This window comes from Cupriavidus sp. SHE (assembly GCF_000812445.1).
Lineage (GTDB): Bacteria > Pseudomonadota > Gammaproteobacteria > Burkholderiales > Burkholderiaceae > Cupriavidus > Cupriavidus metallidurans.
In genome coordinates this window covers 1-57,671 of the sequence record NZ_JWMB01000011.1, presented here as the reverse complement: position 1 = coordinate 57,671, position 57,671 = coordinate 1, and the positions used below count along the sequence as shown (strand labels likewise).

45 protein-coding genes and 2 pseudogenes (1 of these 47 running past the window's edge) are annotated in these 57,671 nt (G+C 62.6%); 33 read left to right on the top strand and 14 right to left on the bottom strand.

The genetic code is table 11. From position 1 onward, the window contains the following. Window positions 1-1,038 carry the 3' portion of a methyl-accepting chemotaxis protein gene (locus RN01_RS05710; RefSeq protein WP_017511031.1) on the top strand. 510 nt of this gene lie to the left of the window's left edge, so the window shows 1,038 of its 1,548 coding nt (coding positions 511-1,548); its start codon lies off the left edge, out of view; the stop codon is at window positions 1,036-1,038. Window positions 1,039-1,087: 49 nt separating this feature from the next. Here RN01_RS05710 and RN01_RS05705 read toward each other — a convergent pair whose 3' ends face one another. Further along, window positions 1,088-1,681, bottom strand: coding sequence for a 2-hydroxychromene-2-carboxylate isomerase (locus RN01_RS05705; protein WP_017511032.1), 594 nt, complete (start codon window positions 1,679-1,681; stop codon window positions 1,088-1,090). Between the two features lie 57 nt (window positions 1,682-1,738). After that, window positions 1,739-2,467, bottom strand: a complete 729-nt coding sequence (locus RN01_RS05700) for an SDR family oxidoreductase (RefSeq protein ID WP_008645067.1) — start codon at window positions 2,465-2,467, stop codon at window positions 1,739-1,741. A gap of 294 nt (window positions 2,468-2,761) precedes the next feature. Here RN01_RS05700 and RN01_RS05695 point away from each other — a divergent pair, with 294 nt between their 5' ends. The 4 genes from RN01_RS05695 to alaC all read left to right on the top strand — a co-directional run bounded on the left by RN01_RS05695 (window position 2,762) and on the right by alaC (window position 6,047). Beyond that, window positions 2,762-3,376 carry a PadR family transcriptional regulator gene (locus tag RN01_RS05695; protein WP_017511034.1) on the top strand — a complete coding sequence of 205 codons (615 nt, stop codon included), beginning with the start codon at window positions 2,762-2,764 and terminating at the stop codon, window positions 3,374-3,376. Beyond that, window positions 3,373-4,185: a siderophore-interacting protein gene (locus RN01_RS05690; RefSeq protein ID WP_017511035.1), complete on the top strand. Its 813-nt coding sequence runs from the start codon at window positions 3,373-3,375 to the stop codon at window positions 4,183-4,185. Before RN01_RS05695 ends, RN01_RS05690 begins: the two co-directional genes overlap by 4 nt. A gap of 99 nt (window positions 4,186-4,284) precedes the next feature. Next, a complete protein-coding gene (locus RN01_RS05685; RefSeq protein WP_017511036.1) occupies window positions 4,285-4,686 on the top strand; it encodes a hypothetical protein in 402 nt (133 codons plus the stop codon). A gap of 143 nt (window positions 4,687-4,829) precedes the next feature. Further along, the gene (gene alaC / locus RN01_RS05680; protein ID WP_011518691.1) at window positions 4,830-6,047 is read left to right on the top strand and encodes an alanine transaminase; all 1,218 of its coding nucleotides are present in this window, start codon (window positions 4,830-4,832) and stop codon (window positions 6,045-6,047) included. Between the two features lie 68 nt (window positions 6,048-6,115). Here the strand turns inward: alaC and RN01_RS05675 are convergent, their stop codons facing one another. Next, window positions 6,116-7,003: a LysR family transcriptional regulator gene (locus RN01_RS05675; RefSeq protein WP_008645058.1), complete on the bottom strand. Its 888-nt coding sequence runs from the start codon at window positions 7,001-7,003 to the stop codon at window positions 6,116-6,118. Between the two features lie 100 nt (window positions 7,004-7,103). On the opposite strand from RN01_RS05675, the gene RN01_RS05670 reads away from it, so the two are divergent. The 4 genes from RN01_RS05670 to RN01_RS05655 all read left to right on the top strand — a co-directional run bounded on the left by RN01_RS05670 (window position 7,104) and on the right by RN01_RS05655 (window position 10,732). Further along, entirely contained in the window at window positions 7,104-8,111 is a 1,008-nt protein-coding gene (locus tag RN01_RS05670; protein ID WP_017511037.1) for a tripartite tricarboxylate transporter substrate binding protein, read from the top strand. A 117-nt stretch (window positions 8,112-8,228) separates the two neighbouring features. Further along, window positions 8,229-8,966: a PIG-L deacetylase family protein gene (locus RN01_RS05665; protein ID WP_011518694.1), complete on the top strand. Its 738-nt coding sequence runs from the start codon at window positions 8,229-8,231 to the stop codon at window positions 8,964-8,966. Beyond that, window positions 8,963-9,676, top strand: coding sequence for a 4-carboxy-4-hydroxy-2-oxoadipate aldolase/oxaloacetate decarboxylase (locus RN01_RS05660; RefSeq protein WP_017511038.1), 714 nt, complete (start codon window positions 8,963-8,965; stop codon window positions 9,674-9,676). Before RN01_RS05665 ends, RN01_RS05660 begins: the two co-directional genes overlap by 4 nt. A gap of 111 nt (window positions 9,677-9,787) precedes the next feature. Next, entirely contained in the window at window positions 9,788-10,732 is a 945-nt protein-coding gene (locus RN01_RS05655) for a LysR substrate-binding domain-containing protein (protein WP_017511039.1), read from the top strand. 179 nt (window positions 10,733-10,911) lie between these two features. Here RN01_RS05655 and RN01_RS05650 read toward each other — a convergent pair whose 3' ends face one another. Both RN01_RS05650 and RN01_RS05645 read right to left on the bottom strand, forming a co-directional pair. Further along, on the bottom strand, window positions 10,912-11,328 hold the full coding sequence (locus tag RN01_RS05650; RefSeq protein WP_024570831.1) for a PIN domain-containing protein: 417 nt from the start codon (window positions 11,326-11,328) through the stop codon (window positions 10,912-10,914). Further along, window positions 11,325-11,702 carry a hypothetical protein gene (locus tag RN01_RS05645; protein WP_017511040.1) on the bottom strand — a complete coding sequence of 126 codons (378 nt, stop codon included), beginning with the start codon at window positions 11,700-11,702 and terminating at the stop codon, window positions 11,325-11,327. The genes RN01_RS05650 and RN01_RS05645 overlap by 4 nt, the downstream gene beginning before the upstream one ends. A gap of 318 nt (window positions 11,703-12,020) precedes the next feature. On the opposite strand from RN01_RS05645, the gene tcuA reads away from it, so the two are divergent. The 6 genes from tcuA to RN01_RS05615 all read left to right on the top strand — a co-directional run bounded on the left by tcuA (window position 12,021) and on the right by RN01_RS05615 (window position 18,284). Beyond that, entirely contained in the window at window positions 12,021-13,454 is a 1,434-nt protein-coding gene (tcuA, locus tag RN01_RS05640; protein ID WP_017511041.1) for an FAD-dependent tricarballylate dehydrogenase TcuA, read from the top strand. After that, window positions 13,441-14,613, top strand: coding sequence for a tricarballylate utilization 4Fe-4S protein TcuB (gene tcuB / locus RN01_RS05635; protein ID WP_017511042.1), 1,173 nt, complete (start codon window positions 13,441-13,443; stop codon window positions 14,611-14,613). Before tcuA ends, tcuB begins: the two co-directional genes overlap by 14 nt. 42 nt (window positions 14,614-14,655) lie before the next feature. Next, the gene (locus RN01_RS05630; RefSeq protein ID WP_011518702.1) at window positions 14,656-15,444 is read left to right on the top strand and encodes a class II aldolase/adducin family protein; all 789 of its coding nucleotides are present in this window, start codon (window positions 14,656-14,658) and stop codon (window positions 15,442-15,444) included. A gap of 248 nt (window positions 15,445-15,692) precedes the next feature. Further along, window positions 15,693-16,673 carry a tripartite tricarboxylate transporter substrate binding protein gene (locus tag RN01_RS05625; protein WP_017511043.1) on the top strand — a complete coding sequence of 327 codons (981 nt, stop codon included), beginning with the start codon at window positions 15,693-15,695 and terminating at the stop codon, window positions 16,671-16,673. A 9-nt stretch (window positions 16,674-16,682) separates the two neighbouring features. Further along, on the top strand, window positions 16,683-17,708 hold the full coding sequence (locus RN01_RS05620) for a D-2-hydroxyacid dehydrogenase (protein WP_017511044.1): 1,026 nt from the start codon (window positions 16,683-16,685) through the stop codon (window positions 17,706-17,708). 126 nt (window positions 17,709-17,834) lie between these two features. Next, on the top strand, window positions 17,835-18,284 hold the full coding sequence (locus RN01_RS05615; RefSeq protein ID WP_223277418.1) for a response regulator: 450 nt from the start codon (window positions 17,835-17,837) through the stop codon (window positions 18,282-18,284). Window positions 18,285-18,290: 6 nt separating this feature from the next. Here the strand turns inward: RN01_RS05615 and lpdA are convergent, their stop codons facing one another. Together lpdA and RN01_RS34880 are read right to left on the bottom strand one after the other, a co-directional pair. Further along, window positions 18,291-19,757: a dihydrolipoyl dehydrogenase gene (lpdA, locus tag RN01_RS05610; protein WP_051068940.1), complete on the bottom strand. Its 1,467-nt coding sequence runs from the start codon at window positions 19,755-19,757 to the stop codon at window positions 18,291-18,293. Between the two features lie 114 nt (window positions 19,758-19,871). After that, window positions 19,872-20,087, bottom strand: a pseudogene (locus RN01_RS34880) (biotin/lipoyl-containing protein); the annotation flags it as partial. A 258-nt stretch (window positions 20,088-20,345) separates the two neighbouring features. Here RN01_RS34880 and RN01_RS05605 point away from each other — a divergent pair. After that, entirely contained in the window at window positions 20,346-20,936 is a 591-nt protein-coding gene (locus RN01_RS05605) for a hypothetical protein (RefSeq protein WP_223277419.1), read from the top strand. Window positions 20,937-20,973: 37 nt separating this feature from the next. Here RN01_RS05605 and RN01_RS05600 read toward each other — a convergent pair whose 3' ends face one another. Next, window positions 20,974-21,612: a LysE family translocator gene (locus RN01_RS05600; RefSeq protein WP_024570829.1), complete on the bottom strand. Its 639-nt coding sequence runs from the start codon at window positions 21,610-21,612 to the stop codon at window positions 20,974-20,976. Window positions 21,613-21,725: 113 nt separating this feature from the next. Between RN01_RS05600 and RN01_RS05595 the strand changes: the two genes are divergently transcribed. From RN01_RS05595 to RN01_RS05580, 5 genes are all read left to right on the top strand, one after another. Next, the gene (locus tag RN01_RS05595) at window positions 21,726-22,577 is read left to right on the top strand and encodes a LysR substrate-binding domain-containing protein (protein ID WP_017511049.1); all 852 of its coding nucleotides are present in this window, start codon (window positions 21,726-21,728) and stop codon (window positions 22,575-22,577) included. 177 nt (window positions 22,578-22,754) lie between these two features. After that, window positions 22,755-23,651 (top strand): alpha/beta fold hydrolase, encoded by an 897-nt coding sequence (locus tag RN01_RS05590; RefSeq protein WP_024570828.1) that lies wholly within the window; start codon window positions 22,755-22,757, stop codon window positions 23,649-23,651. Window positions 23,652-23,905: 254 nt separating this feature from the next. Then, complete coding sequence (locus RN01_RS33795) at window positions 23,906-24,121, top strand: hypothetical protein (RefSeq protein WP_133428589.1); 216 nt, start codon at window positions 23,906-23,908, stop codon at window positions 24,119-24,121. A 217-nt stretch (window positions 24,122-24,338) separates the two neighbouring features. Then, complete coding sequence (locus RN01_RS05585; protein ID WP_017513214.1) at window positions 24,339-25,415, top strand: porin; 1,077 nt, start codon at window positions 24,339-24,341, stop codon at window positions 25,413-25,415. 287 nt (window positions 25,416-25,702) lie between these two features. After that, window positions 25,703-26,503: an IclR family transcriptional regulator gene (locus RN01_RS05580; RefSeq protein ID WP_017513213.1), complete on the top strand. Its 801-nt coding sequence runs from the start codon at window positions 25,703-25,705 to the stop codon at window positions 26,501-26,503. A gap of 17 nt (window positions 26,504-26,520) precedes the next feature. Here the strand turns inward: RN01_RS05580 and RN01_RS33790 are convergent, their stop codons facing one another. Further along, a complete protein-coding gene (locus tag RN01_RS33790; protein WP_156149777.1) occupies window positions 26,521-26,661 on the bottom strand; it encodes a hypothetical protein in 141 nt (46 codons plus the stop codon). 234 nt (window positions 26,662-26,895) lie between these two features. Here RN01_RS33790 and RN01_RS05575 point away from each other — a divergent pair, with 234 nt between their 5' ends. The 4 genes from RN01_RS05575 to RN01_RS05560 all read left to right on the top strand — a co-directional run bounded on the left by RN01_RS05575 (window position 26,896) and on the right by RN01_RS05560 (window position 30,764). Beyond that, complete coding sequence (locus RN01_RS05575; RefSeq protein ID WP_024570826.1) at window positions 26,896-27,849, top strand: tripartite tricarboxylate transporter substrate binding protein; 954 nt, start codon at window positions 26,896-26,898, stop codon at window positions 27,847-27,849. Continuing rightward, window positions 27,846-29,000 carry a CaiB/BaiF CoA-transferase family protein gene (locus RN01_RS05570; protein WP_017513211.1) on the top strand — a complete coding sequence of 385 codons (1,155 nt, stop codon included), beginning with the start codon at window positions 27,846-27,848 and terminating at the stop codon, window positions 28,998-29,000. The genes RN01_RS05575 and RN01_RS05570 overlap by 4 nt, the downstream gene beginning before the upstream one ends. A gap of 17 nt (window positions 29,001-29,017) precedes the next feature. Continuing rightward, window positions 29,018-29,800: an enoyl-CoA hydratase gene (locus RN01_RS05565; protein ID WP_051068986.1), complete on the top strand. Its 783-nt coding sequence runs from the start codon at window positions 29,018-29,020 to the stop codon at window positions 29,798-29,800. Between the two features lie 64 nt (window positions 29,801-29,864). Next, a complete protein-coding gene (locus RN01_RS05560) occupies window positions 29,865-30,764 on the top strand; it encodes a LysR family transcriptional regulator (protein ID WP_024570825.1) in 900 nt (299 codons plus the stop codon). Between the two features lie 256 nt (window positions 30,765-31,020). Here the strand turns inward: RN01_RS05560 and RN01_RS34250 are convergent. The 3 genes and pseudogenes from RN01_RS34250 to RN01_RS05550 all read right to left on the bottom strand — a co-directional run. Continuing rightward, window positions 31,021-31,264 (bottom strand): annotated as a pseudogene (locus tag RN01_RS34250) (hypothetical protein); the annotation flags it as partial. Between the two features lie 466 nt (window positions 31,265-31,730). Next, entirely contained in the window at window positions 31,731-32,378 is a 648-nt protein-coding gene (locus RN01_RS05555) for a response regulator transcription factor (protein ID WP_039016655.1), read from the bottom strand. 371 nt (window positions 32,379-32,749) lie between these two features. Further along, a complete protein-coding gene (locus RN01_RS05550; RefSeq protein ID WP_024570820.1) occupies window positions 32,750-33,889 on the bottom strand; it encodes a porin in 1,140 nt (379 codons plus the stop codon). Between the two features lie 464 nt (window positions 33,890-34,353). On the opposite strand from RN01_RS05550, the gene RN01_RS05545 reads away from it, so the two are divergent. The 5 genes from RN01_RS05545 to RN01_RS05525 all read left to right on the top strand — a co-directional run bounded on the left by RN01_RS05545 (window position 34,354) and on the right by RN01_RS05525 (window position 38,758). Further along, window positions 34,354-35,358, top strand: a complete 1,005-nt coding sequence (locus tag RN01_RS05545; RefSeq protein WP_024570821.1) for a tripartite tricarboxylate transporter substrate binding protein — start codon at window positions 34,354-34,356, stop codon at window positions 35,356-35,358. A 154-nt stretch (window positions 35,359-35,512) separates the two neighbouring features. Further along, complete coding sequence (locus RN01_RS05540) at window positions 35,513-36,211, top strand: RraA family protein (protein WP_017515222.1); 699 nt, start codon at window positions 35,513-35,515, stop codon at window positions 36,209-36,211. Window positions 36,212-36,213: 2 nt separating this feature from the next. After that, a complete protein-coding gene (locus RN01_RS05535) occupies window positions 36,214-37,152 on the top strand; it encodes a hydroxyacid dehydrogenase (protein ID WP_024570822.1) in 939 nt (312 codons plus the stop codon). 257 nt (window positions 37,153-37,409) lie between these two features. Continuing rightward, complete coding sequence (locus RN01_RS05530) at window positions 37,410-38,057, top strand: response regulator transcription factor (RefSeq protein ID WP_039016654.1); 648 nt, start codon at window positions 37,410-37,412, stop codon at window positions 38,055-38,057. A 326-nt stretch (window positions 38,058-38,383) separates the two neighbouring features. Beyond that, window positions 38,384-38,758, top strand: a complete 375-nt coding sequence (locus tag RN01_RS05525) for a hypothetical protein (RefSeq protein ID WP_017514561.1) — start codon at window positions 38,384-38,386, stop codon at window positions 38,756-38,758. 649 nt (window positions 38,759-39,407) lie between these two features. Here RN01_RS05525 and RN01_RS05520 read toward each other — a convergent pair. After that, complete coding sequence (locus RN01_RS05520; RefSeq protein ID WP_227874131.1) at window positions 39,408-40,433, bottom strand: EAL domain-containing protein; 1,026 nt, start codon at window positions 40,431-40,433, stop codon at window positions 39,408-39,410. Window positions 40,434-41,303: 870 nt separating this feature from the next. Here RN01_RS05520 and RN01_RS05515 point away from each other — a divergent pair. Further along, entirely contained in the window at window positions 41,304-41,564 is a 261-nt protein-coding gene (locus RN01_RS05515; RefSeq protein WP_024569675.1) for a fimbria/pilus outer membrane usher protein, read from the top strand. A 419-nt stretch (window positions 41,565-41,983) separates the two neighbouring features. On the opposite strand, the gene RN01_RS05510 is transcribed toward RN01_RS05515, so the two are convergent. Continuing rightward, entirely contained in the window at window positions 41,984-43,867 is a 1,884-nt protein-coding gene (locus tag RN01_RS05510; RefSeq protein WP_158664401.1) for a peptide transporter, read from the bottom strand. 473 nt (window positions 43,868-44,340) lie between these two features. On the opposite strand from RN01_RS05510, the gene RN01_RS05505 reads away from it, so the two are divergent. Both RN01_RS05505 and RN01_RS05500 read left to right on the top strand, forming a co-directional pair. After that, window positions 44,341-45,957 carry a ShlB/FhaC/HecB family hemolysin secretion/activation protein gene (locus RN01_RS05505; protein WP_158664400.1) on the top strand — a complete coding sequence of 539 codons (1,617 nt, stop codon included), beginning with the start codon at window positions 44,341-44,343 and terminating at the stop codon, window positions 45,955-45,957. Between the two features lie 165 nt (window positions 45,958-46,122). Then, on the top strand, window positions 46,123-57,671 hold an 11,549-nt coding region (locus RN01_RS05500; protein WP_039016653.1), incomplete at its 3' end, for an MBG domain-containing protein.

Sequence of the window (57,671 nt, the reverse complement as noted above, 5' to 3'; positions counted from 1 at the left end):
ACGCAGCACACTGAAGCCGTGATCGCCAGGATCAGCACCCGTTTCAACCGGGTGCTGATCCTGGTGTGTGTCGGCATGGTGGCGTCGGTGCTGCTGATCGTGGTCGTGCATCTGGCGCTGCGCAAGCTGGTTGTGGCGCCGCTGCACCAGGCGTGCGACCTGATCATGCGCGTGGCGGACGGCGATCTGACGATCAAGGTGCCCGAAGCCGGTCGCAATGAAATCGGACAGTTGCTGCGCGCGCTGTCGCGAATGCAGCATGGGCTGACGGACACCGTGGCGAAGGTGCGGGCGGGCTCCGATGCGGTGACAACCGGCGCGAAGGAGATTGCCGCGGGCAATACCGACCTGTCGTCGCGTACCGAGCAGCAGTCGTCGGCGCTGGAGCAGACTGCCGCCAGCATGGAGGAATTGACGTCGACGGTGGCCAATAACGCGGAGAGCGCCACGCGCGCCAGCGGCCTGGCCCGCGACGCGGCGGATCTGGCGTCGCGCGGTGGCGAGGTGGTGCGCGGCGTGGTGCAGACGATGAGCGAGATCAACGCCAGCTCGCAGAAGATCGTGGACATCATCGGCGTGATCGACGGCATCGCATTCCAGACCAACATCCTTGCGCTCAATGCCGCCGTGGAAGCGGCACGTGCTGGCGAGCAGGGTCGCGGCTTCGCGGTGGTGGCTGGCGAGGTGCGCGCGCTGGCTCAGCGCAGCGCAGGGGCCGCCAAGGAGATCAAGTCGTTGATCGATTCGTCCGTCGACAAGGTGGGCGCTGGCAGCGCGCAGGTAGAGCAGGCCGGCAGCACAATCGAGGACATCGTGGTGGCCGTGCGGCGACTGGCCGATACCGTCAACGAGATCTCGGCGGCTTCGATCGAACAGTCTTCAGGTATCTCGCAGGTCAGCGAGGCGGTGTCGCAGATGGAGCAGGTGAACCAGCAGAACGCTGCATTGGTGGAGCAGGCTGCTGCCGCCGCAGATTCGCTCGAATCCCAGGCCAACCAGCTTGCCGCCGCCGTGACAACGTTCAAGCTGGCGGCTTGATGGTTCGCCTGAGGGGCCGCCCGAGGGGGATTTACCCGGGCGGGTGGCATTAGCCGGCGAGCTGTTCCTCGACGAACGTCAGCCGGTCGTTGCCCCAGAACAATTCGCCATCGACGATGAAGCTTGGCGCGCCGAAGATACCGCGTGCCACGGCTTCCTCGGTCACCTGCTTGAGTTCGGCCTTGACCTCGGGGTCGTCGAGCATCGCCAGTGCCTCGCGCGGGTCGAATCCCGCCGCCACCAGCACCTTGCCGATCTCGTTCGGGTCGTTGAGGTTCTTGCCGTGTTCCCACATCGCGCTGAAGATCGCGTCGACATAGCGGTGGAACTCGGCGTCACCCTTGCGCTGGTAGCCGATCGCGCCACGCATCAGGGCCAGTGTGTTCACCGGAAAGAACGGGTTGTGCCGGAACGGTGCATCGTAGCGCCGGGCCCAGCGTTCGGTATCGCCGGACGACCACTTGCTCTTGGCCGGAATCTCGGCCGGGCTATGGTTGCCGGTGGCCTTGAACACGCCACCCAGCAGCATCGGCCGCCACACGATCGTGGCGCCGGTACGCGCCGCCACGCGAGGCAGTTCCTTGTACGCCAGGTACGAGTAAGGACTGCCGAAATCGAAGAAAAATTCCACCTGCTTCGTCATTGCATGTCTCCTTTGTGTCCGGCTTTGTGCTTCTTGGCAATGCTGGCTTGAGGGCGATTACCAGTGTTCGATCCAGGGACGCAGATCGAGTTCGTGGGTCCAGGCATCGCGTGGCTGTTGATGCAGCATCCAGTAAGTGTCCGCGATATGGTCCGGATTGACGATGCCGTCCTGTGCCCTGGTGGCGTAGCGGTCGGGGAAATTGTCGCGGATAAAGGCGGTGTCGATGGCGGCGTCGATGATCAGGTGGGCGACGTGGAGGTTCTTCGGGCCAAGTTCACGTGCCATGCTTTGCGCCAGCGCGCGCAGCGCGTGCTTCGCGCCCGAGAATGCCGACATGCCCTCGCGGCCGCGCGTGCTTGCAGTGGCGCCGGTGAAGAAAATCGACCCGCGCTGCCGGGGCACCATGACGCGCGCGGCTTCGCGGCCCATCAGGAAGCCTGCGAAACAGGCCATCTCCCAGACCTTGAAGTAGACGCGCGAGGTGGTTTCCAGAATCGGGAAATTCACGTTCGCGCCGATATTGAACACCGCGACTTCCAGTTGCCCGATATCGCGCTCGATGCGCTCGATCATGGCAACCGTCTCTTCTTCCTTGCGCGCGTCGCAGCCAAAGGCATGGGCCTCGCCGCCTTCGGCTCGAATCTGCTCGACCAGTGGCGCGAGTTTGTCGACATCGCGTCGGGTGACGCAGGCGACATAACCCTCGCGGGCAAAGCGGCGGGCGATGGCGCCCCCGGTGGCGTCGCCGGCGCCGACGACGAGGATGGCTTTCTTCTCAGGCACGGTGTCTCCTCCTGCCAAGTTGAATTGCGGAAAGGGTGCTGCGTGGAATGCCTTGGGTGTCCTGGGTGTTTGCGTAGTGGCTTGCATTATGACAGGAACGTTCCCGTATCGTGCGCCCGAGAATTCGTCCTTGACTTTATATCGTACGATATATATCGTAAGATGCATCGTAAGACTTGTTGGAGTGCAATCATGAGGGACTGCTTTGGTTCTGATGGTAGGGGCGAAGGTCGCCAAGGTCATCAAGGGCGGCACGGTGGGCATGGGCATGGGCGCGGGCAGCGTCACGCTGGCTTGCGCGTGCTGATCCATGCGATGGGCCGAGGCGGCAGCTTCTGGTCTGGTGGCGGCGGTGGCGATTGGGACGGCTCCGATGGCTTCGATGGCGAAAGCCTGCGCCGTGGCCGCAAGTTCAGCGCCGAGGATCTGCAACTGCTGTTGCTGTCGCTGCTAGAGGAAAAGCCGTCGCACGGCTATGAGCTGATCAAGGCGCTGGAGGCGCGCACGGGCGGGTTCTACAAGCCGAGCCCGGGCGTGGTCTACCCCGCGCTGACCTTCCTGGAGGATCTCGGCTACGCAACGGTCGATACCGAGGGCAACAAGAAGCGCTACCAGTTGGCAGACGCCGGCCGCGCCTATCTGGAAGAGAACCGTGAGCGGCTGGAGCAGATGCTGGCACGGCTGCAGCACGTGGCGCGCAAGATGGACTGGATGCGCCGGGCCATGCGCGGCGAGCCGCAGCGCGAGCCCGAGCAGGGCGGATGGGTGCCCGAGTTCGTGGCGTCGCGGATGCGCCTCAAGCAGGCGCTGGCGCTTCGCAGCGGTGCGTCTCCCGACGAGCAGCGCCGGATTGCCGCCATCCTGAACCGCGCGGCGGATGACATCGAATCGGGAGACCAGAACGCATGAATGACGACCGCAATCTGACAGTCGATCGCGTCCGCCATCCGCTCAAGATGCGCCTGCTCAAGGTGTTGCGCACGCACCGGGTATCGCCGCAGTTGCTGCGCGTGACACTGGGCGGCGAAGACCTCGCGGACTTCGTCTCCGGCTCGTTCGACGATCACATCAAGGTGTTTTTCCCGCCCGCGGGTGCGGAAAAGCCTGCGTTGCCAGAAGTGGGGGCTGACGGCATCCGTTTTCCGGAAGGGCAGCCCCGGCCAGAGACACGCGACTACACGCCCCGCGGATACGACAACGCAGCCCGCGAGCTCGACATCGAGTTCGTGCTGCATGGCGACGGGCCAGCTTCCACCTGGGCGGCGCAAGCGCAGCCGGGCCAGTATCTCGGCGTGGGCGGCCCACGCGGTTCGTTCGTGATCCCGCACGGGTTTGACTGGCATCTGCTGATTGGCGACGACACCGCGCTGCCAGCCATGGCTCGTCGTATCGAGGAACTGGGCCCGGACGCCCGTGTGATCGTGGTGGCGGAAGTGTCGGATGCCTCGGCGCAGATACCGCTCGCGACCGGGCCGAATGCGCAAGTGCACTGGGTCCACCGCGAAGGCCGGCCCGAGGGCAGCCAGCTTGCGCCGACGCTTCGCTGGCTCAGTTTGCCGCAGGGCGAAGGCTACGTCTGGGCTGCTGGCGAGGCCGCCGCGATGCGCGAGGTGCGCCAGTATCTGGTGGGCGAGCGCGGCATCGACAAGTCGCGTATTCGCGCATCGGCTTACTGGAAACGCGGCAATGCGGCGGTGCATGAAACGATCGATGACTGAAGAGTTGAATCGCGACATCTGAAATTTTTCGTCGCAGGCTCCGGCAGGGGCGTGGCGCGGATACACTAATCGCCACGCTCATCGACACAGGGATCTGCCATGCCGCGCCTTCGCCTGTCGCCATTGTTCGCCGTTGCCGCCGCCATCGTCGCCACTGTTGGCACCGCGGCGTGCGCCCCCGACTCCGTGCGTAACTACGAGGCCCATGGCCTCAACAAATATCTGAACACGATCCAGGATGCGTGCGCCGACACGCGGCTTGGCAACCACAACCTGGGTGAGTGGCTGCGCAGCGGCACCACCGATAGCGACAGCGACTACGTCTACTGGCTCGACCAGACCTCCAGGCTTTACTACAGCCGCATCGATGTGCCGCAGTATCGCGACGCGATTGCCGGGTCGATGGGGGGTACCAAGTCCAATGCCGATGCGCTCGATTGCATCGTGCGCCATCTTCCTCCGGATCGTCCGACGCAGCCGCCCAGCGGCATGTTCCAGTAACGCAGCGCGACGCGCGTTGATCGACGCTTGCCATTTATTGGTTGTGCGATTGCGCGCGTCTTGCTAAATTCAGTCCCCAGCGGCCGAGACAACGGTCGCGACGTCGCTCGGACGGTTCCGGGCGCTTACGTAAAGGACTCCACATGACTGCCGATTCCGGCAAGCGCCGCTTTGCGCGCATCGATCGTCTTCCCCCGTACGTTTTCAATATCACCGCCGAGCTCAAGATGGCCGCCCGCCGCCGTGGCGAGGACATCATCGACATGAGCATGGGCAACCCCGATGGCGCCACGCCGCCGCATATCGTGGCCAAGCTCGTCGACGCCGCGCAGCGGCCGGACACGCACGGGTATTCGGCGTCGAAGGGCATCCCGCGCTTGCGTCGCGCGATCTCGCACTGGTACCGCGAACGCTATGACGTCGATATCGATCCGGACAAGGAAGCGATTGTCACGATCGGCTCGAAGGAAGGCCTTGCGCACCTGATGCTGGCCACGCTGGACCGTGGCGACACCGTGCTGGTGCCGGACCCCAGCTACCCGATCCATATCTATGGCGCGGTGATCGCGGGGGCAGACATCCGTTCAGTGCCGCTGACGCCGGGCATCGACTTCTTCGCCGAACTGGAACGCGCGATTCGCGGCAGCTACCCGAAGCCGAAGATGATCGTGCTGGGTTTCCCGTCCAATCCGACGGCGGCCTGCGTGGAGCTCGATTTCTTCGAACGTGTGATTGCGCTGGCGCGCAAGCACGACATCTTCGTGGTGCACGACCTGGCTTATGCCGATATCGTCTTCGATGGCTGGAAGGCGCCGTCGATCATGCAGGTGCCGGGCGCGAAGGACATCGCGGTGGAGTTCTTCACGCTGTCCAAGAGCTACAACATGGCGGGATGGCGGATCGGATTCATGGTCGGCAATCCCGACCTCGTGGCCGCGCTGACGCGTATCAAGAGCTATCACGACTACGGTACGTTCACCCCGCTGCAGGTGGCGGCGATCGCCGCGCTCGAGGGCGACCAGCAGTGCGTGAAGGAAATTGCCGCCCAGTACCAGTCGCGCCGCGACGTGCTGGCACGCGGGCTGATCGAGTCGGGCTGGCCAGTCGATATTCCGAAGGCTTCGATGTACATCTGGGCCCGTATCCCGGAACCCTATCGCGCGCTCGGGTCGCTAGAGTTTGCCAAGCAACTGCTGGCCAAGGCCAAGGTATCGGTATCCCCCGGTATCGGGTTTGGTGACTACGGCGATGAGTACGTGCGATTCGCGCTGATCGAGAACGAATCGCGTATCCGTCAGGCCGTGCGCGGGATCAAGGCGATGTTCCGCGCGGATGGGCTGGTGACGGCGCCAGGCGGCTGATCTGCAGTTGGTTTTTTCCCCTCTTCCGCGAGCGGAAGAGGGGAGCCAGCAATCGGCAACTCCCAACCTCAGAAATACCCCACGAACCGTTTCATGATCGGCGATAGCGCATCCGCGCGATGCGCCATCAGGATGCGGCTGCCTGCGTCGGGCCCGGCGATGGCGCGGTATGCCACGCCGGGGATGCCCGTGCGCGCGTATATCGCCGGTAGCACCGACACCCCGGCACCACTGGCTACCAGTCCGATGATCGTGGTGGCCTCGCGCGCTTCCTGCGCGACATTCGGCGCGAATCCGGCGCGATTGCACAGTGTGGTCACGTGGTCGAACAGGCCGCAGCCGAGTCCGCGGGGAAATAGCAGGAACTTCTCGCCGGACAGTTCACTGATGTCGATCTCTGTCTGCTCATTCGATCGCGCCAACGGGTGGCCGACCGGTAGCACCGCCACCAGACGGTCCGCCAGGACTTCCCGCACTTCAATACGCGCCGGTGGCCGGAACTGCGGTGAGGGACGCAGGAATCCAATGTCGACTTCGCCACTTTCGAGTTGCTGGAGTTGCTGGCCGGTGGACATGTGGACCAGTTCAAGCCGGGCATGGCGATGTGCCTCGCGGAAGGCGTGCACGGCGCGCGGAAAGACATCCTGCATCGGCACGGACGCCGTGAATCCCACGCGTATCTCTCCTGCCTCGCCGGAGGCCACCTGCCTGACCACGTCACGCGCTTCGTCGAGATTGGCCAGTGCCGCCCGTGCCTTGTCCAGGAACAGTTCTCCGGCCGGCGTCAGCGCCACGTGATGGCGCGACCGTTCCAGCAGCGGGCTGCCCAGTTCATCTTCCAGTGCCTTGATCTGGATGCTGAGCGGCGGTTGGCTGACATGCAGCCGGCGGGCGGCCTCGCTGAAGCTCAGCGCCTCGGCCACGGCCACGAAATAGCGAAGTTGGCGAAAGTCCATTGATACGAATTCGAAATAACGAGCCACCTGAAAACATATTGGACAGTATCACGACCCGCGCCGAGAATGTGCCAGGAGATTAATAACATCTGGAGACATCATGCTGCGCGGGCTCGCTCGTATTCATGTTTTGCAGGGCGGGAGCCGCCCGATTCTGGCCGCAATGCTGGCCACCGCGCTGGCAATCGGCGCCCAGACGGCCCGTGCCGACGCGTATCCCGACCATCCGATCCGGCTGGTCGTGCCGTATGCGGCGGGTGGCGCGGTCGATATCGTGGCTCGCTCGGTTGGCCAGCGTATGAGCCAGCAACTCAAGCAGCCGGTCATCGTCGATAACCGCCCCGGCGCCAGCACCAATATCGGCATGGATTTCGTGGCCAAGGCCCCGGCCGACGGCTATACGATCATGATGGCATCGAACAGCCTGGCGACGAACGCGGCGCTGTTCAACAAACTCAGCTTCAACCCGGCCACGGATTTCGCGCCAGTGGCGCGGATTGGCGAGGCATCGCTGGTGGTCGTCGTGCCGGCCAAGTCGAGCATCACGTCGATGAAGGGGCTGATCGCCCAGGCCAAGGCGGAACCGGGCAAGCTCAGCTTCGGTTCGGCCGGTAATGGCAGCTCGGGCCACCTTGCAGGCGAAATGCTCAAGGAGTCCGCTGGCATCGATGTGCTGCACGTTCCATACAAAGGCGGCGCGCCCGCCATTACTGACCTGATCGGCGAACGCCTGACGTTCATGCCGATCAATCCGCTTGAAGTGATCAGCCATATCAAGTCCGGCACGTTGCGGCCGCTGGCGGTGGCCAGCGCCAGCCGTTCGGCGTTGCTGCCCAATGTCCCGACCTCGAAGGAGGAAGGGCTGCCCGCCTTCACCGCCTCGGTCTGGTGGGGACTCGTTGCGCCCGCCAAGACGCCCGCGCCGGTCGTCAAGGCGCTGAACACGGCGGCCAACGCCGCGTTGAACGATGCCGACGTGCGCAAGCAGCTTGGTCAGCTCGGTGTGACGATCGTCTCGGGCACGTCCGAGCAGTTCGGCCAGTTCATCCGCTCGGAAACCACGACCTGGACCGGGGTGATCCGCAAGGCCGGGATTACCGCCGACTGAGCGGCCGAATGAGCGCTCAACCGAGTGTCGAATTGAGCGGCCAACTGAGCGGCTGATCGAGGCCGCATCCGGGCGCCCGACTGCGCCCATTTTCTCGAAAACGTCTTTCGTATTGCCATGTCCGTACAACAAGCCTCGGCTGCAAAGCCTTCCATCCTGGTGGTCAGCGCCCACGCCGCTGATTTTGTCTGGCGCGCGGGCGGTGCCATCGCGCTTTACGCCGAGCGTGGTTATCACGTGCGCATCGTGTGCCTGTCGTTCGGCGAGCGTGGCGAGTCCGCGAAGATGTGGCGGCAGCCGGGCATGACGATGGACCGGGTCAAGGTCGCGCGTCGCGAGGAAGCCGAACGCGCCGCCGAGATCCTGGGCGGCACGCTCGAATGCTTCGATCTGGGCGACTATCCGCTGCGCGTGCCCGACGAGGCGCTGCTGCGACTCGCCGACATCTATCGCGACATTCGCCCGGAACTGGTGCTGACGCACTCGCGTGAAGACATCTATAACTTCGATCATCCACTGGCCACTCACGTGGCGCAGGAAGCGCGCATCATCGCCCAGGCGCATGGCTACAAGCCCGAGGTGCCGGTGATCGGCGCGCCGCCCGTGTTCCTGTTCGAGCCGCACCAGCCGGAGCAGTGCAACTGGAAGCCGGACGTGCTGCTCGATATCTCCGCGGTCTGGGAGAAGAAGCAGCGCGCGTTCACGACCATGGCCGCGCAGGAACACCTGTGGGAGTACTACACCCGCGTCGCGCTTCAGCGGGGCGCGCAGGCAACGCGCAATTCCGATCGCAAGATTACCCATGGTGAGGGCTATGCCCGCATTTTCCCGCAAGTCTCGGAGGTCCTGGCATGAGAACCGTCGCTTATCGCAATATCCTGCGCGCCGAGTCGCGTGATGTCGAAGCGCTTGGCAAGTTCGGCGTGGCGACGGTGCATGAGGCCCAGCGCCGTACCGGGCTGATGAAGCCATATCTGCGGCCGATCCAGTCCGGTTCGGCAATCTCGGGCTGTGCCGTCACCGCGCTGATGCATCCCGGCGACAACTGGATGATCCACGTGGCCGTGGAAATGGTTCAGCCCGGCGATGTGCTGGTGGTGGGCCTGGTGAGCGACTGCACAGACGGCGTGTTTGGCGATCTGCTGGCAACATCGCTGAAGGCGCGCGGCGCGCGCGGGCTGATCATCGACTGCGGTGTGCGCGACGTGTCGACGCTGAACGCCATGGGCTTCCCGGTCTGGTCCCGCGCGATCTCCGCGCAGGGCGCGGTCAAGGAGACCGTGGGCGCGGTCAACGTACCGGTGGTCTGTGCCGGCGCGCTGGTACGCCCTGGGGACGTGATTGTCGCGGACGATGACGGTGTGGTCGTCGTGGCGCGACCGCAAGCGGCGGACATCGCCGCGAAGGCGGCCGAGCGGGAGGCGCTGGAAGCTGGCAAGCGCGCGAAGCTGGCCTCGGGCGTGCTGGGCGTCGACATGTACAACATGCGTCCGGGTCTGGCTGAGAAGGGTCTCGTTTACCTCGATCAGACTGTCGACTGGTACAGCGGCGCCAACGAAGCCTGAGACCCCGGAGCCGGCATCTCGGTCCGCCGCGTTTCGCATCTGGTATAAGACGTCCCACGAGATGACGATCGTTGCCGCCGGAATCGGCGGTAGCGATGCCAGGGGACACAGATGGAATTGCGCCAGCTTCAATACTTCGTGCGGGTGGTCGAACTCGGCAGCATGAGCCGGGCGGCGCTTGAGCTCGACATGGTGCAATCGGCCGTCAGCCAGCAGATCAGCCGGCTCGAGAGCGAACTGGCCACGCGCCTGCTGCGCCGGACGCCACACGGCGTGACGCCGACCGAAGCGGGCCTTGCGTTCTTTCACGAGGCCCAGCTTACCCTGCGGCACGCGGAGCAGGCGCGCCGCGCTGCGCATCAGGCGCGGCTGACCGGCACGGTCAGTGTCGGGCTGGCGCCGACCACGGCCTCGGTGATCGGTGTGCCGCTGATTCGCGCGATGCGCGAGCGCTATCCCGACGTGCGACTGCATATCGTTGAGAGCCTGTCGGGACACCTGACCGCGATGCTCAATGCGCGCCAGCTCGATCTGGCCGTGTTGTTCGATACGCATGCCGCGCGGCGCTGGACGGTCATGCCGCTGCTCGAGGAAACGCTCTTCCTGATTCAGTCCCGCAATGCCCTGCCGCAGGGCAAGGCCGAGCCGCCCACGCGTCTGACCATGGCCGATCTGTCCGAGGTGCCGCTGATCATGCCAACCGGTGTTCATGGTCTGCGCAGCACGCTCGATGCGGCATTCTCCCGGGCCAAGGTTGTACCGCATGTCACGCAGGAGATCGATTCGCTGGCGATGCTGATGGATGCCGTCGACATGGGCTTTGGCACCACGCTGCAGCCATGGGCCGCAGTGGGGCGCTATCCCGATGCGGAAACGCGCTTTCACCTGGCGCATATCGACGATCCGCAGGTAGGTCGCCAGAACCTGCTTTGCAGTCTGTCGGACGATGAGTTGTCACCCGCTGCGCTGGCGCTGCGGGTGGTGCTGGCCGATACGGCGCGTGGTCTTGTGCGATCGGGAGGTTGGCGCGGGGCACGGCTGCTAGAGGCGCTATAAAAATGATTCTGGCGTCGTTGCGCGGCCTTGGCCAGTCCACTTGTACTGTCTGCGGCCGCCCCCTTGCAGGGCGCGCATGTGCTCGCAGGCACATGCCGTTCCGCAGGCGGCTCGCATACGAGCCGAAACCCCTGCTTCACCCTAGCCAGAACCGCTTCGCTTCATTTTGATAGCGCCTCTTAGTGGAGGGATAGCGGGTACGGATGGCGCCCGATATCGCGAAACCCGGGCATGTGGCGGGCGGCGCGATCGAACGTGGCGACGTATTCGCAGCCCACAGCGTGCGCGGCACGGTCGATCAGGCAATCGGCGAAACCGATGCCCCCCGAGGCGAACATCGACAACGCGCGATAGACGACCGGAGCGGACTCGACCCGCAGCGCCCGGCTCCTGAGCAGGCGATAGATGGCCCGGATGATCTCGGGCCGCGAGCGGCGCCGCTGCATCAGCCATGCCAGTTCCAGGATGACCGCCGTCGACACGTAGCCGGGGCGTTGGCAGGTCAGACTGGCGACCAGACCGGCGGCGATCGGCGACTGCACGGCATCGTCGTCCAGGATCAGCCGCGCTAGCACGCAGGTGTCCAGCCCGATCATCCCTGACTCCTTCCGGGTTGGCCAGCGGCCAGTGGTCGGAAGAAATCCGTGTTCGGCACATAGAACTCCACGCCCTGCTTGCGGTAGGTCTGGGCCAGGCAGCCGAACAGCGGGTTCGCCGATCCTCCGGCGTACGGCATGTCCTCAAGAGCCGGCCAGTCTCCCGCATTGACGACGGTGGCAGGGTCCCATCCCATGCTGAACATGAATTCCTCCATGACGGAGGCTTCGATCAACAGGTCGATCTGCCCGGGTGTCAGCGACGGGCCGTCGTGCCGCATACAGCCCCGCAATGCCAGCAGATGGGGGCAGGGGCTTTCCGTGCCGGTCTGGCTGGCTGGCCTGGAAGTACGGAATTCGATGGTGTCATCCATGATGTGAACGGCTCCTTGAGCGTTGAGAGAGCGGCACCGTGGGTGCCTTGTTCGATACTCTGGGCTAGCGCCGCCGGGATGGATATGAGACGGATCTGAAAGGCCGCCCCTGCTGCCTCATCGCGAACCTCCGCCCTCTGTTTCCCGCCTCGGGCCCAGCTTGGTTGCCCCATCACAAATCGTGATACCCCCATGCCAGTCAACGGGTTAGCAGGCCCGGAGCGGGCGGCTACAGTCCCGGACAGACTCCAGGAAGGCTCAGAAAGGCGTGTCAATTTCCACCCCCACCCCCAATCCCCGCACTCAGGACGCCCGGTCATGATCGACGTCCTGGTGATCGGCGGCGGCAATGCCGCCCTTTGCGCCGCGCTGATGGCCCGTGAAGCGGGCGCCAGCGTGATGTTGCTGGAAGCCGCGCCACGCGAATGGCGCGGCGGTAACTCATCGCACACACGCAACTTGCGCTGCATGCATGACGCTCCGCAGGACGTGCTGGTCGACGCGTACCCCGAAGAAGAGTACTGGCAGGATCTGCTGAAAGTGACCGGCGGCCTGACCGACGAGAAGCTGGCGCGGCTTGCGATCCGCGCGTCGTCGTCGTGCCGGGACTGGATGCGCAGCCATGGCGTGCATTTCCAGCCACCGTTGTCTGGCGCGCTCCACGTGGCTCGCACCAATGCGTTCTTCATGGGCGGCGGCAAGGCGCTCGTCAATGCGTACTACCGCAGCGCCGAGGCGCTCGGCGTGCAGATTCGCTACAACGCCCCAGTCGACGCCATCGAGCTCGATGGCAGCCGTTTCGTGGCCGCGCGTATCGGCGCCGAGCGGATTGAAGCACGCGCCTGCGTGCTGGCGGCGGGCGGATTCGAATCGAACCGCGAGTGGCTGCGGGAGGCCTGGGGCCAGAACGAGCGGGGCGAATGGCCCGCCGACAACTTCCTGATCCGCGGCACCCGCTTCAACATGGGCGTGCTGCTCAAGCACATGATCGCCGCGGGCGCCGACGCAATCGGTGACCCGTCACAGTCGCACTGCGTGGCTATCGACGCGCGCGCGCCGCTCTACGACGGTGGCATCTGTACGCGAATCGATTGCGTCTCGCTCGGGGTCGTGCTCAACGCCAACGCGGAGCGGTTCTACGATGAAGGCGAGGACTTCTGGCCCAAGCGCTATGCGATCTGGGGCCGTCTGGTCGCGCAGCAGCCACAGCAGATCGGTTACTCGATCATCGACGCAAAGGCCGTCGGACGCTTCATGCCGCCGGTGTTCCCGGGCGTGAAGGCCGATACGTTGCCGGAACTCGCGCGCAAGCTCGGGCTCGACGAAACCACGTTCATGCGGACGATCAACGCGTACAACGCCGCGTGCCGGGTCGGCAAGTTCGACCACACGGTGCTGGACGATTGCCACACCGAAGGCGTGACGCCGTCCAAGACTCACTGGGCGCGGCCGATCGACACCGCGCCGTTCTTCGGCTACGCGCTTCGCCCAGGCATCACGTTCACGTACCTGGGACTGAAGGTCAACGAAGAGTCGGCCGTGCATTTTGACGGCAAGCCGAGTGACAACCTGTTCGTGGCCGGCGAGATGATGGCTGGCAACGTGCTCGGCAAGGGCTATACCGCTGGCGTCGGCATGGCAATCGGGACCGCGTTCGGCCGGATTGCCGGCACGCAGGCCGCCAAGGCGGCAAAGGGCATGGCCAAGCGTGCCTCACAGGCATCCACGGAAAAGGAATATGCAACATCTTGAAGCGCTGACGCGCGAGGCCGCGGCATTGGCGCGCGGCGCGCTACCGCTGACTGCGGACGAAGGCGAAGTGGCCCGCACCCTGCAGATCTGCAACGCCTGCCGCTATTGCGAGGGCTTCTGCGCGGTGTTCCCGGCAATGACGCGCCGGCTGGAGTTTCCCAAGGCCGATATCCACTATCTGGCCAATCTGTGCCACAACTGTGGCGCCTGCTATCACGCCTGCCAGTACGCGCCGCCGCACGAGTTCGCAGTCAATATTCCGCAGGCAATGGCCAAGGTGCGTGTGCAGACCTACGGCGACTACGCATTTCCCGCCGCGCTCGGCGGTTTGTACAGGCGCGCAGGGCTGACTACGGCGCTGGCGCTGGCCGGCGGCCTGGCGTTGTTCCTGCTGATGGTGCTGGCGATGCGCGGCAGCCTGCTGCACGCGCCGCTGGCCGGCAACTTCTACGCGATCTTCCCGCACAATCTGTTGGCCGTGATGTTCGGCGTGGTGTTCGTCTTCGCCATCTTCGCGCTGGGCATCGGGGTGACACGGTTCTGGCGGCAGGTAACGCCCGGCACGCGAGCCAGTGATGATGGCGGTGCGGCTGCGGGCGGCGCCGCGCATGATGCGCTGCGCCTCAAGTATCTCGGCGGTGGGCACGGCGAAGGTTGCAACAACGAGGACGACGCGTTCACGCTGCTGCGCCGGCGCTTCCACCATTTCACGTTCTACGGCTTCATGCTGTGCTTTGCCGCGACGACGGTGGCCACGCTGTATCACTACCTGCTGGATCTGCACGCACCTTATGCGCTGACGAGCCTGCCGGTGCTGCTTGGCACGGTGGGCGGCATCGGCCTGCTGATCGGCACCGCCGGTCTGTTCTGGCTCAATGTGCGGCGCGACCCGCGCACCGGCGATCCGGATCAGAAGCCGATGGACCGTGGATTCATCGCGCTGCTGTTCCTGACCAGCGTGAGCGGGCTGGCGTTGCTGGCCTTGCGTGATACCGGCGCGATGGCCACCTCGCTGGCAGTTCACCTCGGCATCGTCATGGCGCTGTTCCTGACGCTGCCGTACGGCAAGTTCGCGCATGGCATCTACCGCTGCGCGGCGCTACTGAAGTACAACATCGAAAAGCGCCGGCCGAGCGATCTCGCGCTGGGCGCCGACTAAGACATCGAATCGAATCAAGAAACCGAAAAGGGAGACAGGATCATGACGAAACCGGGTGTGCTGAACATCCCCTCGATGCGCGGCCAGTGCAGCGACACGGAGTGGCAAGCGCGCGTCGATCTCGCCGCGTGCTACAGGCTGGTCGAGCTCTATGGCATGGCCGACATGATGGCCAACCACATCTCGGTGCGCGTGCCGGATGAAGAGGATGCGTTTCTGATCAACCCGTACGGCATGATGTACGAGGAGATCACCGCATCGTGCCTGATCAAGGTGGACCACGCGGGCAACATCCTGTCGAAGCCTGACTTCGGTTCGCTGAACTACGGCATCAACAAGGCCGGCTACGTGATTCACAGCGCGGTGCATCACGCGCGGCCCGAGGTGGCGTGTGTGATCCATACCCATAGCTGGGCGTCGATGGCGGTGTCGTCCCTGGCGTGCGGCCTGCTGCCGGTCACGCAGACAGCGATGCGCTTCCTGAAGATCGGCTATCACGACTATCAGGGCGTGGTGCTCGATACCGCCGAACAGGCGTCGCTACTCGAAGACCTGGGCAAGGGCGAGGCGCTGATCCTGCGCAATCACGGCGCCCTGACCGTTGGCAATACTGTGGGCGAGGCGTTCAACTGGATGCATCGGCTCGAACTGGCCTGCCGCTCGCAAGTGGCGGCGATGTCGTGCAACACGCCGCTGCAGCAGGTGCCGGCGGACGTGCTGGAAGCCACGTGGAACAACTATCAGCCGGGCACGCGCCGTCCGTATGGCGTCATGGAATGGCCGGCGCTGCTGCGCAAGCTTGATCGCCTGGACCCGAGCTTCCGCGACTAGGAAGCCGAAGCTACGCATTCCCGTATCCCCGATTTGTGGCCTTACTGATTTACCGTTTTACCGCATCACCGTTGCACTTGAAGAAGAAAGCCTGAATGCCATCCAACGCCCGCAGAGGCGTGGATGGCTTGGGGCGAACCGGCGGGATCCGTGCCCCGATTCGCGGGTCCCGACTGGTGACATGGCACCGGGCGCGCGCAAGACCGTCCCGGTGCGCAGAAGAACTATATAAACAAGAGAGACAAGACATGCATCGATTCGCCCCCGTTCTATGGCTGGCTACTGCATTGGCCGCCACTGGCTTCACGTTCGCCGCGCAGGCGTCGGCGCAAGGCACTCCGTATCCGGCCAAGCCCGTGCGTGTGGTGGTGGCCTTCACCGCAGGCGGCACCACCGACATGCTGGCGCGTAGCGTCAGCCAGCAACTTGCCCAGCGCTTCAAGCAATCCTTCGTGGTGGACAACCGTCCCGGCGCGGGCGGAAATATCGGCACCGAGTACGTCGTCCGATCGCCGGCCGATGGCTACACCCTGCTGGTCAACTCGGTGGGGCCGATCTCGATCAACCAGACACTCTACAAGCGCCTGAACTACGACCCGCTGGCCGATCTGGTGCCGGTAGTGCAGATCGCCGACGTGCCGAACGTGCTCGTCGTGCCGGCCGCGCTGCCGGTAAAGAACTTCGACGAGTTCGTGGCCTATGCCAAGGCGAACTCGGGCAAGCTCAACTACAGCTCGACCGGGGTGGGGACGTCGTCGCATCTGTCGGGCTTCATGTTTAGTGAACGCATCGGTGCCCAGGCCACTCATGTGCCTTACAAGGGCGCCGATGCGCTGAATGACCTGCTCTCGGGGCGCGTCCAGTTCATGTTCGCCACGATTCCATCGGTGATCTCGCAGATCCAGGCTGGCAAGCTGCGCGCGCTGGCGGTGACTAGCGCGAAGCGTTCCCGCTCGCTGCCGGATCTGCCGACGGTGGCGGAGAAGGGCTTCCCCGGTTTCGAGGCTGGCTCGTGGTTCGGCTTCTTCGCACCGAAGGGCACGCCGGCCGAGGTTGTCACCCGGGTCAATCAGGCCGTGAATGAGATCCTGCCGTCGCTGCAGGCGCAGATGGTTCGTGAGGGCGCCGATCCGGTCGGCGGCTCGCCGCAGCAGTTCGGTGATTTCGCGCACAAGGAATACGAGAAATGGAAGGTCGTGGTCAAGGCCTCCGGTGCCACTGTCGATTGAAATTCAGACATGTCTCAAACTCAGCCGAAGTCCCAAGAAGCCGTCCAGCCATTGCGCATCCTGTTGTCCGAACCGACGTTGAGGGAGCATCGCGCGGCGATCGATCTGGCTGTGGGCGGCACCCCGTGGCTGCCGGTGCTGGCGCCTGCCACCGATGATCAAAAGGGTGTCGATGCTGATATCGCCTTCGTGTCGCGCGACGTGACCGGGCTATCGACCAAGCATCAGATCCTGCCGCCCACGCAGCGCTTCTATTCGGCGATGCTCGAGGCGCCCGCGCTGCGATGGGTGCATGTGCATTCGGCCGGCGCCGATCGCGCCGTGTTCGGCCAGTTGCGGCAGCGCGGGGTGACGGTCACCACGTCTTCCGGCGCCAATGCGGGAGTGGTGGCGCAAACCGCGCTGGCGGGATTGCTGGCGCTGGCGAGGCATTTCCCGCTACTGCTCGCTGCGCAGCGCGAGCAACGCTGGGCCCCGTTGCTAGGCACGGGATTGCCGCGTGACGTGCGGGGGCAGACCGCAACCATTGTGGGGTGGGGCCCGATCGGGCAGCAGCTCGGCGCCATGTTGCGCCTGCTCGGCATGTCGGTGGCCGTGGTCCGGCAACAGCCGACGCCGGCTGGCGAAGGGTTCGAGACCTTTACGTTCGATACCCTGCACGAGGTGCTTCCCCGTACGGACTGGTTGATACTGGCCTGCCCGCTGACGGAACGGACGCGTGGACTGGTTGACGGCGCGGCCCTGCGGCGATTGCCGACGGGTGCGCGGCTGATCAATGTGGCGCGTGGAGAAGTGGTGGACGAGCCAGCGTTGATCGAAGCACTGACAGAAGGAAGGGTGGCCGGCGCCTACCTCGATGTGTTCGCGCATGAACCATTGCCGGCGACGTCGCCGCTATGGTCGTTGCCGAACGTCATTGCCACGCCGCATAGCGCCGGCTTCTCGGACGGCAATGCGGCGCGTGTGGTCGACATCTTCCTGGACAATCTTCGCCGTCGGCTGGCGGGTCAGGCAATGCGAAACGTGTCAGCCTAGCGGCAAATGGGAAGGGGGTTGCAGAAAAGGCTGCAAACTGAAGCGGGAAGTTGCGGAGTCTTCAGCAACCTCGCCGCGGCGTCGACATGCACAATATCGACAGCCGAATTTCTGTTGCCACGTACCGTGTCCAAGCCTGCTAATAACCTGCCGTTGCCGCGCGTCATCGTCGCGGAGGATCATCCCGTATGCCTGCTCGTGCTGGAGGACCAGCTCAAGGGCATTGGTGGCTGCGAGGTGGTGCTCTGCGAGAACGGTGCCGACGCGCTCAGGGCGCTGGAAAGCGGCCCGGCCGCGCTGTTGCTGACGGACCTCAGCCTGCCCGGCATCGAAGGACTGGCGCTCGCGCGCAGAATTCGCACGGGCAAGGCGGGGCAGGTGGCCCCCGACCTGCCCATCGTCGCCATCACGGCCACCGCTGGACCCGAGGAGCGACTCGCATGCCTGGAGGCGGGCATCGGCATGGTGCTGACGAAACCCGTCAGCTACGAGACGCTCCAGTCGGTCCTGGGTCGCTACCTTGGGAAAGACGACCAGTACGACCAGTACGACCAGTACGACCAATACGATCAATAGCACCAACTACATATTGAGCGCCCGCTTTCGCACCGCCAGCGCAGCCTCGCGCATGACCTCAGACAGTGATGGGTGCGGGTGGCAGATCATGCCGATGTCCTCCGAGGCCGCCTTGAACTCCATGGCGACCACGGCTTCGGCGATCAGATCCGAGGCATTGGCGGAGATGATGTGCACGCCCAGGATTTCGTCGGTCTTTGCGTCCGCGATCATCTTGATGAAGCCATCCGGATGTCCGATCCCAAGCGCGCGGCCGTTGGCCATCATCGGGAACTGGCCGGAACGGAACTCGCGGCCTTCCGCCTTCAACTGCGCTTCTGACTTGCCCACCCAGGCAATTTCGGGCTCGGTGTAGATCACCCACGGAATGCAGTTGTAGTCGATGTGCGGCTTCTGGCCGTCGATGACCTCGGCGGCCATGACGCCTTCGTCCTCGGCCTTGTGGGCGAGCATCGGGCCGCGCACGACATCGCCGATCGCGTAGATGCCCGCCACCGGGGTGCGGCACTGGTCGTCCACGGGGATGAAGCCACGCGCGTCGGCGGCCAGGCCCACGGCATCCAGACCCAGATTGTCGGTGTTCGGCACGCGCCCGATCGACACGATCAACCGGTCCGCGACGAGCTTCTGTTCGGCGCCGTCCTTGTCCTTGTAGGCGATGCTGACGCCCTTGGCGGTGGCTTCGATATTGCCGATGTCGACACCCAGGTGAATCGTGAGCCCCTGCTTGCCGAACTGTTTGGCGGCTTCCCTGGCCACGGCTTCGTCAAGCGCGCCAAGGAATGTGGGCAGCGCCTCCAGCAGCGTGACTTCGGACCCGAGCCGTCGCCATACCGAGCCGAGTTCGAGACCGATCACCCCGGCGCCGATCACCGCGAGTTTTTTCGGCACCGAATCGAAGGACAGCGCGCCCTCGTTGTCGGAGACGATTTTGTTGTCGACCGGCACGCCCGAAAGATGGCGGGCCTTCGAGCCCGTTGCGATGATGACGTTGCGTGCCGTATGCGACGTCGTCTCGCCGCCGTTGCTAGCCTCCACGGTGATCACGCCATCCGCGGCCCGCCCCTTGAACTTGCCATGGCCCTTGATCCAGGTGACCTTGTTCTTACGGAACAAGAACTCCACGCCACCGGTGAACTTGTCAACGATCGCGGCCTTGCGCTGGATCATCTGCGGCAGATCGAGCGTGACGCCCTTGACCTGCACGCCATGTTCGGCCAGCCCATGCTTCGCTTGCTCGAAGTACTCGGACGAGGCGAGCAGCGCCTTGCTTGGAATGCAGCCGACGTTCAGGCAGGTACCGCCGAGCCGTGGCTTGCCAGCGTCGTCTTTCCATTCCTCGATGCAGGCTACCGTCTTGCCTAGCTGGGCCGCACGGATGGCGGCGATATATCCACCCGGGCCGGAGCCGATCACGATCACGTCGAAGTCGGCCTTGGCCGATGCCGGGGCACCAGCGCCACCTGATGCCACGGCGGCTACCGGAGCAGGGGCAGGTGCGGGCGCTGGGGCGGATGCCGGCGCTGCAGCCGCCACGGGAGAGGCTGCAGCGACTGCTTTGCCCTCGGTGTCGACCACCGCGAGCACGTCGTCCGTATGGACCGTGGCGCCATCGGGCTGGACGATCTTTGCCAGCACGCCGTCGGCCGGACTCGGCACCTCCAGCGTGACCTTGTCGGTTTCCAGTTCCACCAGGATCTCGTCGCGTTTGACGGCCTCGCCGGCTTGCTTCTTCCACTGCATCAGCGTGGCTTCCGAGACGGATTCGGACAACTGCGGCACCTTCACTTCGATCGCGGCCATGGTTTTTCCTTGCGGGTCTCTTGTGACGAAAGCTTCCAGTCTAGGAGAGCACGCCAAGGATGCCAGCCGAGTGGCGCAGCGGATACTTCGACGAGCGCAAATGATGCGCCAGCGGCACTCACTGGCTGGATCAATCCGGAGGACGCTATCCCCCGCGATGCCGCGCCGCTCCTATCGACAAAATGACCCGGCAGGAAGGCGTTGGGCTTCCTAAGCTATGGGAAGGATTCGAAGAACAAGATGTACCGGGAGGTCGCCATGACTCCAGATTTCAATGTGCAGGTCCGGCGCGTCGCGTCGGCCATGCTGCTCCCGTGGTGCGCGGCCTGCGCGTATCCGGAAGTTCATTCCCAGGCCTGCCTCTCGGGCGTCGATGTGTACGAGGACGTGGCCTATGACACGGGCGCCAGCCGCGTGACGTTCTCGGGATCGGACACCGGTACCGGTGAACCGTGCAGCGATACGATTGCCGGCCACGGCGGATTCTGGGTTGCCAGCTTCGACCGCACGGCGCCGCCGCCAGCCGAGCCGGGTGCCCTGGTCGATACGAGTACCGTGGTGGAGGCTACCGTCATCGGGGGCGAATGGCACTGGTGGCAAGCCGATGGCACCCTGCAGAGCGGCGACGTGATGGGCGGGCAGGTGATACGTCCTGCAGAGCCGGGCGGCAGCGTCGGCATCTGCACCAATGGCGCGGCCATGATCGCTGTCACGCTCTCGGTCCATCAGCAGTATCCCGGCAGCGGCACCTTCGAGGGCTGCCTGGACGATACGGGGGTGGATACCACGATGCCGTGGATCGTCCATCCGCCGTCGATCCGGGGAAGTTTGCGGATGAACTCGCCGTAAGCGGGCGATCATTCCACTCGCCTGACGGGCGATGGCGCTACGACAGCGCCGGCCAGTGCGCGGCTTCCAGCGCCATCCTCGCCCCGAGCAGCAGAAGCACGCCGCCCGCCACAAGGCGCTGCGCCAGCAGCCAGCGTGGGTGGCTTCCCATCATTGCCGCGGCGCGGCCCGACGATATGGCGACGAGCGCGTTGACCGATGCGAAAGCGGCGGTCAGGGCCAGCCCCAGGACCAACGATTGCCTGAGGACGCCACCCGCCTGATAGTCGATGAATTGCGGCAGTATCGACAGGAAGACCAGCGCAAGCTTGGGATTGAGCAGGCTGGTCATCGCGCCCATCGTGAACAGGCGACGCGGCCGTTCGGCCCGGGTTGCCTGGACCTGCAGCGGGGACCGGCCGCCTGGCTTGAGCATCTGCCAGGCCATGTAGAGCAGGTAGGCTGCACCGGCGATGGCAAGCAGGCGCGCGGCGCCAGGAATCGCCAGGAACAGCGCACTGATGCCAAATGCCGCGCTGAGCATGTAGGTCATGTAACCGAGCATGACGCCCGCCAGTGAAGTCAGCCCAGCCCGGGTGCCTTGCGAGACCGAGCGCGCCATCACGTAGACCATATTGGGGCCCGGCGTGATCGCCAGCAGGCCGCCCACGGCCATGAATTCGTACATCGTTCTCATGCGCTGCACCTGGTCCAGAACCATCCTTGATCGGGAATGCTGGCAGTATCGGATCACGAGATAGCTAAGTAAAACGGATTATACTGATCCGATTGTTCAGATTTTCTGATGACATGAAGAAGCTCGATCTCGACGTGATGGAGATGATTGTTGCCGTGGCCGATGCCGGGTCGTTCGCGCGCGCGGCGGAGACCCTGCATCGCTCGCCATCGGCCGTGAGCATGCAGATCAAGGCGATCGAGGACGTGCTCGGCAAACCACTCTTCACGCGCACCACGCGCAACGTCGCCCTGACCGAGGACGGCAGGACGCTCCTGGATTACGGACGGCGAATGCTGGCCTTGCGGGAGGAGGCATGGTCGGCGGTGGTTCGCCCGGAGATTCGCGGGCGCGTCACGATCGGCGTTCCTGACGATTACGCGTCGTCGCTGCTGCCTTCGGTCCTGCGCCGATTCGCGGCGGCCCATCCGCGCGTGGAGATCCGTGTCATCGGGCTGCCCAGCCACGCGCTGATTCCATTGCTGAAGGACAACACGCTGGATCTGGCCTGCATCACGAAGGCGCGCGGCGTCACCGGGGATTTCATCCGCCATGAGCCGATGGTTTGGGTCTCGGCCCGCGGTGGCCGACCCATCTGGCGGGAGCGTCCGCTCCCGATCGCCGTCTTCGCCCACGGCAGCGCCGCGAGAGCCGGCGCCATCGAAGCGCTGCAGCAGGCCGATATTCAGTATCGGATGTCGTATGAAAGCCCCAGTCTGCTTGGATTGATCAGCATGGTCGAGGCTGGACTGGCGGTGGCGCCGCTGGCGCGATGCAGCGTACCGGCGCATCTCGCCGTGCTGGGGGAGTCCGAAGGACTGCCGCCGCTCGCGCCGCTGGAGGTCGTGCTGGCGCGTAGCGCGAAATCGGCGCGGCCACCGTGCGACTTTCTGGCGGAACAGATGCTGGCGGACTTGAAGGTCTGAGGTCCCGACTGGCTGACGCCCGGCGTGATCAGATGATGGGTCAGCGAAGAGAGGGGATAAGGGCGGCACTCACATACGCGAATCGAGGCGATTTTTTCTCGTCCATGACTTGCTTCGGGCACGCCGTGCGTGGTCAGATACAGCGCTTCATTTCCCACGTCCCCACGTATTTGCGATATGACGAGCCCGATATCTACAACGACCCCACGGCCCGCGACGCCGGACGAGATGCTTGAGCGGCTCAGCGCAAGGGCAGTCGTCCACCGGGACCGATCCGGTCCCACAGAGATGGTCTGGCGCGAGATCGGTCGTGGCTCCCCCCTGGTACTGATCCATGGCGGTCATGGAAACTGGATGCACTGGGTGCGCAATATCGAGGCGCTGAGCCAGCAGCACACGCTATGGCTGCCTGACCTGCCCGGTTTCGGTGAATCTGGCACGCTCGACGGCGATCCTCACGCGGATGACCGGCTGGATCGGCTGGTCGATACGGTGGCAGCCAGTCTGAGACAGCGGTTCGGCGCGTCGGATGGATTCGCGCTGGCGGGCTTCTCTTTCGGTGGTGTAGTCGCGGCCCGCCTGGCAGCCGCCCTGCCGAATGTCGAGAAGCTTGCGCTGCTGGGCTCCGCCGGGCATGGCGGTGAACGGCGCCAGCGACTCGATATGGTCAACTGGCGCACGGAGGACCGCAAGCAGATGTTGCAAGGGTTGAGGCACAACCTCAAAGCACTGATGCTTCACGATCCGGCCAGCATCGACGCGCTGGCCATGGCCGTGCACGAACGGGCTTGCATGGCCACGCGCTTCCGCAGCAAGTCCATTTCGCGCGGCAGCCCGGTGCTCGGACAGGCGCTCGACAGCTATGGCGGAAAGACGCTGCTGATTTGGGGCGAGCATGACGTGACGGCTGACCCGGTGGAAGCGGCACCGCGCATCGCTGGAAATCTGCCGACTCGGCGATGGCACCTGGTTCCCGGCGGCGGGCATTGGGTGCAATACGAACGAGCAGACGAAATCAATCAGTTGCTGCTGCAGTGGTTCGCCAGCGGCGATGGCGAATTGCACGCTCGATAAGGCGCGCATTCGCCCGATTCTCCTTATCGCTGCTCTCCCCATATCGGTTCTCCGGGTTCGTTTCAAATACCGAAACGGTGGTCTGGTAATGCGTGGTCAAGTGTTTGATACTCGCCGCTGGTGCGTGTTCTGGTCGACGGAGATCGACAACGCGCACTCATGCAATGGTTAGCCGAGTACTGGGTTCGTCAGCGCCCACCGAGCCGCTTCACGTGATTGGCCATCCATGCAGTTGATCAAACAAGGAGACAAGGATGGCAACTCGCAACCTCGCGACCTCGGGTCGCGCATCGTCACGACGGCGGATACTTCGCGCACCACAGCCGCAGCACGGGGCTCAGTCCGCTATGGCTGGCAGCCCCGGTATCGCGCGCTTTGCCTGCATCGGCGGTAACGCCGTCACCCTGATCGATAAACAAGCCGAACAATATCGGAAGGCCGCAAGCATTCTGGTTACGGGCAATCCGTAGCCGCGCGCTCCGAACTCGATCACCTATCCACGAGCAACGTACCGTTCGCCGACGACAGCCGGCAGGGCGGAGCTTTGTCCAGCGCTTTGATGCGCCACGAAATCAATAAGGCGTGAAGCGTTCCCGCTCAAGCGGGCGCGTCCACACGCCATGACCTGGCCAGCCTCAGCCGGAAATTGAGGCATTTTCAACTTGGAGGAAAAGAATGAAGGCGAGAATGACAGTTCCCGCACTCGCAGCATTGCTGTGCTGCGTTTCGGTGGAATCCCGGGCAAACGTGACCCTGTACGGCGTCGTGGACGCAGGCGTGAGCTTCACCAACAACCAGGTGGGTGGGGGCAGCGTGGTCAGGCAGACGTCGGGCAGCCTTTCCAGTTCGCGCTGGGGCGTACGTGGATCCGAGGACCTTGGTCAAGGGCTGAAAGCGGTGTTCGTGCTCGAAAGTGGCTTTGATGTCGACACTGGCAAATCAGCGCAGGGCGGACGGCTGTTCGGGCGATCGGCATATGTGGGGTTGGAGAGCCAATGGGGCAGCATCCTGTTTGGGCGTCAGCAGAGCGCGTTGTTCGACATGATCGGCGCGTTCGACCCGATGGCGCTGTCGCCGAGGTGGTCCATCTTCAATCAGGATCTTGCCTTCGTCGCCCGGCCGGACAACACCGTGAAGTATGTGGGGAAGTTCGGCGGCTTGACGGCCACGGCCATGTACAGCTTTGGCGCGGAAAGCACCACGGTGGATGGCAGCGAGGTGCCTGGGAATGCCAAACTAGGTCGGGAGTTCGGCTTTCGCCTGAGCTACAACAATGGCCCGTTCAGCATTGGCACGGCCTATGACGAGGTCAACACTGGCACATTGACCACGAACCGCGACGCCACGTCGCGTCGGGCCACGCTGGCCGGTACCTACGCGCTCTCCACCCTCAAGGTGTTCGCCGGCTACCGATGGGCAAAGGCCTACGATGGAGCGATGCTCGTGGGCGCGCTGCCAGGTGTGTCGAATCAGGCGTCGAACCTGTGGTGGACGGGCGTGATGTGGCAGGCGGGGCCGGCGGTGACGCTTAGCGCGGCCGCTTATTACCAGGATTTCCGCAACACCGGTGGTGACCCGTGGCTGTTCGTTGCCACGGGTCGGTACGCATTCTCGAAGCGTACCGAGGCCTACCTGACGCTGGGCTACGCACTGAATCAGGAAAACTCGAACATGGGTCTTGGTAACGGCGCGGCCGGCTTCGGTCATACGCCGCCGGGCAGCAATCAGTTCGGCACGACCCTCGGGATAAAGCACATTTTCTGACATAGATCATTGTGTGGACGGGGCCTTCAACGACATGGACTTGGTGCCCCGTCACCATTGCCAAATGGGATGTCCTTGTCCACGCGCAAATCATCGGGCAGGCCGGGTATCGCAGTCTGGAACCGGATCGGAATCAAGGCAACGTGAGTGCGGCACGACGTTTCCTACTGATTGGGAATCAATGAAATGGTCGCGGGATATCGAGCATTGACCGCGTAGAGAGGGGGCCGCAGTATGGTCGTTTCGACAGTTGAAACGACCGGAGCGACCGAAGCCGGCAGGAAGCCATGCTTGAACCGACGCACGAGAGCGAGCCTTTCTCGCGCACCACACCGGGCAGCCAGACGTTGCTGCGCGGACTCAACTTACTGCGCGCATTCGTCAGCGGCGCGCCTGTGCTGAGCAACGCTCAGCTCGCCGAACGCAGTGGCCTGCCGAGGCCCACGGTCAGTCGCCTCACCCATTCGCTGGTGGAAGGCGGTTATCTCGAATACGACGGTGTGTCGAAGGGCTATCGCCTCGCGCCGGTATGCCTGAGCCTGGCGCGCTCGTTCCATATCGGGCGCTCGGAGCTGGATGCCGTGTTGCCGCTGATGGGCCAGGTGGCGACGGCGGAGCAGATCAACGTCACGCTATCCGCCGCCGATGGATTCTGGATGGTCTATCTCCACACGATTCGCAAAGGCCGTGGGCTGATGAGTCGTGCCGCAATGACCGGAACGCGATTCGGGATGGTAAGAAGCTCGACCGGGCACGCTTATCTTGCCGGCCTGCCGGAATCGCGGCGGCAACTGCTGATGGGCAGGCTGGCGAGCCACTACGGCGAGAAGTGGCCGAAGTACAGGGAGCGCATCGACACATCGAGGGCGAAGTACGCGAAGGACGGCTATTGCCGCTCGCGCGTCGTGCTCGGCATGGAGGGCATCGCGACGGCAGTGATGGGCCCGGATGGTGTGCTCTATACCCTGAGTGTCTCGTACGCGGTAGGGGACGATGACGATGGTCCGCTGGAGGCGCGATATGCGCCTGTGCTGCTCTCACTGCGTGACGCCATCGAGATTGCGTGGTCCGAGTTTGGCGGCGTGTAGGCGGGCGGTTCGTGGGTTCAGGAGCTCATCTGCTTCAGTTGCGGAATGAGTTCTCCAAGAAACTGGCGTGTCGCGAGCGTGGGGCGTCCCAGCCGACGCCGGATCAGCGAGATGCGATGCGCGTCGTGCGGAATATCGGCGATGGGTATCGTTCGCATTCCCCATTCCTCAGCGATGTCCGCCGCGATCAACACACCCGCTCCTCGCTTGATCAAGCCAAGTGCGCCGCGCCAGTTTGGCAGGCCGACTGGCCTGCATCAGGCGATCAAGCAGCATCGATGCCTGGTCCCCTGCCAACATATTCCATCCGATGATAAATCTATGAAGACAATTCGCTTGTTTGCATGAATGGATCGGAACAACATGGCGGTCATCAGACAGAGGAGACACTCATGAAGACACGTATTGCCGCCTTGATGGCCGCCGTCATCGTTGCGCCACACGCTTTTGCGCAAGGCGACGGCTATCCGAACAAGCCGATCAAGCTGGTTGTTCCTTTCACGGCCGGCAGTGCCTCCGACACGGCGGCGCGTATTGTTGCCGAGGAGGTGCGTTCGTCGATTGGCACGATCATCGTGGACAATCGGCCGGGCGCCAACGGCATCATCGGCTCGAGTTATGTGGCGAAGTCGCCGGCGGATGGCTATACGCTGTTGTTGACGAGCAGTTCCACACATTCCGGCATCGAGGCGCTGTTCAAGCATCCCGGCTACGACCCGATCAGGGACTTTGTTCATATTTCCCGCATCGCCACGATCCCCATGGTGCTGGTCACGCGTCCGGATGCGCCATACAAGACGGCAAAGGACATGGCCCTGTACGCGCAGAAGAACCATCTGCGTTATGGCTACGGCAGCGGCTCGGCGCAGATCGCGGCCGCCACGTTCTCGCAGATGGCGAACGTGCCATCCGACGCCATTCCCTACAAAAGTCAGCCTCCTGCGGTGACCGATCTGCTTGGCGGGCAGATCGACTACATGGTGGCGGATACATCGGTCGTCATGAGCTTCTTGCACGGTGGCAAGCTCAATGGCCTGGCGATCACAAGTCCCAGGCGTTTGCCTGAGCTTCCGAGCGTGCCGACGATGGCGGAGGCCGGATACAAGAACTTCGATCTGGTCGTATGGGTGGGGCTGGCCGCGCCGGCGGGCACGCCGACGGCCGTCGTGGAGAGATGGAACAAAGCCGTGAACGATGCTGTGGCACGTCCCCCCGTCGTGGAGAAGCTTGCGAAGCTCGGCATGGTTGCGGCTCCGGCCAGCACGCGTGACTTCGCGGCATTCACTGTCGCTCAGCGCGGCATCTGGACGTCCAGGGCCACCAAGGCGGGTGTGGAGCAGCAATGACGCATTGCGCACCGGATACGACGGGGCCGCTTGCGGGCGTCCGTGTGCTGGATCTGACGTCGGTCATCATGGGTCCCGTCTGCACGCAGATTCTGGCCGACTATGGGGCGACGGTCGTAAAGATCGAGCCGCCTGATGGTGACGTGATGCGCCATGCCGGCAACAAGCGCGCGCCTGGCATGGGAAGCATGTTCCTTCATGCGAACCAGGGAAAATCGTCGGTCGTGCTGGATCTCAAGCGAGAGGACGATGTCCGAACGCTCAGAGAGATGCTACCGGGCTTTGACGTGCTGGTGCACAACGTGCGACCGCAAGCCATGCGCCGGTTGGGACTCGATGAAGCGGCCGTGCGCGGCCTGAATCCGTCGATCATCTATGTTGAACTGACCGGGTATGCAGAGGGTGGGCCGCTGCACGGACGTGCGGCGTATGACGACGTCATTCAGGCGCAGACGGGGCTGGCCGAACTGTTTGCCCGCCAGACGGGCGGCGCGCCTCAGTATGTGCCGACGCTGATAGCAGACAGGGTGACCGGCCTGACCGCCGCGCACGCCACCATTGCGGCACTGTTCGCGCGTAAGAGCACGGGTCGCGGTGATACGGTCCGTGTATCGATGTTCGAGACGATGGCGGCGTTTGTCCTTGCGGATCACCTCGGCGGAGCGTCGTTCGAACCATCGGCTGGCGCCATGGGATACAGCCGCCTGCTGACACCGCACAGGAAGCCATATCGAACGCGCGATGGCTACATCGCGGCGGTTGTCTACAACGACAAGCACTGGAGGTCGTTCTTCGAGGCGATTGATGATCTCGCGACGTTCGAGCGCGACAGCCGGTTTCAAACTGCGCCCGCGCGGGCCGAGAACTACGACGTCATTTATGGTCACCTCTCGCAGGTCATGCTGACTCGCACCACCGACGCGTGGGTGGCGCTGCTGGAAGCCGCGGATATTCCGTGCGCGCGTGTCAATCGGGTGGAAGACCTGCTGGAAGATGCGCAGCTTCGCGCGGTTGGATTCTTTGATCAGCGCGATTTCGGCGACGGTGGGCAACGGCGTATCGTTTCCCGCTTTCGCTCGCCAGCCGCGCGAAATGATCTGGCAACGCCGGCGCCGAAGCTTGGTCAGCAGGCAGGGGAACAGGAAGAGTGAATCAGGAAACGGTGAATATGGTGAACACGGAAGAGATCAAACATCTGGCGCTCGATGTCTCGGAGCAGGGCGTGGCGACGCTGCGTATTGCCAATGGCACCAGTCTGAATATTCTGGACTCGGACACGATCGTCGAATTCACGCAGACGCTGCGTCGGCTAGCTCGTCGCCCTGACGTCCGAGTACTGGTGCTGCGCGGGACGGGGGAGAAGGCATTCGTTGGTGGCGCGAACATCAAGGAGCTGGCCAGGCTCGATCCAGAGACGGCGGTGGCGTTCATCACGCGATTGCACGATCTGTGCGAGGCGGTCCGCGATTTCCCGGTGCCGACGATCGCTCGTTTGTCGGGCTGGTGCATGGGGGGCGGCATGGAGTTCGCCGCCGCTTGCGATATCCGCATCGCTGACGAGCATGCCAACTTCGCCATGCCGGAAGTCAGGATCGGCATTCCATCGGTCATTCATGCAAACATCCTTTCTCGCCTGATCGGTGAGGGGAACACGCGCTGGATGTTGCTGACTGGGTCCTCGATCAATGCGGCGCGCGCCCATGCCTGGGGATTCGTTCACGAGGTTGTCGCCAACGACGCGCTGGATGCCGCAGTTGCGCATACGGTATCCGAGATACTGGAGTGCGGGCCGGCGGCCGTACGTGCGCAGAAGTCGCTGCTGCGCGCGTGGGAAGATCCTGCGATCGAGCGGGGGCTGAAGCACAGCATTGCTGTGTTTGGCGACGTCTACGCTGGGCCAGAGCCGGATGCGTACATGGCCCGGTTCCTTGAGCGCAAGAAGAAAAGCTGACAGGCACTGGTAATCGGACGGATCGGTCATGTACCATCGACCGCTCCGTCCAAATGCCAGCGCCATGAACTTCACACTCAGGGAGTTCCGAGTATTCCGCGTCGTGTACGAACTCCGCAGTTTCAGCGGAGCTTCCCAGGCCATTCACATGACGCAGTCGGCGGTGAGCAAGGTGTGCCAGGAGATGGAGGCCAAGGTCGGGCAGCGGCTCTTCGAACGGTCGACTCGCAAGGTGACACCCACTCAGTTGGCGCACCAGCTGTATGGCCATGTATGTGAAGTGCTCGGGACCATGGATGCCGCCGAGCGCAGTATGCAGAGCCTGCTGAATCTGGAAGCCGGCGAAGTCAGTGTTGCGTCGTCGCCAATGATGTGCGTGGGATTGTTGCGTGGGGCGGTTTCGACGTTCCACGAAACCTATCCGGCGATCCGGATCGGCATGCATGAGTTGTCGACGGACGAGACGATCGAGTACGTGGTCAATGGAAAGGCCGACTTCGGACTGGTTTCGATGGAAGAAGCGCATCCCAAGCTCTCGATCGAGCACCTGTACAACGAATCCATGTTCGTGATCTGCGCCAGCGACCACGAACTGGCACGCAAGCGCAAGGTTAGCTGGGAGTTGCTTGCCGACTATCCGCAAATCTCCTTGCATTCAACGTTCAGCACGCGGCGGACCATCGATCGCGTTTTTGCGTCGAGACATCTGACGTACTCAACTTCCGTCGAAGTCGGGACGGTGCTGTCGGCAATCAGCTTTGCGAAGGCGCGGCTCGGGGTTACAGTGTTGCCCGGCTACGTTCGGGAGTTCGTCTCGGAACTGGGCCTGGTAGCGAGGGCATTGCCCTGCGAGGGAGTCGAACACCCCATCTCGCTCATAACACGTTGGAATGCGCGGCTTTCGACGCCAGCAGAATGCCTGCTTGACAGCGTCAGGAAGCGACTGGCCGCCGCACGAGCCTAGCAGCTTAAGGAGACAGCGTCCCGGCACTGTCGTGTCCGAGGGCCGGTGCTCTGAACCGAATGATCCACTCGCCCATCGCGTGGCGATTGTGGTAGTTCGGGGCGTTACACGAGGTGCTGTGGTTATAGCCTGCACGGTTGCGCATCGATTGCGCGCCACGCCTCTGGCTTTGGAGGCAGATCTCGAACGGTCTCGTGAGTTCACGCGGCGCATCCGCGAGTGTTCCCATCCACTCCTGCGGCGTTGACGCGAGCCAATCGCGTTTGGCTCGCGCGGAGCGCCGAGACGGATCGTAAGATCGCGCAGCATGGCGCTGATAGCCCGACGGAGCAATCTGCAAGACTTTGCAGATCGACTTGGTTGATCCACCCCAACAGTGTCTGGCTCGTGCAACCGATTGTCGGTGCGATAGAGTCGACTGCTGCCCACGGCGATGGATGTTCGATGCGCTGCTCTCTGATCTCAGGGGGAAACCTGGTTTGCTCGCTTATGGGCTCCATTCTTTCCAAGAGTGGAGCCGCCACTGAACCCGGGGCGATTCACTGTCGCTAATCGCTCGCGACGAGCATCGGCAAACACAGGCTCCTTAGCCGCCCAAGTAAAAACCTGTTTCAGCATCTATGCAGCCAAACGCATGACCGTGGCATCTTTCTGTAAAACCATTTGAAGGAATATTAGGACGAGGCCTATATCCCAGGGTGGTGTTATTGCCTAAAAATGCTGCGTGAGAGTGCCTCCGGGTTTTCCTCTCACGGCAAGGCGGTGTCCATGGGACACCTCTCGCTCGTTCCCCTTAGGCGTCAGTCGGCTCCCCGCGGGCTGGCGCACTTTTTCTCCTCGGACTTCGCCGTGGTGTACCGCGGCAAGTATGTCTATGGACAACGCTCGCTCGCCTGCATGCAACGTATGTAGTCAGTGTACTCAGAGACTTCCGTGCAAAGCTGTTCTGCGCGATGGGCAGGCCCGCTACAGCTCGTCTGAGTCTGCCGAGGCAAGATAGCGTCCGAGCTCCATGTCGTGCGTCAGCCCGAGCTTTGCCATGGCAGCGCACTTTTGCACGCTGATGGTTTTCCTGCTTCGGTTAAAGCGCGCCGCGATTTCTCTGAGCGAGAGCCCCTGCGCGAGCAGGCGCAGTACCTCTCGCTCACGAGGGCTTAGTTGCTGCAGCGCAGCTTGTGGCGTGCCTCTGTCGTCCTGGTCGAGAAGATGCGCCAGCGAGGCCGGAGCAACGAACCTCCGACCCGCCAGGACAGCGCGGCAAGCCCCAGCAACGTCCCGAATACCGCAGGTTTTCGAGACGAAGGCGGAGGCGCCCGCGGCGATCATGTCGCGTACGGCCGGCGGCGAGGCGTTCATAGAGAACACGATCACGGCTACATCGGGACGCATACGCTTGATGCGTCCGATGAGCTGCAGTCCGTCGCCCGCTTCGTTGAACGAGAAGTCAGTGATGACTATGCCTAGTTCTGGATCGTTCAGCGCATTGAGGATCTCATTGACACTGGAGGCAGTGACCACCTCCGAGAACTGTCCTATGCGGGCAAGTTCACTGCGGAGGGCGATCACAATGACGGGGTGATCGTCGCAGACCAGTACTTTTGGGGCTTGGCTCATTCGTGACCCGGCGTTCGAGGCATTGGGCAGTGTGGTCAAACAAGTTCAGGGAAGGAGCCGTTGCGTCGCTCCGCGACCCATGCCAGTCACTTGCCATTTCATGCCAGGTGCGGCGCAGCTTACTAGGGAGATATTGTCAGGCTGGTGGGGGCGCGGTCCAGTAGGCCGCGGCCTAAACTGCAGGCGTTGATGATTAGGCCGAGGCTGATGGTGGAAAAGGACCCTATGCCGATACTCGGGCCCAGCGATGCTGTAGCTGCGACGTCTTCTTCGTCATCGCATCCTCTTAGGCGAGTGATTCGCCAGCATGCCGAGGCCCCAGAGCCCAGGAATCTCCTGGGCTTATCCAATCAAGTTCCTTGTGCTTAGACTTAGAACTTGTGGCGAACGCCGATTACCGCACCAAACTGGTTTGCGCCCGGTTGAACACCTTCTGAGTTTGACGAGGTTGCCGAACCCAGTTGGTCATTGAAGCCGTTCACGCCAAGGGTCGACTTGCCGTGGTTCAGGGCGTACGACATCGACGCGTACACATCGGTCCGCTTCGACAGTGAGTAGTCAGCCAGGGCAACGAATTGCCACGGGTTACCGGCGTTGGCGTTACGCAGGTTCTGGTAATAGGCGGCGCCAGTCAGTGACAGGGCCGGCGTCACCTGGTAGCCCAGACCAGCCCAAGCCAGGTTCGACGAACCGTTGGCGTGGCTCGGAGTGCCTACCAGAACATCGCCGTTGTAGGCGTGCGCATAGCGGTAGCCAGCGAAGACCTTGGCCTGACCGAACGCGTAGGTACCGGCGATAGCGGCGTGACGGGTCAGCTTGTTCGTCGACAGGGCGGTAGCTTGTGAGCGATTCGTCTGGTCGTACACGGCGCCGACCGAGAACGGGCCGGAAGCGTAGATCGCCGAGAACGAGTACTCACGGCCGTTGGTGAAGTTGCCCGGAACTTCCTGGTTGTTGTTGTTGAGGCTGTACAGGGCGGACACGGTCAGACCACCGAACGTGCCCATGTACTTGGCCGAGTTGTCTGCTCGCGATGCAAACCACGGGTCCTGCGAAGTGATCGAGTAGCGGCTCGAGATGGTCATCGGGTCGAAGGCCAAACCGAAGTCGAAGCCAGGGGTGGTGTGACGACCCAGAGTCAGCCGCCCCCACTGGTTTTGCAGGCCAACATACGCGGCGCGTCCAAACAGGCGGCCGCTCTGGCCCATCTTGCCATCGTCAACGTTGAATCCGCTTTCCAGCGTGAAGATTCCCTTCAGGCCGCCGCCAAGGTCTTCAATGCCGCGCAGGCCCCAGCGGGAGCCCGACTGATTGCCAGACTGAAGTGCAAAAAGGCTTTGACCCTTCGTGCCGGGCTGTACCCCGCCATTCGATGCGGCGGCCTTGTTCAAGTACTCCACGCCTGCGTCGGCAACACCATAGAGAGTCACGCTTGATTGCGCATAGGCGCTGCTTGCTGCCAGCGATGCGGCTGCCGAAGTGGCTGCAATGGCCAGTAGTTTGAACTTCATTATCTTCCTCCGATTTTAGTAAGAATTCATAACTGCATACAGACTGATCGGTACGCGAGTTGATGATTCTGGGACTTGAATCGAAGGTATTCCAAGCACAAATATTTCGATTGTTGGTTAATTGGTTACGGCCGAATATTTAGGCGATGGCCTATTCCTTGCGATCTTCATTATGGAAATAATTCTCAACGAATCCATTTGATGTCTTGCTGTGATCTGTCGAATGTTTCGTGTTGGATAGATGTCGACACTTTCCCATGATTTGTAATGGATTCAGAAGGGGCTGCTTTCGGGGAGCCCCTTTCTCTTGCAGTGGAGAGGCGCGGCCGCATTGGCGAGTGAGATAGCCAGTTAGTTTCACTACACGCCTCACCATTGCTATGCAAATTCGCTTTTTATAGTCGAACTTCGGCCGGTCCCAGTATCTGGCGATGTTTGAAAAAAACAGAGAAAGAGACACTGCCATGCGTTCTTCTAAGCTTTATCGTACCTTGGCTGCCTGCGTGGGCGTCGCCGTAGCCGGAGTGGTAGCCGCCGCGATTCCGGTGAGTTCGGCCCTTGCCCAATCCGCCTACCCCAGCAAGCCAATCCGGCTGATCGTACCGTTCCCACCCGGAGGCGGTACCGACATGATCGCGCGTGCGGTGGCACAGAAGGTCGCTGAGCAGAACCGCTGGAATGTAGTCGTCGAGAACCGACCCGGCGCGGGCGGCAACTTGGGTGTGGATGCGGCTGCCAGGGCGACGCCCGATGGCTATACCATCGTCATGGGGCAGACCAGCAATCTGGCAATCAACCCTACGCTGTATCCCAAGCTTCCCTACAAGCCGTTGGTTGACTTGGCTCCTGTGGCCCTGGTGTCATCGTCACCAATCGTGATGGTAGCGCCGGCATCGTCGCCATTCAAAAGCTTTGCCGACGTGGTGGCGGCCGCCAAGAAAGCGCCTGATGCGATCACGCTCGGCTTCTCCGGCAATGGCACCGTGGCTCACCTGGCCGGTGAATTGGCCGAAGACGCGGCGGGCATCAAGCTGCGGCATGTGCCGTACAAAGGCGCGGGGCAGGCCATGACCGACGTGATGGGCGGCCAAGTCGATCTGTACATGTCATCTATTCCTACGCTGCTGAGCCATGTGCGTAACGGCAACATGCGCGCCATCGTAGTCACATCGGCTAAGCGCTCCCATCAGTTGCCTGATACGCCGACACTGGCCGAATCGGGCTACAAGGATCTTGACGCTATCTCCTGGTTCGGCATCCTGGCGCCCGCCGGCACGCCGGCGCCTATCGTGCAGAAACTCAACCTGGCAATTAACGAAGCGCTGAAGCAACCCGACGTGGCAGAACGGCTGCGTTCAGAAGGCGGTGACGTGCTCGGCGGCAGCCCTGAGCAGTTCAGCCAATTGCTGAAGACTGAGATCGTGCGCTGGGGCCGGATAGTCAAGAACTCGGGCGCGAGCTTGGACTGATCCTACTGTGTGTGGTGCCGGCCCGTTGTTGTCCGACGCAGGGTTGGGCGGAGGAACAACTGGCAGGGCATTGCCAAGAGTCAGCCCGCGGCATCCACGAAGTATTCCGCTTTAGTCATTTCCCTTTGTTTGTCCGGTCATACTGGAGTCGTCCATGAGCACCCAAGCCAAATTGTCCTCCGCGATTCGTCGCGACTTTGTTCGCGTCTCGTCTGAGTTGGTTGAGCGGGCATCAAAGTTCCAGGCCGCCATTCTGGCCGACGTGGTCGGCCGTCGCGGCACGCTGAACGCGCGCGTGCAGGGGCTGTCTTCCACCATGAAGGTGTGCGGTCCTGCGCTGACCATCGAGGTGCGTCCCGGTGACAACCTGATGTTTCATGTGGGCCTGGCTATCGCCAAACCTGGCGATGTCATCGTAGTGGATGGCAAGGGTGATCAGACGGCAGCGCTGTGTGGCGAAATCATGGCCACGCAGGCACAGGCCTCAGGTGTGGCGGGCTTCGTGATCGACGCCGCAGTGCGCGACTCGCACGAACTGGCCCATGGCCAATTCCCGGTGTTCTCGGCCGGCACCAACCCGTGCGGCCCCACGAAGGCCATCGGTGGCCTGGTGAACTGGCCGGCCTCGGTGGCTGGCGTTGCGATCAATCCGGGCGATCTTATCGTTGGCGATGCTGACGGCGTGGTCGTGATCCCGCGCGAAGAGGTGCCTGTGATTCTGGAGCTGGCGCAGAAGAAGGTCGATGCCGAAGCCAAGCGCATCGCTGCCATCAAGGCTGGCGATCTGCGACCGGGCTGGCTCGAAAAGGAACTGCGTGCAGCTGGCGTGCTGGCCGAAGGCGAATCGCTGTGAGCGTGAAGAGGCAACCGGTGGTGCTGGTCACGGGCAATGATCTGGCGCCCCAGGCACTCGAACTGCTCAAGGACTTCGAGGTTCGTTTCGCCGGCAAATCGTGTACCGAAGACGTCTTGCTGGCACTGGCAAAGGAGACCGATCCTGTTGCCATCATCGTGCGCTATGGCAGGATCGGCGCCAGCATCATGGATGCTGCGCCGTCGCTGAAGGTGATCTCGAAGCATGGCAGCGGTATCGACGTGATCGACCAGAAGGCCGCAGCCGAACGCGGCATCGCAGTGAAGGCCGCGGTTGGTGCCAATGCCGCTGCCGTTGCTGAGCACGCTTGGGCGCTGATTCTGGCCTGTGCCAAGTCCGTGCCGCATCTGAACGGCCGCACGCGTGAGGGCTATTGGGACAAATCGATCCATAAGAGCATCGAACTGAACGGCCGCACGCTGGGTATCGTCGGTCTTGGCGAAATCGGTCGCCGCGTAGCGGTGACCGGTGTGGCGTTGGGTATGCGCGTGATCGCATTCGACCCCTATGCGAATGCAGTGCCGGATGGCGTCGAGCTAGTCAACGATCTGCACGATATCTACCGGAATGCGGATGTGGTGTCGCTGCATTGCCCGCTGACGGAGAGCAATCGCGGCATGCTGAATCGCGAGACGCTGGGCCTATTCAAGAACGGCGCGATCCTGATTAACACCGCACGCGGTGGTCTGATCGACGAACCGGCATTGGCCGACGCCCTCACGAACGGCAAGCTCTATGCGAGCGGTCTGGACAGCTTCGCGATCGAGCCGATGACCGTCCCGCACCCGTTCCGGCAGATCCCGAACGCCATCCTGACGCCGCATATTGGAGGCGTCAGCGATGCGGCCTACATAAGCATGGGCGTAGGCGCGGCAACGAATGTGCTGGCTGTGCTGGGCAGCGTCACGGCAGATGGCTGACTTCGGGGTGCGGACTTTGCTGACCTGACTGTAGCCGACGCTACACGAGGCGCCGGGATCATTCTCCGATGCTGGCACCTGCCGGCCGCAAGGTGCTAATCCATCACGTTCCCTAACAGGGTATGCGCGTGCTGGTTGGTTACGCTGAACCTGGCATGAAATGGAAAGTGACTGGCATGGGTCGCGGAGCGATGCAGCGGCTCCTTGCCTAAATTTGTTTGACCACACTGCCCAATGCCTCGAACGCGGGGTCACGAATGAACCAAGCCCCCAAAGTACTCGTCTGCGATGATCACCCCATCATTGTGATCGCCCTCAGCAGTGAACTTGCCCGCACAGGACAGTTCGCGGAGGTGGTCACTGCCTCCAGTGTCAATGAGATCCTCAATGCGCTGAACGATCCAGAGGTGGGTATTGTCATCACCGACTTCTCCCTCAACGAAGCGGGCGACGGGCTGCAACTCATCGGACGCATCAAGCGTTTGCGTCCCGATGTAGCCGTGATCGTGTTTTCTATGAACGCCTCGCCGCCAGCCGTGCGCGACATGATCGCCGCGGGCGCTTCCGCCTTCGTCTCGAAAACCTGCGGTACTCGGGACGTTGCCGAGGCTTGCCGCGTTGTCCTTGCGGGCAGGAAATTCGTTGCTCCGGCCTCGCTGGCGCATCTTCTCGACCAGGACGACGGACGCACGCCACAAGCTGCACTGCAGCAGCTAAGCCCCCGTGAGCGAGAGGTATTGCGCCTGCTCGCGCAGGGGCTCTCGCTCAGAGAAATCGCGGCGCGCTTTAACCGAAGCAGGAAAACAATCAGCGTGCAAAAGTGCGCTGCTATGGCAAAGCTCGGGCTGACGCATGATATGGAGCTCGGACGCTATCTTGCCTCGGCAGACTCAGACGAGCCGTAGCAGGCCTGTTTAACGCGCAGAACAGCCTAGGAAGTTACGCATTGGCATCTCGGTCAGCTGGTGTGCTCGCGGCTCCGGCCAAGTAAGCGAGAGGCAAGCAGCCATGACTTCGCCCTTCCGTTTGCGCGATGAAAGCAGGAACCTCATCAAGGCACTTTGATGCCGACTCTTGCCCCAGCCTCTGAACTGGAGAGTTCCTTTCATTCGTTGGGGCGCGCATTCGACATCGCTATGTCTTCCTTGTTCGCTATCAGCCTTAGCCTATGGCGTGGCGGATATTGTGGGCAGCAAAATGCCTTCAGATCATTTACTTTGGATAGTGCGCCATGTCTGTTGAACTGGTCGCCTTCGACGCTGCCGTTGACCCGGCGTCGCTAGCGCGATTCCTGGGCCGCAAATGCTTGCCAGCCGGAACGTCGGTGGCAATCCGGTATAGCGATGCCGGCAGCTGCAGTCCGGTACTGCGACAGTGGTTTCGAGAGATGAGCACCGTATTCACGCCGTCAAGGAATACCGGCGATCCAAAATGTTCGCTGCACGGTCACTATGCTTTCGCCAGCGACGTTGCGGGCGTGACGGTGCCCGACGATGTTCAGCAACTGGCCGAACACCATGCCTCGCGTGTTGCCGATCAGCTCCAGTTGGGGCTGATGAGCATCAGTGACAAGGAACCACGCATCTGGCTGCCCGCACTGAGGTAGCTAGTTGGGGGGCAATCGGCCGCCCCGGGGTTCGTAAGGTTCTTCGTGCCTACCGGGTACTGGAGAAAGATTCCGTGCAGTGTTTAGTTGCGCCCCATCCAGCGCCGACCCCGGCACCCATCGATTCCACAGTCGCATAACCAGGTGCGCGACAAGCGCCGTCTTTAGGCAGTTAGTCCTATTTCGCGTCATCGTGCGGTGGTGCGTCGACAGACGTTGCATCAGGAAGATACCAAAAGCAACGCTACGCGCTTTAGGGCTAGGCCTATAGAAGTCCAGGACTACACCGAGTATCTTCGATGCCGTAGTCAACGATCTCTCGTTGGCTACCCCGTTCGGTTGTGGTTGACCCCTAAAACCGAAATTCCCGCACCCCAAGCCGCTCCCCGCGACTTGGGGTTTTTTTCCCTCCATCGATCAATCTCCCTTACTAGAACGTTTGGCGGTTCTATCGCGATAAGGGAGGAGGGTGGGAAGAGCCCCTCGGCGATCGTACGCATGAGCTCCACGATGCCTGGGCAGGCTTGACCATCGCGCCGGTCAACGTACAGCCTTGCGCTTCGTGATCAAGACGCTGAAGGACGACGGGGCGTGTCGTGATCCTCATCCTATTCCGCGCCCCCTCTATCCGGCATCTGAAAACCAAACTTCATATCATTGCCACAAGATCCCGGCGCGCCTGACGATACTCAGGACTATTGATGCCTTGTGATATCGCAGCATGAAGCAGTGCCTTCGTCTCTCGCGCGCAGTCACCGTTGGGATCGGAGATGGCATCCAGTTCTGCTTTCAGGTTATCAACTTGCAATGACATACGCCTAGGAGGTTGTTCGTTGCCCCGCGACACGCTCCCTGCCATCAGGTGTAGCTGCTCCTCGAACATGAGCAGGCAAGCCTGCCTGCCCAGCGATGTACTCGGATGGCCGGAATCGCGTCGTTCAGTTTGCTTGCGCAACCACGGCATAACATCGCCGGCCGGCATCGGGCGGGCGATACCATAGCCTTGCGCGGCGTCGACGCCGAGCAACCGGACTGCCTCCAGTAAATCGGCGGACTCCACACCCTCCACCACGACCTGCTTGCCCAGCCCGTGTCCGAGGCGCGTCAGCAGAAAAATGAAACGCAGCGCTTCGGTCTTGTCACCGTCAGCAAGTCTGACGATCCCGCGGTCCAGCTTGATCCAGTCGAACGGAAACTGACGCAGCCTCGTCAGGCTGCTGTAGCCGGCACCGAGGTCATCTTCCGCCAGTTGAACTCCCAACGCCTTGAACTTCCGCATTGCGATGGCAATGCTCCCCTCCGGCACCTCGCCGCTCTCAAGCAATTCGAGCGTTAGCGTGGCAGGCGGACACCGGTTCGCGGCCAGCGCTGCGCACGTCGCTTCGTAGTAGCGGTCATCGCCCAACGCCTCAGGCGGCAGGTTGATCGAGAGCCCGAGTGTCACTCCCTGGCCCACCCATGCGGTGCGCTGTCGCAATGCCTGCTCCAGGCCCTTCGAATAAAGCTCAAGAAGGGTCTCACCTGACAGGGCGGGCAAGAACTCGCCCGGCATCAGGAGACAGTTGCCGTCGCGAAGGCGAGCCAATGCCTCGACCTTGATGACATTGCCCGATTTGAGCCCGACGATGGGCTGGTAGTGCATTTCAAGCCCGCCCTCTTGCAGCAGTGCAGTCACGCGATTGCGGGCGATGTACGGTGGCGGGATGGTCACGACATCGAAGACGCGGAGCCGCGCTCAAGTGCAAGGTCAAACATCACCTTGATCGACCGGGGCATGGCCCCAAGCTCGGTCGAAACCAGCTGGCCCGGACAATCGCTGTCCTCGTAGATGACACCCGTTGGTGGGCATCTACGAGGACATAAGGAGAGCAGCTGTACCGAAGCGAATACCAGATTCATGGAATAGTCGGGGAAAGCGATGGATGTCGGCCTTAGCGGCAGTGTTCGGCGTATGGGCAGTCTCCGATCACTCGCAGGTATCCCAGAGAACGAGAATGTGGGCATCGGACAATGCGCCGCGAGTGGGCTCGAAATGCAGATCCCGGTTGGCATCGGAACAGGGACCCTCGCAGGCCACCGCTGCGGACGCCGCAGCCACCTGCGCGAGAACTCCATCGGCCATCGTGACATAGCAGTCCGCCCGCAAGATTGCTCTTTGCAAGACCTGTTGCGGCAAGAACGGCACCAACGTGGATAGCCACTAAGCGATGTCGAGTCCGGAGTAAAGTCACTTTGTACTCGCGCTCGTCCTATGCCACTTTCCGCTAGCACCGACTACGGATCTATAAGCCAACGCCTAATCTTTGGAAGATGCCAAGATGAGCCCAGGCGTTCGCGCGAAGCCAGCGTATACGCCGCGATCTCCACCCATTGCTCAGACTTCGTCGACTTGCTCGCACGCCATCTTCTGTGAGCAATCTGGACAGCGCAGCCCGGACACGGAAGCCGTTTCCACGCCTCCGCGATAGTCGGCCTCCGCAGTAACGAGGCCCCACAGCGATAGCAAACGGAACCGAGCTTGAGATGACGGATGCGCTCAAGGTAGGTGTCAGGCTCGGTACAGGACTACTGGAACCGCAATGGTCGCGATACCCAGCTTCAGGCGGGGTACAACAACAGCTACAAGCGCATCAACTACGGCGTTTCGGTCTCACGCCAGCTCAACGTCACGACCAATCAGTGGGACAACCGCGTGATGCTCTACGTAGGCATTCCGCCAGGCCAGAATCCGCCGGCGCCGTATTCGAAGACCAGCCTAGCCTGCAGCATGATGCATCGGGCAGCACCAGCCTGCAGGAAACGGTGACGGGCGTACACATAGCAGAGCAACTGCGATGATCAGGGCGACTTGCGTTGGCTACCTCTCAGTTGATCACAGAACGAATACCAACGTCAGACTGGCGAGACAGACTACCGGACCGGCCTTGATAAAACGTGGTCCTGTCCTATCCGTAAGCGGCGTGAATCAGGGTATTCAGAAGGAATAGGAAGCGTGCATTCATCAGAATCCATTCAACTCAGCCGATGCCTGTCGACGGACGCGCCGAATGCGGCGGTAGATCTCTCCTCTCACTTTTTCCGTGGGACGCGGACATTGGCAGCGTAAGCGCCGGCACTTCGGCGGCCATGGTCGTCCAGTCCCACGCCAGTACCACAGTAGCGTGGACTCCCAGAGATCTCTCCGGTACACAACGAACTTGAGTAGCCTGCCGCAGGATCCGCCGCTCAGACCAGACCCGCCAATGCTTGTCCGAACCCTGACGGCTTGCCCTGGAAGAACGCATCCGCGGCCTTGTCCTTCAGCATTTGCCTGCGCAGACTCAAACGGGTTCCATCCTCGTCGATCAGCCGGAGGGCGGCCGAGACGTACTCGTCTTCATTGTGTGCAACCAGCCATTCCGGCAGACCAAGTCGACGGAACATCGCTTCATCAATATGTTCCAGTACTTCTGGCCCTGTCTTGCAGACGCCAACCAGACCGATAGACGTCACATCCACAATGCCATTGGTATTGCCAAACGGGAACGGATTGACATACATGTCACATTCGTTGAGCGTGGCCATGTACTCCGCGTAAGGCTGGTGCATCTGGATCACGGCATCTGGCAGGTACGCATGAATGAATCGGCGCATTTCCAGATTCATCAATCCTCGCGTGAGACCTGTCAGGAAATGGAACTGGATAGGTTTTCTCGATTCGCGCTGAATTCGGGCCAGCGCGCCCAGGAAGCCAGGATTCAATTTCATTGGTGTCGAGGCCACCGCAATACGTACCGTGTCCGGCGTTTCGCGAAGCTTCGGCTCCACCTCAATGGCTGCTGCGGAGCGCACAAACGGCATGGATTCCTTGGGTAGAGGTAGCAGCTTCTCACTAAAGCACGCCGGATCACCCACCCAGTCTTCCGGCAGCACGAAGTAGTCGATGAATGGTGAGTTCGATGTGGCTGGGTGTCCGTAGGAAACCACCTGGACTGGCGCAAGACGCAGATTGGTCAGGAAAATGCTCGACGGAAACATGCCGAAGGCCGGGTAGTACACGACGTCCGGCCGCAACGTGGCCGCCTGCTCCCTGACAAACGTTACGGGGTCGCCCTGGATCTCCCGGAATTCGTCAAATACCTCGCGACCCAGATCGTCCACCAGGTCCTTCAATCCAACACCGATCACCCTGAACTGTTCGCGTGCGGCGCGCAGCGACGCGGAATGCGTCCGGTAGATCGAGTGGGCGCCAGAGAACCATTCCAGCGCCACGAGCATCACAGGCTTCTCGCCTTTGGCACGCTTTTTCGGTTTGGTCTCAATGTCGGTCACGCCCTGCTCGAGCAACTTTTTGCGAACCAGCCGGTTGATGGGTGCCTTGATGGCGTGTTTGTCGCGAGCGTCCGCGTAGCTGCAATGCATGTAGACATCGTGAAGGATCTGCACCGGCAACACGGCGAGATCCTCGATCTGGTCGAGCTTCGCGGTCAGCCACGGCAAAAGCACCTCACGCTTATGATGCGCTGATGGCATGCCAAGAAAGCGCGGCGAGAGTAGCGAACAGGCAAGAGAAGCCGCCACGTTCTTGTTGAACGCCCACATTGCGTCCATATCCAGCGGAATTTCGGAGTTCGGCGTGTACAGGATGCAGAACTTGAGTACGTGCTCCTGGCGGATCTGAACGTCATGGGCACCCGGGCCATTGAGGTTCAAAGCACGCAGGATGTGATCGGCATTGCCGAACGTGCTTGCCGCGAAGAGCGTCGACACCCAACGGTGCAGGAAGAAAAGGTGACGCGCCCCGTCGATCGACAGGTGGAACGTTGGGTCGGAGAAGAGTGCCGTCAATGCGCTGCAGATCCGGTTGACGATGTGCTGATCCACATCGAGCCCGATGCGCGAAGCGGTTGTCGTTGCCGCGAAGTGCATGTCCAACGCGCCGTAGTTTCGGTCCAGCATTTGCAGAAGATGCATGAACTCGCGCGTTGCCGCCTCATGTTGACGCGCATAGGCGAGCGTCTCGAACCGCTCGAGGGAGAACCACGCGTCAGAGGCGATTGCCGTCTGGAGGCCTTGGGTCGGCGCAACTTCCCCCGCAATTGCTTCAGTCTTATCTACAACCGTTTCCATGTTTCATCCAGACCGCCCGTTACCACTTTCGGGCCGGGGAACTGGGCCAATAGAGTAACCATTCGTAGGGTACGTCGTGGACGCCCCGCCAAACACAGGTCGTTGATTGGGGCCCCAACCAGGAAACTCGAGGCATCCGCACCGCCAGCATTGACCGCAATTGTCGTAGCGGCGGGTCGCATAGTAAGTAGGCGCAGGCCTATAAGTTGCGCAAATGCCGGGGAGATGGGAGAAGCTTGTGCAGCACGCCGGGAGTGCCGACGCGGAGCCGACACGGCGAGTCGATCCCGCATTTAGGCGTGAGCCTAATGCCTTCCGCGTATCGAAGCGCGATCATTCCGTCATCCAATATCCCGTTCGCTATGGGTTCGGATGATTGCCAGTGCGCCAAAGGCTGCATGCCTGGCCCATGGCGATTGCAACCAACTATGTGTAGAAATCTCCCCCATCGCAGTCCCCGTCTGTTTGCAGCCATGACTGCGATTTCCATGGGGTTACTGACTCACCTTGCCTACGGGCAAGGCACCACCGGCACACGCGGGCGGCCTGTTCTCGTGCAATCGGTGGCGTGGGAAGGGGCGGTCACGCAACCCGCGACGCGTCAGATTCTTGACGAGGCGGTCTCCGAAGCGGTTCGCAAGACCCTGGACAAGTCCCAGGTGCAGGAATTGGCCAATAAGCTGACGAAGCAGTTGCGTGACTCCGGCATGATGGTGGCGCAGGTCGTTGTGACCCCTGCGGGATTGGCACGGTTCGAGCGCACAGGCGAGCTTTCGTTGCTGGTGTTCGAAGGCAAGGTTGGCGCGGTCCGGGTCCAGAACAGTTCGCGCGTGAAAGACACGAAGATCGAAAGCGTTGCCACCCAGGCACTGTGTCCGGATGGGGTTGGCGATGAATGCACGATGACCTCACGCGGTCTGGAACGTGCCCAGTTGCTGCTGCAGGATATTCCCGGTGTCAGGTTGCAGCCGGTATCGCTGAGCCCCGAGGGTGTTGGGATCGGTCAGACTGCTGTTGGCATTACGACCGAGTCGAGCGCGCCAATGTTTGGTGGTTATGCCGGCGTCGACAACCTCGGCTTTCCGGCCAGCGGCGTGTATCGGGCATTCGCCGGAGTATCGCTGACCGATCCGCTGCGTATCGGTGACCTCTGGCAGATGACCGCGCTGGGCACGGATGAAGGTCAATTCGCCGGGTCGTTGCAAGGCTCGGTGCCGCTGGGCGATCGCGGGTTGCGTGGGCAGGCGGCTTACTCGCATTCGCTTTACTCGGTCTCCCGGGTGGGCGCACGGGGCAGTGCGGATACGGTTTCTGCGGGGGTGTCCTATCCAATCGTTCGTGGTCTGGACCGCAATTGGACCGTAGCCCTGGATGGCCTGAACACCAACTCGCGGCAAAGCGTGAACGGCATCAGCGCCTTCGGTCCGCGGCGGCTGAGTTCCGGGCGGATCAGCTTGACCGGCGACTCGGGAGATAGGCAGATCCAGTTGGGCGGGAGCTACTGGACGGCCTCGACGGCCTTGTCCTATGGCCACGTCACGCAGGACCTGCAGGTGACGGATATCACAGGTACGCTCGGCAACTATGCCAAATGGAGCGCCAACGGCACCGGCAAGCTCAATCTTGGCAACGGTAACTGGTACCTGCTCGGCACCATGCGTGGGCAACTTGCCTCTCGCAATCTTGATGCCTCAGAGAAGCTTTCCATCGGCGGGCAGACCGGTGTGCGTGCCTATCGGCCGGACGAAGGCCTGCTGGACACTGGTGTAGCGGCGAGCATTGAGTTGCGTCGATTGTTCTCCCTGCCCAACGGCGATCGACTCGCGTTCGGCCCGCTTGTCGATGTGGCCAGCGGCTCGGTGAACCGTCATCCCTATACCGGATGGCAGGTCGTCAATGGATACGCGGACGCGAATCTGTCTAACCAGCGAACGCTGGCCGGTTGGGGGCTGGGCCTGGATTGGGTTTCGACCCATGGGATCACGGGCAGCCTCGTCTGGGCACGAAAGTTCCCGGGCAGCCCGGACTCCGTGAACTATCCGGGCAGTGCCAATAGCCGCTTCCTAGCGTCGATTACCGCCCGATTCTGATCGCGACGCATTACACGCATCGCCTGCGCACGTTACACCCAACTGACCTGTACAGACCTCTGCCCCTATTTTGTTGATGCAAAGGTCGAAGCCCTCTTGAACCTGCCGAATTGCACAGTTTTTGGCAGCGCTTCAGGAAGGTATTTTGCATAAGAGCCAATCACCATGAACAAGCGACTCTACCGCCTGGTATTCAACAAGAAGCGCGGCCTCCTGATGGCAGTGGAGGAGAGCGCTACCTCCTGTGTCAAGGGTGGCAGCGCCGGTGGCGGACAGACAGCGGGCGCGGGCGGGAGCGGGGCGGTATGGCTCGCGCCGCTGCAGATGATGAAGCTGGCGGTGGCGTTGCTGTGTGGCACGGTCATGCCGCTTGGGGTGCTGGCGCAGGCCTTGCCGCAGGGTGGTAAGGTCGCGGGCGGCAACGCCACAATCCAGACGCCCAGCGCTAATCAGATGGTGATCAACCAGGCGTCGCAACGCGCGGTGATCAACTGGGACAGCTTCAATGTCGGGGCGGGCAACAGTGTGCAGTTCGTGCAGCCGTCGAGCACGGCGCAGGTGCTGAACCGGGTGGTCGGGATGAACGGCAGCACCCAGATCCTCGGCACGCTGACCGCGAACGGGCAGGTCTACATTGTGAACCCGCAGGGGGTGGTGTTCGGCAATGGGGCGGTGGTAAATGCCGGGGCACTGCTGGCGACGACCAAAGATATCGACCCCAATGCGTTCATGAGCAATGGCGCGAAGCTGATGCTCGGGGGCAACGGAACCGGTGGTGGCCTGGTGGTCAACGAGGGGAACCTGTCGGTGGGCGCGGGAGGCTGGATCGCGCTGGCCGGTGATCAGGTTCGCAATGCCGGGACGCTGAACGCGCCGAACGGGCATGTGGTGCTGGCGGCCGGGGACAAGGCGACGCTGGCGCTGTCCAACGGGCAGATGGTGAGCTTTACGCTCGATGCGGCGTCGGCCAATGCGGGCATCCAGAACACGGGTGTGATCAAGGCGGAAGGGGGACAGGTCCTGCTGACGGCCAACGCCGCCGGGACGCTGCTCAACAACGTGATCAATCTGTCGGGGGTAGTGGATGTCTCCGGGGCGAGCGGCGGGAACGTCACGGTCCAGGGCGGTCCGCAAGGGCAGGTCAGTCTTGCCGGCGCGCAGATCAATGTCAGCGGTGCCACGGGCCAGGGCGGTAACGCCACCGTGACGGGCCAGGACGTGGCGCTGAGCGGCACGCAGATCAACGCGACCGGCGCGAGCGGTGGCGGCAAGGTACTGGTGGGCGGGAACCTGCACGGTGCGGGCAATGTGGTCCACGCCAATACCGTTGCGATGGACGCAAACTCCAGTATCGATGCTTCGGCGACTCAGAATGGTAACGGCGGCACGGTCGTGCTGTGGTCGGATCAGAAGACGGCCTTCAACGGCCGCATCGCCGCGCGTGGCGGTCAGCTTGGCGGCAACGGCGGCATGGTCGAGACGTCCAGCAAGAACCTGCTGGAGTTCAATCCGTTAACGAGCGTCGATACCCGGGCGAACCATGGTGCCTGGGGCACGCTGCTGCTTGACCCGCTGAACATCCAGATCACGCATGGCGCGGCGGGTGGCAATACCAGCTCCAACGTCAATGGCGTCTGCGCCACGGTGAACAGTTCGATCACTGACGGTCAGATCATGGCCGAGCTGGCCACTAGCAACGTGACACTGACGGCCAGCAACCTGACCTACGATGATTCCACCGTCAGCATCACGAGCCACACCGGCGGCTCGCTGACGCTCAATGCCTACGAAGTGCAACTGAAGGGGCAATACGGCATCGATGGCGGGTTGGTACTGAACGCAGCGAGTGCAGGCTCGACGGTTACCGGCAGCATCGGCGGCAGCGGCGGTTTGACGGTCAGCGGTGGCGGAAAATTTACCCTGCTTGGCACAAACACCTACACCGGCGGCACGAACATTTCCGGCGCCACCACCACGCTGAACGTGGGGAATGGCAGTGCGTCTGGCACGCTGGGAACGGGTGCCATCGTCAACAACGGCAACCTGATCTTTAACGTGTCGGGGCCTATGCAGGTCGCGGACGTCATCAGTGGTGCGGGCTCGGTCGGCCAGGCGGGCTCCGGCACGCTGTATCTGTTGGGGGCCAACACCTATAGCGGCAGCACCGTGATCAGCGGCGGTACGCTCCAGGTGGAGACGGGCGGCAGCCTGGGCTCGGGGTCGGTGACGGACAACAGCCACCTGGTGTTCAACCAGTCGGGCAACACGACCGTGACGGGCACCATCAGCGGGAACGGCGATATCAAGCAGTCGGGGGCAGGCACTACCCTGTTCTCGCAGAACGTGGCGGTCACCAGCATGAACCAGACTGCCGGCAAGATGATCTTTGCCGGCAACGTCACGCTGCCTACGGGCATCACGGGTACCGGCGGCACGATCCAGGTGGGAAATGGCGGCGCAGGAACCCTTACGTTCAATGCGCCGGTTAACACCACCGGCGACGTGGTGTTCAACAGTGCTGGCGCGACCACGGCCAGTCAGGCGATCACGGCGGGCAACCTGACTTTCAACAGCGGGACGACGACCACGGGCAACATCAATGTCAAAAACCTGACGGTCAATGGCGCGGCGGCGACCACGCTCAATGGCACGCTCCAGGCGAGCAGCGGCCTGCTGTTTAGCTCGACCGGGACTAGCACGGTCAACGGCGTGATCAGCGGGGCTGCCAGCGTGACTCAGGCCGGCAGCGGCACGGTGACCCTGGTTGCCAACAACACCTACACGGGTACGACCACTGTCAATGCCGGTAGCACGCTGCAGGTGGGCAACAATACTCCCACGGGCACGCTTGGTAGTGGCGCGGTTACCAACAACGGCAACCTGATCTTCAACAACTCGGGTGCCGTAAACCTCAACAACAACATCAGCGGCTCGGGCAACCTGAACAAGACGGGCGGCGGCCAGCTCTATGTCTACGGCAACCTGACCTACACCGGCACGACCACGATCAACGGGACCTGGATGACGTTCCAGGCCGGCTCATCGCTGTCGGGTACGTCGCAGGTCATTGACAACAGCGGCATTCAATTTAACTGGAACACCCCGGCCACGTTCGCGGTCAATATCAGTGGCGGGGGCCAGGTGTGGCAATCCGGCAGCGGCAACCTCACGCTCACGGGAAACAATACCTACACCGGGACCACCACCACCAATGGCGGCACCTGGCTGATCGCAGGCTCGGCAATGGCCTTCGGCTCGGGGGCGCTGAATGACGGCGGTGGCGTGAATCTCAACGGGTTCAACGTTGCGGTGGCCAACCTCCAGGGTGGTGGACAGGTCCTCAACAATGGCGCCAATGCCACGCTCACCCTCAATGGTGCGAGCGGTGGTGGCGCAGTTTTCAGTGGTGTGATCAAGGACGGCACGGGCACGGTGTCGGTGGTGAAATCTGGCAATACGAACCAACAGTTCACCGGCAACAACACCTACAGCGGCGGGACCACAATCAACAGTGGCGGGCAGATCGAGCTCGCCGGCGGCGGTCAGATCGGCACCGGCAACGTGACCGACAATGGCAACCTGAATTTCTATAACACCAACAATCCGTTGACGTTGGTCAACAACATTTCCGGTACGGGTTCGTTGAGCGTCAACGCCGTCAACGGCAAGGTCATTCTCGCGGGCAACAACTCCTATACCGGCACGACTACGGTGCAATCCGGGGTACTGGATTTTGCCACCGAGAATTCTCTGTACGGTGGCAACACGGCCGCGTGGACGGCGGCCAATATCAAGGTGGCCGCCAATGCGACGCTGGAGGTGCGCCCGGGCAGTGGCGCTCTCGGTACCGGCTTCACTGACACGGATATCGCGACGCTGGTGGGCAACCTCAATGCCGCCAACGGCGGCTTTGCCAACGGCAGCTACTTTGGTATCGACACCGCCAACGGCAACTACACCCTCAGCCAGGCGCTGACCAACACGGCGCAGGGCACGCTGGGTCTGGTGGCCGATGGGGGCAAGACGCTCACCGTCACCGGTGCCAACACCTACACCGGTCAGACACAGGTCATCAACAACACCACGCTGACGTCGACCGGAACCTCTCTGGCCAGTACCAGCGTGAATCTGTCTACCGGTACCACGTACGATCTGTTGGGCCAGAACACGACCATCGGCTCGCTGCAGGGCAACGGCACAGTGACCGACAACGGCGCCAATGCGACGTTGACCGTTGGCGGGGACAATACCAACCAGACCTTCAGCGGCGTCCTCAAGAACGGACCCGCTGCCGGCGGCGGCGTGCTGTCCATTACCAAGGTGGGCACCGGCAATCAGCAAACGATTTCTGGCAACAACACCTATAGCGGTGTCACGACGATCAACAGCGGTACGCTCGGTGGCAATTTTGGCAACACCTCGCTGATCGTCAACAACTCCACGCTGTCGTTCACGCAGAACAACACCATCGTTTTCAACTACAACTACACGGGGACCGGGGACCTCGTCCAGAACGGTACCGGCACGACGATCCTAGCCAGCAACATCACGCTGCAGGGCCGCATCCTGGTGCAGTGTGGCACGCTGGATTTTGCGACGGAGAGCTCGCTCTTCGGCGGTGATACCTCGCAGTGGACCGCCAATCGTATCCTGGTCTCCAACGGTGCGACGCTGGCGGTCATGACGGGCAACGGTGCTTACGGCACGGGTTTCACTACCAGCGACATCACCACGCTGCTGACGAATCTGAATGCTCCGTCCGGCGGCTTTGCGGCAGGTGCGATGTTCGGCATCGATACGTCCAACGGCAACTACACTTTGCCGGTGGCCGTGAGCAATACGCAGCAGGGCGCGCTGGGCCTGACGGCGATGGGCAACCACACGCTGTTTGTTAGCGGTACCAATACCTACACTGGCACAACCACTGTGCTGGGGGGGGCGACACTGGAGCTGCAGTCCAACACGGCGGTCAGCACTGCCTCGACGGTCAATGTCAACACGAACGGCACGCTGCGCGTCGATGCGGCGAATACGACCCTCGGCAACGTCACCTTGAGTGGCACGCTGGTCGCCAATGCCAGCGGCTTGAACATCAACAATGCCAACTTCTACGGCACACTGGACCTCGCGGGCAACAATGTCTCGATCGGTACGATCAACGATGGCTCGTACTACGGTCCTATTGCCGGAGCCGTCAATGGTGGCGGCGGACGAATCACCGATAGCAGCACCACCGCCGCCACGGTGAGTATTGGCAGTGGTTGGTTTGCCCCGGTGATTCAAGACGGCAACGGTTCGGTCAGTCTGGTCAAGACGGGAAGCGGAACCCTTACCATGCTGGCAAAATCGGGGAGCAACTATAGCGGTGGTACTACCATCGCTGGTGGCACGCTCTCCGTGGGGATGGATCCTTACAACGGCATCCAGCCCGGTTTCGGCAGCGGTGCGATCACGATGCTGGATGGCACGACGTTATCGGCGGGAACGAATCCAAAGGGCGGGACAGTCGTCATCAACAATCAGATTGTGTTGAAGGGGAATGCGAGCCTTTCGGGATCGGCTCAAGCGTTGGTGGTCGGCCAGCCGATTAACGTGGGGAATGGCACTACCCTTTCGACGGGAGGCTCGGTCGGACTCTCAGGCGCCATCTCCGGCGGCGGCGGCTTGGCGGTCACCTCTGGAACGACCACCCTTAGCGGCGCCAACAGCTACACCGGTAACACCAGCATAGCGGGCGGTTCAACGCTCCAAGTAAATGGTGGTACCGGGCTTGGCACCGGTGCGGTGAGTGACAATGGCTCGCTGATCTTCAATACATCGGGCAATATTTCGGTCGCCGGCAATATCTCCGGGTCCGGATCACTGACGCAGCAAGGCAGTGGCACGAGCACGCTGCTTGGCACCGTGAATCTGTCTGGGGCGACCACGATCAACAACGGCACCCTGCAGGTCGGCAACGGGACAGCGGGCAACTGGATCGGCACTGGCAGCATCACGGACAACAGCAATCTGGTCTTCAACACGGTTGGCAACACCACCCTGGCAGGCCTTACGGGCACGGGTTCGGCGAACCTGACGGTTGCCAACGGGTCCTTGAATTTCACCCAGCCGGTCAATTTGTCGGGGGCCAACAGCACGCTGACGGCATCGGCCGCCAATGGCATGACGGTGTCGACCAACGTGAGTGCCACGGCGGGCATTAGCCTCACTACCCAGCAGGGCAATCTGACGCTGAGCGGCAATCTGGCGGCCAGTAACGGCAACATTACGCTGGCGGCTGGCCAGAGCGGTGTACTGGACCTGGCAAGCGGGGCCGATACGGCTGGCGACGTGATTCTGACCAACCCCGGCAACCAGAGGGCGAGCGTGGGGGTCGGCAGGACCCTGGCAATCTACTCGGGCAACGCCAACTCGGCGACGTTGCAGACGCTGGTGCCGAACGGTACGCTGTACAACAAGGTCTTCGGCAGCAACGCGAGCACGGCCAGCGCGAACGCCAATTTCGGTATCAACCTGATATACCGTGTAGAGCCGGTGCTGCCGCTGACGGCCGGCACGACGGCGACCGACAAGGTCTATGACGGCTCGAACAATGTGGCCGTGGTGTTGTCGCCGGGCTCGCATACCACGACTTTCGACGGCGATACGTACGTCTTCAACTTCGATGGCGGCGTGGGTCAAGGCTCGGCAGCCAGTGCCCACGTGGGATGCTGGTCGGTAGTCGTGGCGCCGACCTCCGCGTCAGTGACGGCCGGGACGCTGGGTTCGTGCGTGAGCGGCTACGGTAATGTCTCATTTGCCGGGCTGACCGTGAACATCACGCCAGCAGCGCTCACGGCGACGGTGGGCAATTTCAGTAAGGTGTACGGCACGAACGATGGCCTGTTTACCTATACGCTGTCGGGTCTGCAGGGCACGGATACGATGGCCGGCGTGATGACAGGCCGCCTTGGGCGTCAGACGGGCGAGAATGTGGGCAACTACGCGCTCACCAACGGTAGCCTTGCGTCAAACGGCGACTACGCGCTGACCATCAACCTTGGGGGGGCGAAGGAGTCGATCACGCCGACGAACCTGACGGTGACGGGCGTGAACACCAGCAAGACCTACGGCACGAGTGACCCGGGGCCGGCGTTCACGACCGCTGGCCTGGTGAATGGCGTGGTGCAGAGCTATGACACCAACGGCAACCTGGTCAACGTGACGCTCGCCGATACGGTAGCGAATTCGCTGACGGGCAGCCTGGGCCGCCAGGCGGGCGAGAGCGTGGGCAACTACGCGTACACCCTCGGCAGCCTGGGCCTGGCCAGCGGCAACGCCAGTGGCAACTACCGGTTGGCGATCAACCTCGCGGGCGCGCAGGAGACGATCACGCAGGCCAACCTGACGGTGACAGTGACGGGGCAGAACACGAGCAAGGTCTACGGCACCAATGACCAGGTGTTGCCGTACACGACCTCGGGCGTGATCAACACCACGGTGCGTAGCTATGATGCAAGCGGCAATGTGGTTAACGTGACCGTTGACGACACGGGCACGGGCGTGATGTCGGGCAATCTCGGTCGTCAGTCGGGCGAGAACGTGGGCAACTACGCGCTCACGCTCGGTAGTCTGAACTTCACGAACCACAACTATGCACTCGTGCTCAATCCCGTGGGCGCGAACGAAACGATCACCGCAGCGAACCTGACGGTGACGGCCTCCAACGCCACCAAGACCTACGGCACGAACGACCCGACGCTGGGCTACACGACCGCAGGGCTGGTGAACCGCATAGTGCAGAGCCGCGACGCGAGCGGCAACCTGGTCAACGTGTCGCTCGCCGACACGTCGGCGAACACGCTGACCGGTAGCCTGGGCCGGCAGTCGGGTGAGGGCGTGGGCAACTATGCACTCACCAACGGCAGCCTGGCCGCCAACGGCAACTATCAACTGACGATCAACACCACGGGCGCCAATGAGACGATCACGGCCGCGAACCTGACGGTGAACGCCTGGAACGCCACCAAGACCTACGGCACCAGCGACCCGACGCTGGGTTACACGACCGCAGGTCTGGTGAACGGCACGGTACAGAGCCGGGATGCGAGCGGCAATCTGGTAAACGTGACGCTCGCCGACACGGCAGCGACGGCGCTGACGGGTAGCCTGGGCCGGCAGTCGGGTGAGGGCGTAGGCAACTACGCGATCACCAACGGCAGTCTGGCGGCCAGCAATTACGCGCTGACGATCAACACCACGGGCGCCAACGAGACCATCACCGCGGCGAACCTGACGGTGAACGCCTCGAACGCCACCAAGACCTATGGCACGGACGACCCGACCCTGGGCTACACGACCGCAGGCCTGGTGAACGGTACGGTACAGAGCCGGGATGCGAACGGCAACCTGGTGAACGTGACGCTCGCCGATACGGCGGCGACGGCTCTGACGGGCAGCCTGGGCCGCCAGTCGGGTGAGGGCGTGGGCAACTACGCGATCACCAACGGCAGTCTGGCGTCCAGCAATTATGCGTTGACGATCAACACCACCGGGGCCAACGAGACGATCACGGCGGCGAACCTGACGGTGAACGCCTCGAACGCGACGAAGACCTACGGCACGAGTGACCCGAACCTGGGCTACACGACGGCAGGCCTGGCGAACGGCACGGTGCAGAGTCGCGACGTGAGCGGCAATCTGGTCAATGTGACGCTGAATGACACGGCGGCGAATACGCTGACCGGCAGCCTGGGCCGCCAGTCGGGTGAGAACGTGGGCAACTACGCGATCACCAACGGCAGCCTCGCCGCCAACGGCAACTATGCGCTGACGGTCAACACCACGGGCGCCAACGAGACCATCACCGCGGCGAACCTGACGGTGACGGCCTCGAACGCCACCAAGACCTATGGCACGGATGACCCGACGCTGGCCTACACCACTGCGGGCCTGGTGAGTGGCACGGTGCAGAGCCGCGACGCGAGCGGCAATCTGGTCAATGTGTCGCTGAATGACACGGCAGCCACGACGCTGACGGGCAACCTGGGCCGCCAGTCGGGTGAGGGCGTGGGCAATCATGCGATTACCAACGGCAGCCTGGCGCTGGCCAGTGGCAACGCGAGCAGCAACTACCAGCTGACGATCAACACCACCGGGGCCAACGAGACGATCACGGCGGCGAACCTGACGGTGAACGCCTCGAACGCCACCAAGACCTACGGCACCAACGACCCGACCCTGGGCTACACCACCGCAGGCCTGGTGAACGGCACGGTGAAGAGCCGCGACGCGAGCGGTAACCTCGTGAACGTGACGCTCGCCGACACGGCGGCGACGGCTCTGACGGGTAGCCTGGGCCGCCAGTCGGGTGAGAACGTGGGCAACTACGCGATCACCAACGGCAGCCTGGCGTCGACGAACAACTATGCGCTGACGATCAACACCACGGGCGCCAACGAAACGATCACCGCAGCGAACCTGACGGTGAACGCCTCGAACGCCACCAAGACCTACGGCACGAGTGACCCGACGCTGGGCTACACGACCGCGGGTCTCGTGAACGGCACGGTGCAGAGCCGCGACGCGAGCGGCAACCTGGTGAACGTGTCGCTTGCCGATACGGCGGCGAACACGCTGACGGGTGGCCTGGGCCGCCAGTCGGGTGAGGGCGTGGGCAACTACGCGCTCACCAATGGCAGCCTGGCGCTGGCCAGCGGCAACGCCAGCAGCAACTACCAGCTGACGGTCAACACCACGGGTGCCAACGAGACGATCACCGTCGCGAACCTGACGGTGAACGCCTCGAACGCGACGAAGACCTACGGCACGGACGACCCGACGCTGGGCTACACGACCGCGGGCCTGGTGAACGGCACGGTGAGGAGCCGGGATGCCAGCGGTGCGCTGGTGAACGTGACGCTGAACGATACGGCAGCGAACACGCTGACCGGTAGCCTGGGCCGCCAGTCGGGTGAGGGCGTGGGCAATCATGCGATTACCAACGGCAGCCTGGCGCTGGCTAGCGGCAACTATGCGCTGACGATCAATACCACGGGTGCCAACGAGACCATCACCGCCGCGAACCTGACGGTGAACGCCTCGAACGCGACGAAGACCTACGGCACCAACGACCCGACGCTGGGCTACACGACCGCGGGCCTGGTGAACGGCACGGTGCAGAGCCGCGACGCGAGCGGCAATCTGGTCAACGTGACGCTCGCCGACACGGCGGCGAACACGCTGACCGGTAGCCTGGGCCGCCAGTCGGGCGAGAACGTGGGCAACTACGCGATCACCAATGGCAGCCTGGCATCGACGAACAACTATGCACTGACGATCAACACCACCGGTGCCAACGAGACCGTCACGGCCGCGAACCTGACGGTGAACGCCTCGAACGCCACCAAGACCTACGGCACGAGTGACCCGACGCTGGGCTACACGACCGCGGGTCTCGTGAACGGCACGGTGCAGAGCCGCGACGCGGGCGGCAACCTGGTCAACGTGACGCTCGTCGACACGGCAGCAAACACGCTGACCGGTAGCCTGGGCCGCCAGTCGGGTGAGGGCGTGGGCAACTACGCGCTCACCAACGGCAGCCTGGCGCTGGCTAGCGGCAACGCCAGCAGCAACTACCAGCTGACGATCAACACCACCGGGGCCAACGAGACGATCACGCAAGCCAGTTTGACGGCGACGGCGCAGAACGCGAGCAAGACCTACGGCACGGACGATCCGACGCTGGGCTACACCACCGCAGGCCTGGTGAACGGCACGGTGCAGAGCCGGGATGCGAACGGCAACCTGGTGAACGTGTCGCTTGCCGACACGGCGGCGAACACGCTGACGGGTAGCCTGGGCCGCCAGTCGGGTGAGGGCGTGGGCAACTACGCGATCACCAACGGCAGCCTGGCGTCGACGAACAACTATGCGCTGACGATCAACACCACGGGCGCCAACGAGACGATCACCGCGGCGAACCTGACGGTGAACGCCTCGAACGCGACCAAGACCTACGGCGCGGACGACCCGACCCTGGCCTACACGACCGCGGGCCTGGTGAACGGCACGGTGCAGAGCCGCGACGCGAGTGGCAACCTGGTGAACGTGACGCTTGCCGACACGGCGGCGAACACGCTGACCGGTAGCCTGGGCCGCCAGTCGGGTGAGGGCGTGGGTAACTACGCGCTCACCAACGGCAGCCTGGCGTCGACGAACAACTATGCACTGACGATCAACACCACCGGGGCCAACGAGACGATCACGGCGGCGAACCTGACGGTGAACGCCTCGAACGCCACCAAGACCTACGGCACGAGTGACCCGACGCTGGCCTACACGACCGCGGGCCTGGTGAACGGTACGGTGCAAAGCCGGGACGCGAACGGCAACCTGGTCAACGTGACGCTGAATGACACAGCGGCGAACACGCTGACGGGTAGCCTGGGCCGCCAGTCGGGTGAGGGCGTGGGCAACTACGCGATCACCAACGGCAGCCTGGCGTCGACGAACAACTATGCGCTGACGATCAACACCACCGGGGCCAACGAGACGATCACGGCGGCGAACCTGACGGTGAACGCCTCGAACGCGACGAAGACCTACGGCTCGGACGATCCGACGCTGGCCTACACGACCGCAGGCCTGGTGAACGGCACGGTGCAGAGCCGGGATGCGAACGGCAACCTGGTGAACGTGTCGCTTGCCGACACGGCGGCGAACACGCTGACGGG

Coding starts and splice junctions, on each gene's coding strand:
- RN01_RS05555 (WP_039016655.1), bottom strand. CDS start 32,378: ATGAGCCAAGCCCCAAAAGTACTGGTCTGCGACGATCACCCCGTCATT.
- RN01_RS05545 (WP_024570821.1), top strand. CDS start 34,354: ATGCGTTCTTCTAAGCTTTATCGTACCTTGGCTGCCTGCGTGGGCGTC.
- RN01_RS05600 (WP_024570829.1), bottom strand. CDS start 21,612: ATGAGAACGATGTACGAATTCATGGCCGTGGGCGGCCTGCTGGCGATC.
- RN01_RS05585 (WP_017513214.1), top strand. CDS start 24,339: ATGACAGTTCCCGCACTCGCAGCATTGCTGTGCTGCGTTTCGGTGGAA.
- RN01_RS05685 (WP_017511036.1), top strand. CDS start 4,285: ATGCCGCGCCTTCGCCTGTCGCCATTGTTCGCCGTTGCCGCCGCCATC.
- RN01_RS05595 (WP_017511049.1), top strand. CDS start 21,726: ATGAAGAAGCTCGATCTCGACGTGATGGAGATGATTGTTGCCGTGGCC.
- RN01_RS05625 (WP_017511043.1), top strand. CDS start 15,693: ATGCATCGATTCGCCCCCGTTCTATGGCTGGCTACTGCATTGGCCGCC.
- RN01_RS05590 (WP_024570828.1), top strand. CDS start 22,755: ATGACGAGCCCGATATCTACAACGACCCCACGGCCCGCGACGCCGGAC.
- RN01_RS05505 (WP_158664400.1), top strand. CDS start 44,341: ATGACTGCGATTTCCATGGGGTTACTGACTCACCTTGCCTACGGGCAA.
- RN01_RS05580 (WP_017513213.1), top strand. CDS start 25,703: ATGCTTGAACCGACGCACGAGAGCGAGCCTTTCTCGCGCACCACACCG.
- RN01_RS05650 (WP_024570831.1), bottom strand. CDS start 11,328: ATGATCGGGCTGGACACCTGCGTGCTAGCGCGGCTGATCCTGGACGAC.
- RN01_RS05565 (WP_051068986.1), top strand. CDS start 29,018: ATGGTGAACACGGAAGAGATCAAACATCTGGCGCTCGATGTCTCGGAG.
- RN01_RS33795 (WP_133428589.1), top strand. CDS start 23,906: ATGGCAACTCGCAACCTCGCGACCTCGGGTCGCGCATCGTCACGACGG.
- RN01_RS05690 (WP_017511035.1), top strand. CDS start 3,373: ATGAATGACGACCGCAATCTGACAGTCGATCGCGTCCGCCATCCGCTC.
- RN01_RS05530 (WP_039016654.1), top strand. CDS start 37,410: ATGAACCAAGCCCCCAAAGTACTCGTCTGCGATGATCACCCCATCATT.
- RN01_RS05665 (WP_011518694.1), top strand. CDS start 8,229: ATGTCCGTACAACAAGCCTCGGCTGCAAAGCCTTCCATCCTGGTGGTC.
- RN01_RS05705 (WP_017511032.1), bottom strand. CDS start 1,681: ATGACGAAGCAGGTGGAATTTTTCTTCGATTTCGGCAGTCCTTACTCG.
- RN01_RS05525 (WP_017514561.1), top strand. CDS start 38,384: ATGTCTGTTGAACTGGTCGCCTTCGACGCTGCCGTTGACCCGGCGTCG.
- RN01_RS05540 (WP_017515222.1), top strand. CDS start 35,513: ATGAGCACCCAAGCCAAATTGTCCTCCGCGATTCGTCGCGACTTTGTT.
- alaC (WP_011518691.1), top strand. CDS start 4,830: ATGACTGCCGATTCCGGCAAGCGCCGCTTTGCGCGCATCGATCGTCTT.
- RN01_RS05620 (WP_017511044.1), top strand. CDS start 16,683: ATGTCTCAAACTCAGCCGAAGTCCCAAGAAGCCGTCCAGCCATTGCGC.
- RN01_RS05670 (WP_017511037.1), top strand. CDS start 7,104: ATGCTGCGCGGGCTCGCTCGTATTCATGTTTTGCAGGGCGGGAGCCGC.
- tcuA (WP_017511041.1), top strand. CDS start 12,021: ATGATCGACGTCCTGGTGATCGGCGGCGGCAATGCCGCCCTTTGCGCC.
- tcuB (WP_017511042.1), top strand. CDS start 13,441: ATGCAACATCTTGAAGCGCTGACGCGCGAGGCCGCGGCATTGGCGCGC.
- RN01_RS05605 (WP_223277419.1), top strand. CDS start 20,346: ATGACTCCAGATTTCAATGTGCAGGTCCGGCGCGTCGCGTCGGCCATG.
- RN01_RS05575 (WP_024570826.1), top strand. CDS start 26,896: ATGAAGACACGTATTGCCGCCTTGATGGCCGCCGTCATCGTTGCGCCA.
- RN01_RS05645 (WP_017511040.1), bottom strand. CDS start 11,702: ATGGATGACACCATCGAATTCCGTACTTCCAGGCCAGCCAGCCAGACC.
- RN01_RS33790 (WP_156149777.1), bottom strand. CDS start 26,661: ATGCGAACGATACCCATCGCCGATATTCCGCACGACGCGCATCGCATC.
- RN01_RS05660 (WP_017511038.1), top strand. CDS start 8,963: ATGAGAACCGTCGCTTATCGCAATATCCTGCGCGCCGAGTCGCGTGAT.
- RN01_RS05510 (WP_158664401.1), bottom strand. CDS start 43,867: ATGGAAACGGTTGTAGATAAGACTGAAGCAATTGCGGGGGAAGTTGCG.
- RN01_RS05655 (WP_017511039.1), top strand. CDS start 9,788: ATGGAATTGCGCCAGCTTCAATACTTCGTGCGGGTGGTCGAACTCGGC.
- RN01_RS05550 (WP_024570820.1), bottom strand. CDS start 33,889: ATGAAGTTCAAACTACTGGCCATTGCAGCCACTTCGGCAGCCGCATCG.
- RN01_RS05630 (WP_011518702.1), top strand. CDS start 14,656: ATGACGAAACCGGGTGTGCTGAACATCCCCTCGATGCGCGGCCAGTGC.
- RN01_RS05675 (WP_008645058.1), bottom strand. CDS start 7,003: ATGGACTTTCGCCAACTTCGCTATTTCGTGGCCGTGGCCGAGGCGCTG.
- RN01_RS05560 (WP_024570825.1), top strand. CDS start 29,865: ATGAACTTCACACTCAGGGAGTTCCGAGTATTCCGCGTCGTGTACGAA.
- RN01_RS05570 (WP_017513211.1), top strand. CDS start 27,846: ATGACGCATTGCGCACCGGATACGACGGGGCCGCTTGCGGGCGTCCGT.